Here is a 56820-nt window from a genome sequence, read left to right as displayed (position 1 = left end):
GTGAATGCCGCCCAATCTGCAGCGCGATACGTCTGAGCCATACCAGTTACTCGTCATAGATTGATGCTTTGCTCCAGATCCAAGAGTGCGTCCGCAGCTTTGGTTCCCACATTTGCGGGTACGCTTCCGGACCACCGAGCGCCCTTGGCTCGGCAAGCGGTGAGCTCAAGAGACCCTCGGCAGCCTGTAAAGATGGGCAATTCGTCTCTCGATCATTGGCACGGGAACGTCAGCTGCACTCGAAGGTTTTCGTGTCCTCTCATGAAGACTGGCTAGAGATCAACGTGACTGGAAAGGCAAACCGCAAAGTTGAGGGGGTAAGCAGCGGCAGCTTCGAACCTCTTCGCAGGTTCGTCTCCGTCGCAATCGCCGTTTGGGCCAAGCTGAGCGACCACAACATTTCGATCTTGTCTGCCGCCGTCGCCTTCTATTCCTTTCTCTCGATTTTCCCCGCTATTGCCGCGCTGGTGTCACTCTACGGACTAGTCGCCGACACGAATGACATCGTGAAACAGCTCAATGCGCTCCAGGTCATCCTGCCGGGTGAGGCGACCGCCCTCATTTCAGAACGCTTAAAAGTGATCGAGCAGGGCACGCATCCGCCCTTCGGCGTCGGGCTGATGGTCAGTGTAGGGATATCGATCTGGAGTGCGCGGTACGCGACCGGGACGCTCATGACCGCCTTAAACGTCACTTACGCGGTCTCCGAGGAGCGTGGGCTCGTTCTGTTTAACGCTGTCGCTCTGTCGTTGACCGTGGCGTTGATCGTCCTCGCCGGCGGCGCCGTGATCCTGATTGCCGTGATTCCCCTCCTGCTCAGCTACGTGCCAATTCCTACCGGCTGGCAGGCTGCGGCAATGTTGATACGGTGGCCGCTGCTCGTGTGCATGATCATCGCGATTGTCGCTTTGCTTTATCGCTATGCACCCAACAGGTCCGAGCCGAGATGGGACCTTGCGTCGGCCGGCGGCCTCCTCGCAACAACCGGTTTGATTGCGGGTTCATACGCATTCTCAACATATGTGAACACGTTCGCCGCCTATCAAAAGACCTACGGATCGCTCGGCGCAGTTGCCGTGTTGATGACATGGCTCTGGGTCGCGGCCTATTCCATCCTGGCGGGCGCCGAACTCAACGCTGAGATCGGAAGGCGGCTGTCTCAGCGATAGCGTTTGGCGGATCATTGGCGCCCGGCAGAGGCAAAACCTGTTCGGTGAATCGACCCATTGGACCTGCCCGGACCATCAGAGCCAATAGCTGATGCCGGCGTTCGACATCCTCTCTGTCACTGCGAGCGGCAATCAGGCGACGAGCGTCCGCAAGGACGAGATCCGCGTGGTGGGAGAGCGCCGAGAGCCGGGTGGCATCGCGCTCGCAGCTTGCGACCTGAGTCATCACCTCAATCATCCGGATCGATATTGCAGGTTGGGCGCCTGCGCTTTGGCGGATCATATGAAACATTGTCCCGAGCAATTGATCGTATTGCACATGCGGCACCACCAAAACCGGCCGACTTCCTCTGATCGACACTCCTGATGGCAGATGCAGGGGCACAACATCGCACAATGCCGCGCCCAGTCGATCCAGGACCGAGAGGGCGGTGTGTGGATCGTTGATGCCGGGCGAAAGCGCCCTCACCGCGACTTCAACGAGTTGTCGAACGGCGAAGCGCAGATCGGAAGAAATGCTGCTTGTTGCGCCCAGCGCCGTCGCATTCCGGATAGCCGCTTCGGCACCGTCGACGGGAGGATTAACCAGAGCGACGGTCGCCCCCGGAAAAACATAGTCGCCGGGGCCGATCAACAGCCGAATGGTGACTCTATGCTTGGCCGCCCAGGTGGCCAGGCCCTCTTCGTCCAGATGCTGCAGATAACCGCGCCGCGAGTCCTTCAGGGGCAGGGAGCCGATCCAGTACTCACCCGGCGGAGGCTTCGGCTGCGGATCCTGCACGGTTAGCTGGCGCATAGCGCTGCGGAGGTCTTCACTGACGAGTTCGACGACAGTTTCAACGTTGATCCGGCCGGCGACGTGACCGACGAAGTAGACGAGCATCGCCACGCAAGCCAATGCGAGCAGAATTCCAACGCTCAATGATAGATGAGGGACGAAGCCGCCTTCCGGCTCTGTCCGGATGCTTCTCAGCACGACGAGAGCGTAACAGAAAGTGCCGAGCAGCATGCCTAGCGTGAATTGATTGCCACGATCGCGCGTGAAATTACGCAGCAGCCGAGGCCCCATCTGACCCGCAGCGAGAGACAACGCGGCAATGGTAATAGAGAACACGGTTCCCGCGACGCCGATCGTCGCGCCGGCTACGGTGCCGAGCAGGGTGCGAGCGCCGGTCGCGCCGCCGTCGTACAACCAGCCCTGTAGATTTGATAGCGAGACCGCGTCGCTTTGGTCAACATGAACGAGAGTGAAGGCGCCGATTAGACTGGAAAGCACCATGAGTATAGGCACCGGCCAGAATGTCTCGCCAAGGTCGGCCAGCAGTTTTTCAGCGCGGGCGAGCATATTTGAGCCGCATGACCGAATCGAACCTGGAGCCAACAACCGGGAGGCTGGAGCGTTCCGCCGAACCGCTCCACCTCAGAAGATTATCCGTTGCTGGGGTACTTGAATTCAGGCGCCGACTTCAATTGGTCGGCCGTCGTGTCCATGGTCGCGCTCCACTTGTTGGCTGCATGATCGAACTTCAGATTGATTGCCGAAGGCCGCACCGCAACGTAGTGGTCGCCAATGCCAAGGAACCCTCCGACCGAGAGGATATAGCCGTCGATGCCGTTCTCGTTTAGCGCGACGTCCTTGATCGTGCCAATGTCCTGTTTGGTGTTGTTGTACACCTGCAGACCCATCAACTGCGAGCTCAGGCCGTCCTTCGGCGGCACCGAAGTGAAGGCTCCGCCCGGGCGATCCGAAGTTGCGTTAGCGCTGTTGCTGGACGAGTTTGTATTCGAAGAAGACTTCTGCGCGTTAGCGCCGATCGTTTTCACCTCGGCGAAAGTATTTGGACCAACGAACATTGTCACCGGATTTCCTGACCGATCTCTGGCCTCCACCAGGAACGACTCCGGCCGTACCTTGACGTCGGTGAAACCTGCCTGCTGCAGGTCGCTGACCATCTGCTGCCGAACGCTCGCTTGACTAGCGTCGGACTGGACCGCGTCGCCCTTGTTGCCCCCCTTGTTTGCCATGCCGTTTTCCGTGCGTTGGTCGGCCGACTGATTGCGGCTCGAGCTCTGCACGGCGCTATGGTCCCCAGGACCGGTAGCTTGCGGAGCGCTTTGTGCCATCGCAAGCGATGATGCGCCGACGAGAGCTGCCGCCGCCAAGAATGAGGTCGCTTTCATGTATGGATCTCCTTGCTCGAGTTCAAAAGTTGATGGCGTTCGTAATGGCCGGCGCCGGCAGAACGCCGTGTTGCTCAGGGACATGGATGCCGTATGCCGTCGTAACCCATGTAAGTCCCGGAGCTCGGGTCGTACGACTTGTATCGCTGGGAGCAGTAGGCGTTGTTCTCGGCAGCTTGCGCCCGGCTGTTGGCGACGGCGCTTCCAATCGCCGCACCTGCCACGAAGCCGCCTAACGCTGGACCCCAGCCGCCGCTATAGCGGTGCCTGTAGCCGTCGCGCCACTTATGACGATGCCAAGCATGGTGACGGTCATGCCGCCATTGAACTTCCACCAGGCTCGGGTCGTTTTTGGCTATCCCGCTCGCAGCCAACATCGGCGCGGCTTGCGCAGCAGTTCCGACCGGAATCGCGAGCGCCAATACGGCCACGGCGACGTGCCATCCGCTTGTTTTCATAAACGCATCTCCTCGCTTTCATTGCCTGAAGGAAATGCGCGAGCTGCGGTGCCGTTGCAGAGACAGTTGGTACATAAGTGTACCCCGGCCGGGAGCACCTGTTTACTGCAGCAGGAGTAACGCTGCGGTCAAAGCACTACTGGCCCCGTGCGGCAGCGGGCCAAGTTATGCGTCTACGATCCGGGTCCGGGTTGATCACCGCGGCATCACTGGTAGGATAAGCGAAAATCTCGCAGGGGCTTGCCGCTACGTCATAGGAGACCCAATGCGAATAGCCATAATCGAAGACGAATACTTCATCGCCGACGATCTCGCGACCGAGATCCGGCGCAGCGGTCATGAAACAATTGGCCCATTTGCCGAGCTAAGCCCTGCTTTCCATGCAGCGAGTAGCGCAGCTATCGGCGCCGCGCTTCTCGACGTCGACCTGCACGGGCGGGCGTCCTTCGAATTCGCAGATCTCCTTTTGAAAAGAAGCATCCCGTTTCTGATTTACACGGGATACAGCCGCGAAGTCATACCCGGCCGATTTGCCCCGTACGTGGCTGAAAAGCCGATTCAGCTCGCGATGTGGTTGATAGACTGTGTCGCCATGTGCTTGTGCACGGCTCGCTACGGGACCGGTACGTCGTCCGTGATTGCCCAGACATCAGCCGGTAGGGTTGGGTGCAGCAACGCTACCGCGAGACTTGCTTCATGAGTTCAGCCGAAAAGGACTTGAGGCGCGCTCGCTTCTGATCCTCGGACAAAGCTGCGTTGTGTCGCACCAGAGGGCAGTAGAGGGTCAATACAAAATTGGTGATCTGTGCTGCCGACGCATTCGGATGAGCCATGCGCACGCTGCTGACAATGCTGCGTGTTGCACGATCGCCGCGCGCTGCGAGCATAGCTTGGAAGCTCTCCGTTTGTGCTCTTGTTTCCTTGATCGCAGCGTCGGTATCGCTCGGATGGTAAACGGGGCATTCGAGTGCGGAAGCTGGGGTCGCGTGGCCGAGCAGGAGTGCGGTGGCGAGGGTCAACCAGGGAAGAACGCGATCAGAACGTAACTGCATTTGGGATTGCCTCGCTCACTGAAGCTAAGAAGATAATTCGCATTCACTGATTAAAAAAGACGTCGAGACCCCGATGACTGTCCGGTCGCGAACAAACATTTCAGTTCGCTTGGCTTCTGACGCAGCGCGTACGCAGGTGTGCCGACTTTCTGTCGGACATAAAACGTTCAGATCGGAACGCCGAATGCCTAGAACGATTGTCGGCAGAACGATTGTCGCTAGGCAAGTCCGAGAGCACCTTCGAGCTGGGTGGGATTGCAGACTTGTGCGTACGTCAACTGTAAATAAGGCCGCAGGAGCTTGTCATGCTGAAGTGGGCGTTGATCTTCTTTGTGATATCGATCGTAGCCGGATTGCTCGGATTCAGCGGAATCGCCGCCGGTGCGTCCACTATCGCCAAGTGGCCATTTTTCGCGGCTGTTGCGATTTTTCTGGTGCTCGTGCTCCTCGCCTTTTTCGCGGGGGAGGTGATTTTTTAGCGCTGATCGACGGGCGCTCGGCGCGTCCGGTAACCGCGAGGGTCTGCTCCGAAAGGGGTCCCACTTCGATCTTGGAGACACGCCGGGGCGATGGCCGGCGGCCCGATCTGCCAAGACGCAACTACTTTGGAGCTCGAACGGTTGCCGCTGTTGAGTCCGTCTGGCGTTGCACTTCAAGAAAAGAAGTACGCAAGGGCCAATACGACGTAAACTCCAATCAGCATTACGCCCTCGAACCAGGTGGTCTCGGCGTCTCTCGTGATGGCGTTCACGATGAACGCTGTGCCGGCGATTGAAAAGAGGTCGACGGGATTTTGGAAGACAAGGGTCATTGGCTTCCCGATCATCCACGAGAAAATGACGAGAAGCGGAGCAACAACCAGCGCAATCTGAATGGCGGATCCAATGCAGAGCGTCATCACAAGTCCCATCCGGTCGCGCCGAGCGAACCAGACGGCCGCAAAAATGTCCGAGCTGGTGCCCACAAGAGCAAGCACGACGACGCCAAGAAAGAGTGGTGTCACACCCGTCGATGTGGCCGTTTCCGTCAGAGCGCCGGAGACAAAGTCGCTCTGCAGGGCCGCCGCGCAGGTGCATGCCAGTAACACGATCAAGCATGTGGTCGATGACCACGCATTGTTCGCCGAAGCCTCCTCATTGGGCGCGAAGACATTCCAGTGGGTAATGAGGGTGAAGACAAGGTTTCCGGAGTAGAGGATTAGCAGGACCACGGACACCGCGAGGCTAAGCAGCTCGTCAGAGGCATTCACGTTGTTGACATGACGGATGCTGCGACCCGTGTAGTCGAACACTGCGGGCAGAATGAGAGCGATCACCGACAGAACAAGCATGCTTGACAACAACCCAGCGCGCGCTTGTGTGAAGCTCTGACGCTCGCGATTGAACCCGCCGGCGACGATGGCCAGACCCAGCCCCAACAAGCAGGTCGCCGCTATGGACCCGGTGATCTGGGCATGGACCACCTCGACATGGCCGCGCGCGAGAACAAATAGCGCAAGAATGAGTTCGGCCAAGCTTCCAAGACTGACGGTCAGGAGACCGCCTATGGCAGGACCGGTGTGGGAGGAGAGCTGGTCGGTTGCTACGCGAATCCATTCAGCGAGTACAGCTATTGCGAGAACACCGGATCCGAAGATCCAGATCGGAGAAAGGTGAAAAACATGCTCGCCCATCGGGGTGAGCAGAACGAACACCAGCGGCGCAACGCGCGCGGTGGTGCCGTACTGCCCGAAGATAGTCGTTGCTCTGGAGAGGTTGGACTTCGGCAAGCTGGCGACTGGCTCCTGGCTATCCCGCAAGACTGGCAGTCATTCGATTGGTAGCGGGGCGCAGATCCGGCCATTCCCGCCGCCGGCGGAGCGTAGCTTCTGCACACAAAGCTCTTCGCATTCGAGTCCCGGGCAGCTTGCGATCGCTAACGAGGTAAGACACGTAGCGTTCGCTGCGCCGGTCAGAACTCGGTACGCAACCGGACAAGGCGAGCGCATTGCGCCGCCCAAGCCATCATTCCTTTGAGCCATCAATCACGAATTGCTTGTTTGTCCAGCGTTGGCTCCATTGAGAGAGTTCTCATGTGCAGATAGAATCACGCGATAGCAGTTGCAGGACAGAGGCTCGAGTTGCGACTGATCCAGAATCTCGACTTGAGCGCGGCCTCGCTTGATGATGCCTCGCGCTTCCATTTCGCCCATTGTCGAAGTGATACCTGCGCGCCGAACTCCTAGGGCCTGTGCCATGCATCGATGCGTGAGCGGGATTTCGCGGGAGAACAATTTATCCTCTGCAACGAGAAGCCACCGAGCCAATCGTTGCTGCAAGCTGTGACGCGAATTACATGCCGCCAGCTGCGAGCTTTGGATCAGGGTGGCCTGCACGTACCTCAGCAACAGCTTCTGGATCTCGACATCCCCCTCACCAACTCGATCAAAGCATCGGCCTCGATGCGCAAGGCTCTCCCGGAGACCTGAACCATGCAACGGTGAGGGGAAACGCGCATGCCAAGGATCAGAGGGATGCCAATGAAATCCTTTGCTCCGACAGTCTGTATCTCGACGGGGAGGCAGTCTCCGGCCTTGGCGGTCAGCGAGGCCGCGCCATTTTCAAGAAAATAGGCATGCTGCAACGGCAGATTACGTTCCTGCAGCAGTTGTCTCGGTCGCAGCGTTACTTGGTCGCAGAGTTCGACTAACCGGGTGCGTGATGCCTGTGGAAGGCGACGTACCAGATCGTTCGTTGCGTGGTGGGCGTGCGGCGTTTGATTGCGCTCTCGTGAAGGTTCGAGAGACGGCGTCGAACTGCGCGTCGGCAGGAGGAGTTCGTTGCTCAACATTTCGCGTCTCCTTGGAACGGCGATTTACCCAGATGTGGGGCGCACGCCGGCCTTCTCACAGTCGGGCTTAGGGTGAAGATCCGTCAGGAGAAACCTGACCTGGTCCCCGAGGCCTGGATCGTGAGCTTGCGTCTGATGTGCGAGCAACGAATTAAGTACGTCGGCCGAGGCATGTAATAGCGTTGCCTGGATGTGCACGCGTGGATCTGCGGTGCGTTTCCTAAGGGCCGGGTACCCGATTGGTCGCGGCACTCTCTCCTTGGCACGGCAGCGGACCGTTCGCTTGACCGGCGCCCAGAACTTCCCGCATCGGAAACGATTATACGATCAACGGTAATGTTGGCACGACGGATCGCAGGAGCACTGAATGGGCGTAAAGAGCAGGATCACCCTTGCAATTGTCATAGGTACAATCTCGACCTCCGTTCTGTTGGGTCCCTCATGGGCAGAGACGGCGACGCAGACGGCCACGGAACAGCCGGCGCAGTCCGAGCAGTTCGTCAACACGGTCTATAATGGATACCGTGCTTCGCGACTGCTTGGGAGCGCGGTGTTCTCGTTGAAAGGTGAGTATCTGGGAGCCGTCCGGAACGTGACCTTGGCGGACGACGGGCGGATTGATTCTTTGCTCGTCGAAGGCTTCAGAACAAAGGATGAGCCGGAGTTCATCTCCCGAATTCCCTTCAACCGGGTGCTGCGCCCGCTTCACGAAGGAGCTATCGTGGCCGACTTTTCCGATTTGAGGTCGCGAGAGTACGGCCTCTTTGTTGACCCTGATCAGGCGCAAGCAGAGCCGCACGAATTCTCGGTCTCCAAGGTCATCGGAGATTATGCGCGGCTGCAGGCAGGCCAAGGCTATGGCTATGTCTCCGACCTCGTTTTCGACAGCGGCGGAAAGCTCGCGGCGGTTGTGATATCCCGCGAGGCGTCCGTTGGTGGGGGCACCTATGCCTTCCCTTACCCGGGCCAAACGGGGCGATGGAGCCCGAAGCTAAGCTATTATGGTCTGCCTTACGTCACAGCAGAGCAAGCAAACAAAGCCGGTCTGCGGCTCGACATGAAGGAGTTTCAGAACTCGTGAGCCACCAACGTCCGCCTAATGGTCGCCGGCGGTGTGCCTCACGGAGAGGCGCATGGCTTCACGAGCGAACTGGTGCAGTCACCCTTTGAGCGCAGCAAAAGTTCTCCTCTCCCAAGCTTACGTTCGAAGGTGGCTGCATCAGAGCGCTTCAATGCATGCGGGGTAGCAAAAGGTACCGAAAGTTAAGTGCTCCCGCGCGTTAGATTCGTGCGAGAACATCAGCGAAGGTCAATGCGAACATCGCGATCACGAAAACAAGCCCCGAGATCGCCGCGATCCGGATCAGCGGCTTTGCTGAGGCGAGTTCCATGAAGAGCAAGACGACGAGGGTCGATTTCACCCCCGCAATGATAATGCCGCTGGCTGTTGTCATTCGGCCCATGGGAACATAGGCGGCGACCAGGCTGAGCACGAGGAGTGCGAGGAGCGCTGCCCAGATCAAGAGGTTCCTCGCCCATAGGTGGCGCACAACACCACCTGATTCACCTTGCCTGTTCATGATGCACGGCCCGGCAAATAGATCAGCGGATACAGGAAGATCCACACGATATCGACCAGATGCCAGTAGAGGGCTGTGACCTCGATCTCGGGATTGTCTTTCGCCGGAAGTTGGCGCCGGAGCAGCACCCAGAACAAGCGGCTCACGAGAGCAATCCCGATGGAAAGGTGGATCGCGTGGACGCCCGTGACCAGCCAATAAAATCCATAAAACAGCTGCGCTCCGGGCTGAGACAATGCAAACCCGGCTCCCGGTACGAGCTGCTTGTCAATGTCTTCCTTGTACTCGAAGCCCTTGATGACGATGAACGCGAGCCCGAGCATCGCGGTGAGCATGAGGCACACGAGGACGAGCCGTCGCAGTCGGGCAGACGCTTCGGACGCTTGCGAAGCCATGGCCATGGTGAGGCTGCTCGTCAACAGCACGGCGGTGTTGATCGTGCCATACCAGATATTTGTCTCACGCCCGGCCGCGGTGAACGCATCCGGATGTTCGATACGACAAACTGTGTAGGTCAATATCAGCGCCCCAAAGAACAGCGTCTCGCTGGCGAGGAAGACCCATATGCCGAACTTGCCTGCCTCGCGCTGCCGGCCGAAATCCAACCAGGGTTCTCTCAGCAGTGCGCTTTCGTCGCTCATCGCGTTTCTCTTGCGTTTTGCATTTCGGGAGGATCGGTTCCAGCCGACATGCCTTCGGCGTGGTAGGCATACGGCCCGCGATCTACGCGGGGCTGCCTGTCAAAATTCTTCGGGGGAGGCGGAGAGCCCGTGGTCCACTCCAGCCCTGTCGCACCCCAAGGGTTCTTCGCGGCCTTTCCGCCGTAGAACAGGGACCAGGTGAGATATCCCAGAGGCAACAAGTAGGCGATGGCGAGGACCGCCGCTCCCGCAGACGACATGACATTGTAGATCTGAAACTCCGCCGGATAGGTATGGTAGCGGCGCGGCATGCCGAGGTACCCGGCGAAGAATTGCGGCAGGAATGTCATGTTGAAGCCGGCATACATGAGGATGGCCGCGAACTTTGCCCAGCTCTCCGGATAGAGCTTGCCCGTGACCTTGGGCCACCAGAAGTGGAGCCCGGCAAAGAAGGCGGACACCGAGCCGCCCACCATGATGTAGTGGAAGTGCGCGACGACGAAGTAGGTGTCGGTGACATGGATGTCCACCGGAATCGAGGCGAGGAACAGCCCGGAAAGCCCGCCCGTCGTAAACAGACCAACGAAGCCGAGCGCATACAGCATCGGCGATTCGAAGCTGATCTGACCGCGATACAGCGAAGCGGTCCAGTTGAAAACTTTGATTGCCGACGGCACGGCGATGATGAAGGAGAGGAAGGAGAAGACGAGGCTGGCAAGGGCCGACTGTCCGGAGACAAACATGTGGTGGCCCCAGACGAAGAACCCGACGCCCGCAATCGCAAGCATTGCATAGACCATGAAGTCGTATCCGAAAATCCGCCGCCTCGCGAAGCATGGGATTATTTCGGACACGACGCCCATCGCCGGCAGGACCATGATGTAAACCGCCGGGTGCGAGTAGAACCAGAACAGGTGCTGGAACAGGATCGGATCGCCGCCGCGAGCCGGATCGAAGATCGGCAAGCCCAGCACGCGCTCCGCGATCACGAGCAGGAGCGAGATGGCGAGCACCGGGGTGGCAAGCACCATGATCAGCGACGTCGCGTAGATCGCCCAGACGAACAGCGGAAGCCGGAACCAGGTCATGCCGGGAGCACGAAGCATGTGGGTGGTCGTGATGAAGTTCACTCCCGTGGCGATGCTGGCAAAGCCGACAACGAACACGCCCGCGGCCGCCGCGAAGACGTGGGTGTTGGAGAACATCGACGAATAAGGCGTGTAGAACGTCCAGCCGGTGTCGACGCCTCCGGCGACGAGCGCATAAACCGTGAAAGCGCCGGCAGCGACGGTCAAATACCAGCTGAAAAGATTGAGGCGGGGAAAGGCGACGTCCGGAGCCCCGATCATCAGCGGCAGTAGAAAGTTTCCGAACGTATTCGGGATCGACGGCACCAAGAAGAACCAGACCATGATGATTCCGTGGAACGAGAACAGCTTGTTGTAAGTGTCCGAGGTCAACAGCCATCCGTTCGGCTGGAATAGCTCGAGCCGAACGGCGGTGATTGCGGCGCCTCCCATGAAAAAGAAGAACGTGATCGTGATCGCGTAAAGGATTGCGATGCGCTTGTGGTCTGTCGTGGCAAGCCAGGACGAGATCGTCGCGCCGTGGCGCAGATAGTCGGGGCGCGGCGGCAGCGGCAGCTCTCCGGCGAGCAGGGCGTCAGTCATTTTGCTGCTCCTCTCTGAGCGAGCGGATATAGGCGGTCAGGCTCTGGATCTCTCCGTCGTCGAGCAGCCCTTTGAAGCTCGGCATGATCGGCTCGAAGCCGGCCACGACGTCGCGCTTCGGCTGCAGGATCGAATCGCGGATGTAGGCATCGTCCGCGGAAACCGTGCGCCCATCCGCCAGCTGCACCGCGCGGCCATAAAGACCCGCCAGGCGCGGCGCGTGGACGTTCGAGGAGACGGCGTGGCAGCCCGAGCATCCCTGCGATACGAACAGCCTGGCGCCATCATGAGCAAGGTCGTCGCCCTCCGGCTGCTGGACCAGCCATTTGGCATAGTCATCCTGTCGCATGACGACGATCTTGCCGCGCATCATGGAATGATTGGTGCCGCAATACTCGGCGCAGAGCAGTGGGAAGGTGCCGCTCTTGTTGGCCTGAAACCAGATGTCGGTGTCGCGGCCAGGCAGCACGTCCTTCTTGACCCGAAACGCGGGGACGAAGAACGAATGGATCACGTCCTGCGAGCTCATTAGGAGATGGACTGGTTTATCCAGCGGCACGTGAAGGGCATTGATCTCACGCGCGCCGTTCGGATGTTGCGTCTTCCACATCCACTGCTTGGCGACGACGTGAATTTCAAGTGCGCCGGTGGGTGCGGCAAGGCTGCTGAGGTCAGCAGAAGATGCCCACCAGAATAGGAAGGCGAACGTCAACAACGTCGCGACCGTCCAACCGATTTCGAACTCGCGGCTGAGAATCTCAGGCATCGGGCCGCGCTTGGCGGGAGATCCGCGCCGATATCGGACGGCAAACAGCAGGATGAGCCCGAAGACGAGGACCACGGTAGCCCCGGAAAGGAAGAGCAGAAGATAGAAGATGTGATCAACCGTGACGGCGTGCGTGCTCGCTTCCGGCAGCCTGAATAACGAATTCATGCCGAGGCTCCCCGACGCCTGCTGCGGACCAGCATCAGCCCGACGAGGGCGGCCATAATGGCAACCGTGGATGCTCCGAAAATCTGTAGGACCGTTGTGATCCTGCGGGTGTAGATTCCGTGTACCGCGTCAAATCCATAGCAGAGCAGCGCGATGCGCCCGGAGAGTCCACCGATCCGGCCGTCACCGGCATCCAACAGAGCGAGGCGAAGGTCACCGGGCTGCAGCGCCAGGCTGGACAGCGCGCGGACGACCCGTCCGTCGGACGCGAGCGTGACGAAGGCTGCCGGATGCGCAATCGCGTCATGGTTGTCGTCGATTTCGGCATGGTATCCGATTGCACCGAGCAGCGCGGCAACAGTCTCCTGCGATCCTGTCAGGACCGATGTTCCCGTGCCCCCGATCTGTCCCCGGGTAAAGCGGCGGGCGTCGTCAATGGTGTCCCGCGGATCGATGCCGACAATGACGAGGCTGTAGTCGCGTCCTGCGATAAACCCGGTCTGCTGCAGCGCCGAGCTTGCGATCGTCAGCGCAGGCCCGCAAATCTGCTTGCAGGTGAAGTCCGCTGGAAGCAGCAGGGTCGGACGTCCGTCGATCGCATCGCGAAGGGTGACGGTGTCACCGCCGACTGCCCTAAACTGCAGGGATAACGGAACGCGGGCGCCCTGAGGAGGATCGAAGCCGACGCGCCCGATCTGCTGCTCGGTCAAACCGGCATGCGCGAGCCCCGGCCAGAGCGCAAGCGCCAAGACAACGATGGCCCGCCTCATGGATTCCCTCCACTTGCACCGGACGGAGGGGCGGGCGCAGGTTGGGGGGCGTCATAAGCTTGATAGCCCCGACCGACGACGAGCTGCATCGCCTCGTCGATCGGGATGCTGGCGATGTTGTGGTCGCGATCGACCCAGGCATAAGCGGTGAGCCTCGCACGCTGCGCGGCCTCGAACCGGGTCAGGTCGGCCTCCGGAGAGGTCTGGAGCTCGGGGGAGGGAAATCGGCGCTCAGCGCGCGGGGTGAATGCGCGCGGCGCTTGCGTATTCAGGAACAGTAGCATTCCCGCAATCGCGGCACCCACGAAGAGCAGGAAGCCACCGACTACCAAGAGAACGGCGCGGTTGTGAATGCCGGCGGGTTGTGGGAATGCACGACTGCCCATTTCCTCATTCGGCATGGCGCACCTCCACGGATGCGATGCCCTGTCCAAAGAGGACAGAAGCTATCGTCAAGGTGAGGAGAGTGCCCAGAGCCGTGAGAGCAACAGGAGCTTTCGCGGAAAATGCCGGCATCATCAGCCAAGCGAAGTGCATGACAGTGCCGAAGAGCAGCAACAGGCCGACAATGAGCAAGCCTGCACGGCTGCGGCGCAGGCCCTCGAACAGCAGCATCGAGAATGGAAGCACGGCTCCGGCGACGAATGTCACGAGCAGGATGCCGACCCATGCATCTGTGCTGCGCCTGAGGAACCACTCAGCCTTGTGAGGTAGATCGCCGTACCAAGCCACCAGATATGTCATATATTCGAGGTAGACGACGCCGAGCACGGTTGCGATCAAAAGGCTGCCGATATCGCTCAGCGCTCTACCTTCGAAATTGGTCGTTGCAAGCACGGCGACAACGGCAAGCGCGGCGAGCAGCTGCTGTATTGCGATCATGGAGCCGAAGGCGGTCGAGACGTAATGCGGTTCAAGGGAGAGGAACCAATCGACCGCGACCATGCTGATGGTGAAGCCGTAGAACGCAAGTCCGAGCGCGGCCAATAGCCGCCCGCCGAGTCCGAGTGCGAAGGTCACGCCGAGCACGGACCATCCCATCAGTGCGATGACGGCGCGCAGGACGAACCATGGCTGGCCGAGGTACCAGCGCGCGATGTCGGGCTTGATCTGGCTGGCATCCGCGGCCCAGGGGTAGATGTAAGTCAGCCCGGCGAGAACGGGGACGAAGGCGATGGCGACAAGAGGCATCGTCGCGGCGAGGGGGCGCAATATGGCTCCGGCGACAACGCCCCAACGGCCGCCCGTCAGACGGTGGATGAGCAGCAACGTCACGCTGCCGACCGGGGCGCAGCTCCATATTGCAAATGCAAGCAGCCAGCCCTGCAGCAGGCTCGGATGAGGACCGAGCCGTCCAGCCATGAGCACCAGCGCAGCCATGAGCGACACCAGCGCGACACCCGCCGCCGCGTGCGGCGAGGCGAATGCACTCAGCGTCTGGTTACGAAGCGCGGCGATCACGGCAGCTTGCTCCTCAACTCGGGCACGTCGGCCATGTCGGTTCGTTGCGACTGCTGCAGCGCGCGGATATAGGTGACGATGGCCCATCGGTCGCGCGGCTCGACCCGCGCGGCGTAAGAATACATCGCGCCGTAGCCATGGGTGATCACGTCGAAGAAGTGCTGAGCATCGGCCGAGCGGAGGCGGGCGGAATGGTAGGAGGGCGGTGCGGGAAAGCCACGCTGCACGATCATCCCATCGCCCTGGCCGGAGAACCCGTGACACGGGGAGCAATAGATGTCGTAGCGCTCGCGGCCGCGGGACAGCAGCGCCATGTCGACCGCCGGTGGCTTGGAGATCTGCTGCAAACGGTCGAGATCGCCCTGTGCAACGACCCCTTGCGGTAAGGCCCGGGCTTCGCTGCCATCCTTGAACAGCCCAGCCTTCGAGAACGTCCCGTAGCGATTCTGCTGAGACATGGAATGATCGCCACAGCCGGCCAGCGCCCATGACAGCAACAACAGCAATGGCAGCGCGCGGGCGGTCATGGCGTGCGCAGCTCCGTGACCGCGACGGCGCCGGCGTCGCGGAGAACTGTCCTCAGCTCGTTCGGGTCGCCGTCAGATGCGGCCAGCAGGAAGTACCGATCCTGCGTTGCGCGTTCGAAGCCCGGAATCTCGAACATTGCATCGTGCAGACGAGGCAGGCGGCACGACCAAAGAAAGGCGATGACGCCGGCGAGCGCGGCCGCGAAGACACCGACCTCAAACGGCACCAGCAGGAACACTTGCCAGGAGTTCAGTGGCCGACCGCCGCTGTTGATGGGATAGTCGATCACGGCGCTGTACCATAGCAGTGCGAAGGCGAATGCTGCAGTTCCGAGGCCGCCGGCAAGCATCACACCCCGAATTGCCGATCGGCCCTGCGCAAGCTGTTCGGCGAGCCCTTCGATCGGATACGGCCCGAATGCTTCGAGGGCGGCGTGTCCGGCGGTATGCACGCGCTGCGGGGCCGCCTTCAGCGCTTCACCGTCGAGGAATTCCGCCACAAGCTTGGCCGTCATGCCGCGGCCTCCTGATGAGCGAGCTCGCGCACGTCGAACATTGATATGCTCGGGACCAGCCTCACGAAGACCAGGAACAGGAAGGCGAAAAATCCGAGCGGCGCGACGAGAAAGCTCCAGTCCCAGAACGTGAAGTGAAACGCCCGCCACAGTGACGGCATGTAGCCGTGCGAAAGTGTGTTCCAGACGATGAGGATGCGCTCGAGCCACATGCCTATGTTGATCGCGATGGCTACAGGAATCAGAATGAACAGCGACCGTCGCGCGAAGGGCCACCATAGCAACTGCGGGATGAGGCAGTTGCAGGCCAGCAAGGCCCAGTACAGCGGCGCGTAGGTTCCAGTGAACTCGAAGCGAACCACCTCACGGTCGGCATGCTCACCGCCGTACCAGCCCATGAACCACTCCGTCGCATAAGAATAGAACATGACGATGGAGGCCATCAGCAGGATGCGGGCCATCACCTCGAAGTGGCGGTGAGTGATAATAGCCTGAAGGCTGAGACCCCAGCGGATCGCGGCCGCCAGCACCACAACCATGGCAAAACCAGAATACATCGCGCCCACGACGAAATAAGGTGGGAAGATGCTCTCCTGCCAACCGGCCATTAGGCTCGCTGCGAAGTCGAGTCCGACGATCGAGTGCACAGAGCAGACCAGAGGCACGCCGAGGGCGGCCATCGTGGTATGCAGTGTCTGCAAACGCGACCACTCGCGCGACGAGCCGCGCCATCCCATCGCAAATGCGCCGTAGAGCAGCTGGCCGGCACGGTGGGGCGTGCGGTCGCGCATGGTCGCAAGGTCGGGAATCAGGCTGACATACCAGAACAGAAGGGAGAACAGCAGGTAGCTGAGGATGGCCCAGAAGTCCCACACCAAGGCGCTGCGCCATTGCGGCCAAAGCGCCATGGTGTTCGGATATGGCGCGAGCCAATAGGCGTAGATCGGTCGACCGAGGTGAACGATGGGCATCAGCCCGGCGATCGCAACCGCAAACAGCGTCATGGCTTCCGCGAAGCGGTTGATCGAGGCGCGCCATCTTTGCCGGGTCAACAGCAGCATCGCCGAAATCAGCGTGCCGGCATTGCCGATTCCGATCCACCAGACGTAGTTCGCGATCGCGACTCCCCATACGACGGTGGAGTTGATGCCCCAGATGCCGATGCCCTGGTAGAACAGCCACGCGATCGCAACGAACAGCCAGAGCACGAACGGCAGGGTGATAAGCAGCGCCAGCCACCATATTTTGCCGAACCCGGTGAAGAGCGGATCTGCCACGGCCTGGGTAACCGTGGCGTCTCCTGCCCGCGCGGCCGAGATCCAGCGGTGCGCCGGGGGATGCTGAGGAACGAGAACTTCGCTCATGTCCGCCCCTCCGGCTCCGAAGGTGCGGGATTGCGCACATCGGCAAGATAGGTGGTGCGCGGCCGCGTGCCGAGGTGGCCGAGCAAGGCATAGTGGCGCGGGTCGGCTTTCCTGTGGTTGATCTCTGCGTCAGCCTGGTTCAGGTCTCCGAAGCTGATGGCACGGGTCGGGCATGCGTTCTGGCAGGCTGTCTGCACCTCGTCTGGACCGAGCGGCCGGTCCTGACGTTCCGAGGCGCGGCGTGCGCCGCTGATGCGCTGGACACAGTATGTGCATTTTTCCATGACACCGCGGGCGCGGACGGTCACCTCGGGATTCTTTTGGCCGCGATAAGATTCCGCGCCGAGATTGCCGTATTCCTCGCCGTCAGCATAACCGAAGAAGTTGAAGCGGCGCACCTTGTAAGGGCAGTTCGCTTCGCAGAAGCGGGTGCCGATACAGCGATTGTAGACCTGCGCGTTCAGCCCTTCGCTGTCATGGACGGATGCGGCGACAGGGCACACAGGCTCGCACGGCGCGTGCTCGCAGTGCATGCACGGCACGGGCTGAAAGCCGAGTTGCGGGGTGTTCGGCGCGCCATGATCATAAGCATCGACGCGCATCCAGTGCATGTCGCGTCCCATGGCCACCTGCTCTGGCCCCACCACGGGAATGTTGTTCTCGGCCTGGCAAGAGAGCACGCAGGCATTGCAACCGATACAAACCGATGTGTCGATCACCATCGCCCAGGCATGGCCGTCGCCAGACTTCACGGCCGGTGGCATCAGGCTTGGAGGATGGGGGATGGCCGCCGACGGCAGGGATTGCCCGAGCCGATATTGCGGATAGAGCTCGCGGACATCCTCCGGCGTGCGAACGACGTTCTGCGTTGTGAGAATCGGCTCCCGGCGCCCTGTTCGCCTGATCGCAATTTGCGGAAGGCGCCAACTGTTGTCCGAGGTCCGGATCGTGTAGGCACTGGCGCCGACGCCGTTGCCGATCGCGCCGACCTTTTGCCGCCCCCCGCCGAGCGTGAGCGCGCCGACGCCCATGGCCATCCCGGGTTCAGTCAGCACGGGCACCTCGATCGATCGGCCGTTCGCGGCGACCGTGACGACGTCCCCGGACGTGAGACCGAGCCGGCTTGCCTCGTCCGGATGCAGCGCCAGCGCATTGCCCCAGACCTGCTTGCTTAGCGGTTTCGGACACTCCTGGAGCCAGGCGTTGTTGGCGTATGAACCATCCCATAGGCAAGGATCAGGGCGCAGAACCAGGCTGATCTCGTCATCGCGCTTGTCGTGAGGTTCGGAGTCCGCGAGTGGCGGCAGGAGCGGAGCAGCGAGGGAAACAGCAGTGGCGCCGCTTCCTGCAATGATCCCGTCGTGCAGCACGCGCTGCCACCATGCCTCGAAATCCGCAGCGGCCGCGCTCGTCCAGGTCTGCCGCACCAACTCGTAAGCGCCCGCGTCTTCTGCGCCGCTCAGCCAGGCGAGAAGCTCGTGCTCGCTGAAGCTCTCGTAGAGCGGCTTGATCAGAGGCTGGACGATGCTGGCCGTGCCGTCGCCGGCCCGCAGATCCGACCACGTTTCAAGTCGATGTCTTTGCGGGAGATGCCAGTTGGCGATAGCCGCGGTTTCGTCCGCGTACTCGCCCATATGAACGCGAAAGGCCGCTTTCTGGGCTCGGGCCCCGAAGTGCAAATCGGCTGGTGCGTCATAAGCGGGATTGACGCCGATCATTACGAGCTGACGCACGCGGCCGGAGTCCAGATCGCCTACGAGCTGTTCAAGCGTTCCCGCCTGCTTGCCGGATGGCGTCCGATCGATGGGATCGATGAGCCGAACGGGCGCATTGAGTTGGGCATTGATCCAATGCACAAATGCGTGGACTTCCCTGGACATTGCCGGGCCCGCGATGACGATCGCCTCGCCCTTGTGGGAGTTCATGTCTGCCGTGATCTTCTGAAGCAGCAGACGCTCGCGCTCGGCAAGTTCGGTGGCGCTTGCAGTGGCGCCGAGCTCCCGCGCGAGGCTCGCCGCGAATCGTTCGATCGCCTCCGGACGAAGCGAAAGACGTTCGTCCGACTTTGCTCCGGTGAGGGTGAGTGCGCTCTCTAAACAATAGAGACGCGAGAAGGCATTGGCGTCGCTGCGGCCACTTGCGTAGCCACGGCCAATTCGTATCTGATCGGGGCCATGCCCGAGCGGATCGGCATCGAGCGCGACAATCACGCGGGCCTTTGCGAAATCGGCAATGCTGCGCACAGATTTGCCATAAGCGAGTTGCGCACCTTGGCGCGCATTCTCGTCGTCGGTTGGGTCGTACGCGTGCCACGATGCGGCCGGGAACGCCTGAAGCAGGCCATCGATCTGGCGCAGCAGAGTCGGGGACGTGGTGCGCCCGGTCAACAAGCGCAGGCCTTTACCCTGGCTGTTGCGGGTCTCGGAGAGTTCGGTCACCAGCGCTCGGTTCAACGCTTCGCGCGGCGCAATCGCGCCATTGTGCAGGATGGTGCGCGAGCGGTCGGGATCGTAAAGCGAAAGGACGGCTGCTTCAGCGAAAACATCGGTGGCACCCAGGCTGCCCGGATGAAGCGGATTGCCTTCGACCTTGATCGGCCGGCCGTCGATTGAGGTCACGATCGCTCCGCGACCGATCCCCGCCAGCGGAAGTGTGGTCGCGAATTTCAGCGGTTCGCCAGGAACGATCCGCTCCGGCATTCTGACATAGGGCAGGATCTGTTCGTCTGGTTTGCTGCAGGCCGCGAGTCCGCCCGCCACGCCGGTCGCCAGTAGGCTGAGCGCCTGACGGCGATTGAGCTTGCTGCGTCGGGCAGGATCGGGCCGCGTTGGCAACTCCTTCAGCGGTGACATATCGTGCAATCCGTCAAATGATCCGTATTGATGTGATAGCCCGCGGCAAGCTTGGGCCCGATCTCGGCCTGGTTCTTCGGCTCTTGCCAGTTTGGATTGAAAACCGCTTCGCGTGGACGCAGGTAACGTTCAGGAGAGCGGTGGCAATCGAGGCACCATTGCATCGTCAGCGGCGCGGCCTGGCGCATCAGCCGCATCCCTCCCACGTCGCCGTGACAGGTGGTGCACCCAACCCCTTTTGCGACGTGGACCGAATGATCAAAATAGACGTAGCCGGGGAGGCGGTGCACGCGCTCCCAGGCCATTGGCTGGTTCTTGGCAAGACTCTCGCGCACTGGCGCCAGCATCTGCGCGTTGGTCCAGATCTGCGAATGGCAAGTCATGCAGATCTCGGTCGGTGGGATGCCGGCAAAGCGCGCCTTTTCCACCGAGGTGTGGCAATAGCGGCAGTCGAGGCCGAGACCCGAAACGTGATGCTCATGACTGAACGGCACCGGCTGATTCCGTGTGATGTTCTGGTTGGTGACGTAGGGGGATCGCATCACCTCGTAGGACAGTCCCACCGCAAGCACCGGCACGGCTCCAATCGCTGCGATCACCACCGCCGCAATCGTGTTCGCGCCGGGACGAAAAAGCTGCATTCGTCGGCCCCCTGCCGCGCGCCCTAGCTCACGCGCGGATTCGGACGGGCACCGACTTTGCGGCCGGCGTTTTTGAATGGATGTCGTGGTGCGACAGCGGGATCAGGGGATTCATTTCCGGATAGTAGGCTCCAAGGCATCCATCCGGCAGCTTGAACGGGGTCACCTTAAGTGGCCCGACCTCACGCTCGATGCCGTCTTCTGCGTCGCTGACGAGAGAGACCATCTGGCCATCCTGCAGTCCGGCGCGTGCAATCTCCTCGGGATTCATCAGCAGCACATCCCGTGTGCCCTCGATGCCCCGCAGCCGGTCGCTGTAGCCGTAGATCGTGGTGTTGAACTGATCATTGCTGCGCATCGTGAGTAGCCGGAATCGGCCGGGAGCGTCCGCGAAGCCGGTGGAGCTGAGAATCTCCGGAGCAGTGAATTCCGCTTTGCCGGTTTTCGTCTTCCAGATCCGCTCGCGCGCGGAGTTGCCGCGATAAAACCCGCCGGGCGTGAACATCCGTTCGTTAAAGGCGTGGAATTCGTCCGGATAGGTCTCGGCGATCTCGTTGCGAATGAGATCGTAGTTGCCGACCCATTCATTCCATTTCAGCTTCGGGTTCCTGGGCAGGGTCGCCTTGGCGAGACCTGCGACGATCGCCACCTCCGACTTCAGGTGTTCGCTTGCCGGCTTGCGCAACCCGATCGAGCCCTGGATACAGCTGAAAGTGTCCTCCATGCTGACGGCCTGCTGCCCGCTTGCCTGCACGTCTTCCTCGGTTCGACCGAGGCACGGCAACAGATAGGCGGCCTTGCCCTGCACGAGGTGACTGCGGTTGAGCTTGGTGGCAATCTGGACCGTCAGCTCCAGTCCGCGCCAGGCTTCTTCCATCTTCGATCGCTCGGGAATGGCACGGACGAAATTACCGCCGAGCCCGATGAACGCCTTGACCTTGCCGGCGATAACCCCTTCGCAGGTCTCGACGGTGTTCATGCCTTTGTCGCGTGGCGGCTCGAACTTGAACTGTTTGGCATATTTATCGAGCGGGACCAGTTCAGGCTTCTCGGAGATGCCAACGGTGCGCTGGCCCTGAACATTCGAGTGTCCACGCACGGGTGAAATGCCGGTGCCATCTCGTCCGATGTTGCCCTTCAGGAGCAGCATATTTACCAGCATCGCCACGTTCTCGAAACCGTGCACGTGCTGGGTCAGGCCCATGCCGTAGATCCCGATCACGCGATCAGCCTCGACATAGACCTGAGCTGCGCCTTCGATGGCCGACCGGCTAAGACCGGATGCGGTCTCGATCGCGCTCCAGTCCGTTGCCCGGACCTTGGCTTCGAACGCTTCGAAGCCGTGCGTGTGCTGTTCGATGAAGGGGGCGTCGAGAACTCTTTTGCCCTGCTGTTTGGCTGCGTCGTCCGCGGCGAAGACGTGCTTGCAAATTCCCATGATGACGGCAATGTCGCCGCCGGCCTTCACTTGGTGATATTGACTGCTGATCTGGGTCGCCTCGCCAGTCAGCATCTCTGTCGGATTCTGTGGATTGACGAAGGTTTCGAGGCCTTTCTCGCGGACTGGGTTAAAGGTGATGATCTGGACTCCGCGCCTGGCTGCGTCCTGCAACGGATGCAGAAAGCGCGGACTGTTAGACCCGGTATTCTGGCCGAAAAAGAACATCGCGTCACAGTTGCTGAGATCGTCGAACACCACAGTTCCAACGCCCGCGCCGATCAGCTTTTTGAGCGCGACGGACGTCGTCTCGTGGCACATGTTGGAGCTGTCAGGCAGATTGTTGTTGCCGTAGACCCGCGCGAACAGCGCGTACAGATATGACGTCTCCAGGCTTGCCCGCCCAGAGGAATAGAAAACGACGGATTTCGGATCGAGTGCCTTCAGTTGCGTGCCGATCGCTTGAAATGCTTCGTCCCAGCTACATGGCATGTAACGATCAGTAGGACCGTCATAGCGCAGGGGCTCAGTCAGGCGGCCCTGTTGTTCGAGATCGTAGTCGCTCCAGGAGCGCAGCTCAGTCAGCGTATGTTTTCCGAAGAAATCCGGTCTGCATCGACGCGTGGTCAACTCCCAAAGGGTAGCCTTGGCGCCGTTCTCGCAGAATTCGAACGTGTGATAGTCGGCCGGCTTGGCCCACGAGCAGGAAACGCACATAAAGCCTTTCGGCTTGTTCTGGCGACGGAGCGTATTCAAGGCCGCCGGCGAGTCCCACTCCTTCCCGAAGATTCGGGCTATCCCTTTGAGGGATCCCCATCCGCCAGATGGACCGTCGTATTCAACCGTCTTGTCTGGGGTCTCGTCACGAGCTTCGTGTGGTCGCGCCATGATCTTGCTTTCTCTTCGGGAACCGGCCAGCCTGTGCCTCGCCAACGTATGTTCGTCAGGGGGGTTCCTCGGTCCGAGGTTTTGAAGTTGGAGGAAGCACAGCGACCGCCGAGCGAAAAACGCAGAGTGCTCAATACCATGGAGCGGAAGCGAGCCTCTGTGTCTGCGCGCGCACGATAGTGTGCGCGCTGCCGTACAAAGAAATCTCGAGCTGGAACTTGGCTCTCCGGAAGAGGTTGGCAGACGCCAATGGGAGTGGGACATGGGTGATCGCTGTACGCTCGACAAACCGGAGTTGGTGTGGCGAGGGAGCCGCCCAATCCCCTCCTCCCGCAGGGTCGCAGAGGAGCGGCCGATAGCGCTCACCTACAACGGCTCGACTTACGCTGTGATGATGGCCTCGCCCGCCGACCTCTGGGATTTTGGCGTCGGTTTTAGCTTGAGCGAGGGCATTGTCGAGCGGTGCGAGGACATCATCAGCATCGAAATCGTCGAGCTCGAGCGCGGTTGCGAAGTGCGGATCTGGCTCGACAACTCCCATGGTGATCTCCTTGCAAGCAGGCGGAGGGCGATGGTCGGGCCGGTCGGCTGCGGCCTCTGCGGAATCGAAAGCCTGGAGCACGCTTGCCCGCGGCTGCCGCGCATCGTCAGCCGGGGCGGATTTCGCGCCTTCGACATCCTGACAGCGATGCGCTCGTTACGGCCGCTCCAGTATCACAACCAGGCGACAGGGGCGATGCACGCTGCGGCGTTCTGGGACGGCAATACCGTTCGCTTGCTAAGAGAAGATGTCGGTCGCCACAACGCTTTGGACAAGCTCGCGGGAGCGGTTGCCAGAGCCGGCCTGGAGACGTCATCGGGAGCTGTCCTCATCACCAGTCGGGTATCCGTCGAGCTGGTGCAAAAGACAGCGAGAATGGGCGTGCCGCTCCTCGTCGCCGTCTCGGCCCCGACTTCGCTGGCGATCGAGATCGCTGAAGGGGCCGGGGTCACGCTCGTCGCGGTCGCGCGTGACGATGGTTACGAGATATTCAGCCACGCCAGCCGATTGGCGTTTGGAGAGGGAGAGTCCGCGCCCGAATTGCTTTCCGGCTGAATTGGCCGCAAGGCCGGTTATCGGCAGAAGCTCGTCCTCCGCTTCGTTCGGTCTCGTACCGAGTTCGCGCGACCGCGACTGTTTCTGGCGGAACGTCTGGGGCCGGCCAGCGCTGTCGCGATATTGATCCGTCAAACTGTAGGAGATAGCGATGAAGACCACGCTTTTGGCAGCCTTCTTGCTCGCAGCCACGGCTTCCAGTCCGGTACTCGCGCAAGGTGGCGCCAATTCCACGGCACCCTCGCAAGCAGCCACCAACTCGGGCCAGAATACGGCGGTGCAGAAAATTCAGGATGATCTGAAGAAGGCAGGTTTCACCGACATCAAGATCGTTGCCGAATCCTTCGTCGTCCAGGCCAAGACGAAGGACGGCAATCCGATGGTGATGACGATCGGTCCACATGGCATGTCCGTGTTCGAAGCCATGAACACGACCACGACCGGCTCCGCAACCAACTCTCAGGGCACGACCGCGTCCGGCTCTTCGAACAACAACGCCGCGTCGAAGTAGTCCTCCACCTTAGGCGAACATCGCCACTCGTCCATAGAGGGCCCGCGATGTTCGTCTGCTGGCGCGGGATGGGAGTGAATGAAGCCGTTGGAGAGGTACGCGAGCGTACGGACATTCGTGAGAACCGGCCAGTAGCAGAAGCGTTTGAACTAAGTCGGCTGCGCGAAAGCGAGAAAATCCAATGAACGTCAGTGAATTCGTTTGGCACCGGCTCTCCGAGTGGGGCCTGAGCCGGGTCTTTGGCTATCCTGGGGACGGGGTCGGAGGGTTGGACGTCGCTCTAGAAGACGCGAAAGAAAAGATGGAATACGTGCAGGTCCGGCACGAGGAGATGGCCGCCTTCATGGCTTGCGCTCATGCCAAGTTTACAGGACAGGTCGGCCTCTGTTTTGCGACCTCCGGCCCTGGCGCAATTCATCTTCTCAACGGCCTGTACGACGCCAAAATGGATCATGTGCCTGTGGTCGCCCTCGTCGGCCAGCAGGCGAGGAGCGCGATTGGGGCGAGCTATCAGCAGGAAGTCGATCTGCAGGTCCTGTTCCAGGACGTGGCAGAATACGTCGCACAGGCAAGCGTACCCGAGCAGATACGCCACCTGATAGACCGGGCCGTTCGCATTGCGCACAACAGGCGCACCGTGACTTGCGTGATCTTGCCCAAGGACGTGCAGGAACTGGACTACCGGGATCCGCCGCTCGCGCATGGGGCAACACACACCGGGACCGGTTACGCCGATCCCGCGAAACGTCCCGATGAAGCTCCGGTACGCGCGGCGGCGGAGGTGCTGAACAAGGGCAGCAAAGTCGCGATGCTGATCGGAGCGGGTGCTCTGTCCGCGACCGATGAAGTGATCGCAGTCGCAGAGCGCCTTCAGGCGGGAGTCGCAAAGGCGCTGCTCGGCAAGGCCGCACTTCCCGACGACCTGCCCTTTGTCACGGGTTCGATCGGCTTGCTTGGTACCAAGCCGAGTTGGGACCTCATGAAAAATTGCGACACTTTCCTGATGGTAGGGTCGGCGTTCCCGTACAGCGAGTTCCTGCCGAAGCCAGGCTCTGCGCGCGGCGTCCAGGTCGACATCGACGGCTCACGTTTGAGTCTTCGTTACCCCATGGAGGTCAATATCGTGGGGGACAGCTCGGCGACCTTGCAAGCGCTGCTGCCGCTTCTGCAGCAGAAGCAAGGTTCAGCCTGGCGGCAAGAGATCGAAGAGGGTGTGCGGGAATGGTGGCAGACTCTCGAACGGCGCGCAATGGATTCAGCAGAACCACTCAACCCACAGCGCGTGTTCTGGGAGCTGTCGCCGCGCTTGCCTGAGAATGCGATCATCACCGCGGATTCCGGCTCGGTCGCCAACTGGTACGCGCGCGATCTGAAGATCCGGCGTGGCATGAAGGCGTCGCTTTCCGGTGGGCTGGCGTCGTTAGGCGCGGGAACGCCTTACGCTGTTGCGGCAAAGATGGCTCACCCGGACCGCACGGTGGTCGCCTGCATGGGCGATGGCGCCATGCAGATGAACGGCCTGAACGTTTTGATCACCATCTCCAAATACTGGAAAACGTGGTCGAACCCTCGGCTGATCGTGCTCGTTCTCAACAACCGCGATCTCAATCAGGTCACATGGGAGGAGCGGATTCAGCTCGGCTCGGGCAAGACGCTATCGACCCAGAGCATTCCGGATTTCCCCTATCACCGATATGCGGAGCTTATTGGCCTGAAGGGCATCTTTGTCGACAATCCGGACTGCGTGGGTGCTGCTTGGGATGAGGCGCTGTCCGCGGATTGTCCTGTGGTCCTCGAAGCGTATACCGATCCGAACGTGCCGCCGCTTCCTCCGCACATCACCCTCAAGGATGCCAAGAACTTCGTCAGCATGATTCCTTCCGAGCCCGAACTTGCAAGCGTCCTTAAGAACAGCGCCAAAGAGCTGCTGACGAGCGTGATGCCCGGGAAGGAATGATGTCACAGGTGCAGATCGAGAAGATACAGGCGCGGGCATTCGAGGTCCCGACCGATCGGCCTGAGGCGGACGGCACAATGAGCTGGAGCTCTACTACGCTCGTGCTGGTCGAAGCCTTTGCCGGCGGCAAACTCGGGATCGGCTACAGTTACACGGATCGAAGTGCGGTCGGGTTGGTCGCGGGCAAGCTCGCCGGTACGGTCCAGGGCAAGGATGCCTTTGCACCCGAGGCGGCGTGGCTGGCCATGCAGCGTTCCGTGCGCAATCTGGGCCGCGAAGGTCTTGCGGCAACCGCAATCTCGGCCGTGGATACGGCGCTCTACGACTTAAAGGCGCGCCTGATGCAAGTGCCGCTCGTTCAGCTGCTGGGAAGCTACCGCACGGCCGTTCCGATCTATGGAAGCGGCGGGTTCACCTCCTATTCCGACGATGAACTCAGTCGCCAGCTGTCGGGCTGGGTCATGGAGCAGGGCTGTAGATATGTCAAAATGAAAGTTGGCTCGGAGCCGGAGCTCGATCTTCACCGCGTCGAAGTCGCTAGGCGCGCGATCGGCGCCTGGGCGGAGCTTTTCGTTGATGCAAACGGTGCCTACGGCGTGAAGCAAGCGCTGCAGCTTGCTGGCGTTTTCACAAGGCAGGGCGTGACATGGTTCGAGGAGCCGGTATCGTCGGATGATCTGCGAGGGCTCAGGGCGATCCGGGAGCGCGCGCCCGCAGGCATGGACGTCGCTGCCGGAGAATATGCTTATACGACCGACTATGTGCGGGCGATGCTGGAGGCGTCCGCCGTCGACGTGCAGCAGGCGGACCTCACACGTTGCGGCGGCGTCACCGGGTTTTTGCAGGTCGCCGCGATTTGCGACGCGTACCACATCGACCTCTCTGGCCACTGCGCGCCTGCGGTGCATTTGCATGCAGCTTGCGCGGTGCCGCGGCTGCGCCACCTCGAATGGTTTCACGACCATGTTCGCATCGAGCACCTGCTGTTCGATGGTGCTCCATTGGCGCGCAATGGCGCGATCGAGCCGGACCTTAACCGGCCGGGCAATGGTTTGATCTTCAAGGAAGCGGATGCTGGACGCTATGCGGTCTGACCATGCTAGAAAACAAAGAGCGCACGGCATCGCCCGAGCCGGAGTGAGGGAAGAGAGGAGCGCGCCGGCTCAGGGGCGTTGGTCGCCTACCAGCCGTTCGCTCTCAGGTCCTGATCGCCAAAAGGCCGACAACGTGTTGGCGGCGCGACAGCTAAATCGGGCAGCGGGTACACTTGCAGCATCAGTTCTTGCAGACAGCGCCGTGGAGCACTACCGCGGCTCGTTCAAGAACAAAGCCATGCTGACGCCGATCGTCGTCGCGGGCCTGACTTTGGCAATGAGCCTGCATGGCACGGCCGACAAGCGCCCCGTCGCTCACAACGCGCGCGATACCTCCTACCTACTGGCAGCTGGTACAGGCCTGCTTGGCACAGGCTTTCACATTTACAACGTCACCAAGAAGGTGGGTGGGTTCAGCTGGCAGAACCTCTTCTATGGTGCCCCGCTCGGGGCCCCCATGGCTATTCTGCTGTCAGGCCTGCTGGGCTTCTGCTCGGAGCGGCTGCGCGCCAATGGGCCGCGGCGCCGTCCTCGCGTGCTCAGCCTTCCAGCTGGCAAGACCGTTGCGACGGTTGCAGCGCTCGGCCTGCTGGGCACGAGCGGGGAGGCGGGTCTGCTGCACTTCCGCGGTGCCTTTCACAACCCGCTCATGGCCATTCCGGTCACCCTGCCGCCAATCGGCGCCGGGTTGCTCGGCGCAACCGTGGCGGGGAGCGGCGAGTGCGCGCACCGCGCCACCCGGTGGTGGATGCGGCTGCTGGTCGCCATGGGTTTCGCTGGTGTGGGCTTGCACGCCTATGGGATCTCGCGAAACATGGGGGGCTGGCGCAACTGGAGCCAGAACATTCTTGACGGTCCGCCGCTACCCGCGCCGCCAAGCTTCGCAGGACTTGCGCTGGCCGGGCTTGCTGCGCTCGAGCTCATGAGAGAGGCCTCCGATGGCTGAGAGGAGCTCGCAGCGCAGCCGGGGGAGTGTTTATCCCGGCTACGACGTTCTCGCGAAGTGGAACAGTCCGTCCTGGAATGACAAGACGCGGGACGTCATCTCGCGTCGGCTTGCGGTCGCGAACGACCCGCGCTTTTTCACGGCGGAAGAATTCCAATCCGTCACGGCGATGGCCGATCGAATAGTCCCGCAATCCGCCTCGCATTCGCGTATCCCCGTTGCGGCACTTGTTGATCGTAAACTGCAAGATGGCATCTTCGACGGCTATCGTCCTGCCGGTATGCCGCGAGATGGTGATGCGTGGCGGCTTGGGCTCCATGCTCTCGATGCGGAGGCGCTAAGCCGTCATGGCTCCCGGTTCGCTGAGATGGCCGGGCCTGATCAAGACGCGTTGTTGCGACGCTGCGAAGCCGGTGGATTGCATGCGCCCGAATGGGCCGGCATGCCGCCTAGCGCCTTCTTCAAGCACCGCCTGCTCCAAGATCTGGTGCTGGCATATTACTCACACCCGGCCGCCTGGAGTGAGATCGGATGGGGCGGACCGGCCAGTCCGCGCGGCTATGTGCGTCTCGATTTCGACGATCGCGACCCCTGGGAGGCCGCCGAGGCCAAGCCCGGAGATGAGCTCGCCGCTCTGAGGATCAACCGCCATGTCCGATGATCCCCGGCATAGTCCTCGCGCACGCAACGGTCGTGCGCCGGACGTTTTCCGGCCGGGCCGTTGGGTCAGCATGCAGCAATACGCCGACAACGAAGCGGTGGACTTCGTCATCGTCGGGACGGGCGCTGGCGGAGGGACCCTGGCCTGCAAGCTGGCCGAATATGGTTTCTCGGTGGTGGCACTCGACGCCGGCCCTTACTTTCGTCCTCTGGAGGACTTCGCCTCCGACGAATCCGAGCAAACCAAGCTCTATTGGACCGACGATCGCATCGTCGACGGTGACAACCCGCTGCAACTTGGAAGCAACAACAGCGGCAAGGCCGTTGGCGGTTCGACCGTGCATTTTGCCATGGTGTCGCTGCGCTTCCGCCCGGAATGGTTCAAAGCCCGAACGAAGCTCGGCTACGGCGCTGATTGGCCAATCGATTGGCGCGAGATGTGGGCTTACTACACGGAGGTCGAGCAGGCCCTCAAAATATCCGGGCCGATCAACTATCCGTGGGGACCGCCGCGCCCGCGCTACCCCTATCGCGCCCATCCGCTCAATGCTGCAGCCCGCGCGCTGGCGCGCGGCTGCGAGGCCATGGGCATCGCGTGGACGGAAACGCCGCTCGCGACTCTTTCTGCTCCTCGCGGACTAGCGCATCCCTGCGTCTATCGCGGCTTCTGCGTGGCGGGCTGTTCGACCAACGCGAAGCAGAGCGCCCTAGTGACCTGGATTCCCCGTGCCCTCTCGGCCGGTGCCGAAATCCGCGACCTGGCCATGGTCGGCCGGATCGAGACCGACGAGAACGGGCTCGCCGTTGGGGTGCACTATCATCGTCAGGACAAGTGGCACTTCCAGAAGGCACGCAATGTGGTTGTGGCCGGTTATGCCATCGAAACGCCCCGGCTGTTGCTGAATTCTGCGACGGACAAGTTTCCGGATGGTCTTGCAAACAGTTCCGGTCTCGTCGGCAAGAATCTGATGGCCCAGGCCAACCAGGCTGTGTGGGGCGTGATGGAGGAGGAGGTTCGGTCGTACAAGGGACCTCCCTCCCTCGCGATCACCGAGCACTGGAATTACGCGGACGAAGGCAAGGACTTCTTTGGGGGCTATTGTTACATGAGCCAAGGCCCTCTGCCGCAACTCTGGGCCAAGACGCAGGCGAGCGCGCACGGACTTTGGGGAGCCCGGTTGGTCGAAGAAATGAAGCGCTACAACCATGCCGTCGGCCTGAAAATCGTGGGTGAAATGCTCCCGCAGGAGAAAAATCGGGTCACGCTGGACGACGAGGTCGATCAATACGGGATCAGAATTCCCCGCGTCACCTACTCATGGTGCGACAACGACAAGCGCCTGATAGATCATTCGATCGGCTTCATGAGCCGGGCCTTAACCGCCGCGGGCGCCAAGGACATCTGGATCCAGCACGACGACACCTGTCACCTCAACGGAACAGCGCGGATGGGCAGTCGCCCGGACAACAGCGTGGTCAACGCGGATTGCCGCAGCTGGGACATTCCAAATTTATGGGTTTGTGACGGCTCCGTGTTCCCAACCGTCGGCGGCGCGAATCCGTCGCTCACGATTCAGGCGATCGCATGCCGCACGGCGGACCGGATCCGCTCGCTGGCGCGGCTGGGAGAGATCAGGTTTTAGCCACCAGGCATGGGAGAGACGACTCGATGCAGCACAAGCTTCTCAACGACGATCGCCAGCGAACCTTTGCTGTTGTCCTGGACACCGGTGACGAGGCGATGGCGAGCATCCGTTCGTTCGCAGCATCGCAGCATATTGCTGCCGCTCAAATCACCGGCATCGGGGCGTTCAGCAGCCTCACCCTGAAATTTTTCGATTGGGAGAAGAAGGCCTATCTGGAAAATCGGGTCGATGAGCAGGTGGAGGTTGCATCGCTCGTCGGGGACGTCGCGCTTGCGCCTTCGGGCGAAGCTTCCGTACACATTCATCTCGTCGTCGGCCGGAGCGATGGCACCGCGCTCGCCGGGCACTTGGGCTCAGGCATGGTGCGTCCAACGCTTGAAATGATCGTCACCGAAAGCCCGGCGCATCTCCAAAAGGTGCACGATCCCGACACCGGGCTGGCGCTGATCAAGCTGGAGCAACGACGATGACAAATCTCGGTTCGACGGTATGGGCGATCCCCGAAGGTTACATCCCAAGCGACAGCGTCAGCGACGCACACGACCTTGTCTCTCACGAGGCGGCTTGCTTCCTGAACGCCGGAGATCGCGAGGTGCACGTCGAAATCACGCTGTTCTTCGAGAACAGGGAGCCGGTCGGTCCTTACCGCCTGAAAGTGCCGGCGCGCCGCACGCTTCATCTGCGGTTCAACGATCTGAGCGATCCTGCGCCAGTCCCGCGCGACACCAGCTACGCGTCTCTGATTGAAGCAAGCGCTCCGGTCATTGTCCAGCACACCAGGCTGGACTCACGCCAGCCGGCGATGGCGCTGCTGTCGACCATAGCCTACCCGGCCGAGCAGCCATGACAAGCATAGCACCGACTCCAGGGAGCGTGCGCGTGCCCGAGAATCCTGCACAATCGCCTGTTGTTGTCGTGATCACCGGGGCATCCGCCGGCGTCGGACGGGCGACGGCTCACCGCTTCGCGCGCGCGGGCTGCTCGATCGGTCTCATCGCGCGCGACGCCGAAGCCCTCGAAGAGGTGAGGCGAGAGGTTGGGGATCTGGGCGGGCGAGCTATCGCGATGACCCTCGATGTGGCAGATGCCGCCGCGATGTTCGCCGCTGCTGACCGGGTCGCCGCGGCGTTCGGCCGGATCGACGTGTGGGTCAATGATGCGATGGCGACGGTGTTCTCGCCGGTTTGGCGCATGACGCCGGACGAATTCCGCCGCGTCACCGAGGTGACCTATCTCGGCTTCGTGCACGGAACCATGGCTGCTCTCCGTCACATGCGGCTGGCCAACCACGGAACGATCATCCAGATCGGATCGGCGTTGGCCTATCGCGGTATTCCACTGCAGTCCGCTTATTGCGGCGCCAAGCACGCCATCCGCGGCTTTACCGACTCGCTACGAAGCGAACTCATTCACGAGCGGAGCAGGATCAATCTATCCATGCTTCAGCTGCCGGCGGTGAACACGCCACAATTCGATTGGGCACGAGCGCATATGCCCCGTTCGCCCCGGCCGGTCGCGCCCGTCGTGGAGCCCGAGGTGATCGCGAATGCGGTCTACAAGGCCGCGCAAAAGCCTGCCAGGGAGTACTGGATCGGTCTCAGCACGCTCAAGGTCATTTTCGGCAATATGCTCGCGCCCGGTTTGCTGGATCGCTATCTCGCCCGAACCTGTATCGCGGGTCAACAGACCGATCGCGCCATCGATGGCAGCCGGCCGGACAATCTCAACAAGCCGCTGCACGGCCTGCATCGCACCCGAGGCAGCTTCGGTTCGGAAGCGCTCGATCACGCCTTCGTCGCGCCTGCGAGCCTGTTGCGGCTTGGGCCTGTTGCGGCATTGATCGGGATCGTCGCGGTTGCGTTCGCCGCCCAAGCAAGCGCATCTGAACGCAGAGAGACTGGGATCGAACGGTACCGTGCACGCAACCAGCGATCCAGGTGAGCACGGGTGGTGGCGGAAAAGCTCATCGAAGATTATGGGATGATCGCGGACGGCCAGACCGCCGCCCTGGTTCACCGCAACGGTTCAATTGATTGGCTGTGCTGGCCGCGCTTCGATTCGGATGCATGTTTTGCGGCTTTGCTCGGCACGAGATCACACGGATATTGGAAGCTCGCGCCGGCCGGTGGCAGCACTTCCTGCAGCCGCCGCTATCGCGCCGATACGCTCATTCTGGAGACCGATTGCGAGGTGCCGACGGGCCGCGTTCGGCTGATCGACTTTATGCCGATTCACGATGGCGCGTGCGCCGTGATTCGGATCGTGCTCGGCCTCGCTGGAACAGTCGAGGTGCGAAGCGAGCTGGATCTGCGCTTCGACTATGGGTCCTTGAAACCCGCGCTGGAAGTCGGCGACGATCGGGCGGTTGCGTTCGTGGGACCGGACCTCGTGGTGCTGCATTCTCCCGCGAAGCTTTCGCGCCAGGGATCGTGCATCCTTGGCGAAGTGGAAGTGCGTGAAGGCGAGCAGGCCGCCTTTTGCCTTCGCTACGGCAGAGCCACAGCGCTGCCGCCTCCGCCACTGGCGCCGAGCGCCGCGCTGCATGCGACAGAAGACTATTGGCGCGGTTGGATTGCGAAGTTCGAAGTCGAGACGCAGTGGCCTGAGGCTGTCAGGCGCTCGCTCTTGACGCTCAAGGCGATGATCTTTCGAGCTTCAGGCGGCATCATCGCCGCTCCCACCACCTCGCTTCCGGAAGCGCAGGGTTCGCACCTGAATTGGGACTACCGTTATTGCTGGCTGCGCGATGCGACGTTTACGCTCAGCGCTCTACTGGAGGCTGGCTATCGTGATGAAGCCAAAGCGTTCCGGGATTGGCTTCTCAGGGCCGCCGGCGCCGAACCGGAGAAGATCAGGATCATGTACCGGGTCGACGGCTCGCGCCGGTTGGAGGAATGCACCGCGTCCTGGTTGCCCGGATACGCGGGCGTCGGACCCGTGCGGATCCGAAATGCGGCCGCTTCCCAGCGTCAGCTTGACGTGTACGGCGAACTCCTGAACTCCATAGCTTTCGCAGCCAACGCCGGGATTGCGCCTACAGAACGGGAAAGCGAGCTGATCACTGCTGTCGTCGATCATGTTCAGCGCGTATGGGACCAACCTGACCACGGTTTATGGGAGCTGAGGGGGGATGCGCGTCACTACACCTATTCCAAGGTCTCAGCCTGGGCTGCGGTGGATCGTTTCGTCAGTTGCACTGATCTGCATCGGGCAGCCGATCGCCCGTTTCTCCAGCAGATGGCGGCATTGCGCGACCGGATGCATCGCGAAGTGTGCGAAAAAGCTTTCGACCGCAGGCGTGAAACGTTTGTGGAGTACTATGGAGCTGATGGGGTTGACGCCAGCCTTCTGAACCTTCCCCTCCTGGGCTTTTTGCCCGTAACCGACGAACGCATCCGCAACACCATCAAAACGATCGAGCGCGACCTCGTGCACGAAGGCTACGTTCACCGCAGGTCATCAGGGGCGATCCGTCAAGGAGCATTCCTGGCGTGCAGCGGGTGGCTCGCGGAATGCCAGCTTATGCAGGGGAGGCGGGCTGAAGCGGAGAGAACCTTCGAGCATCTGTTGCATGCGCGAAATGAACTGGGGCTTCTCGCTGAGGAGTTCAACGGCCGGGATGGACGCCTCGCTGGCAACTTCCCTCAGGGATTGAGCCATCTCGCGCTGGTCCGAGCCGCTCTTCGTTTCGAGGACAAGGCATCAAATCGAGGCGATCGACATGAAAAATAGTCTCATGCACGGCTAGGAACCGCAGACGGCCCCGACAGCTTTACCCTCCTTAGACCCGTGACGGGCTTGATCGCCCACGGGATTGCGGGGAGTAGCGAAAATGCGCGACGGCCAAGCGACGGGCCCGGCTTTGAGGCCGATTGCGCCAAACGATCTTTCTCGACACTTGGCTGTACGAAACAAGCTGTTGCGCTGCATTCCAGAGCCGGAGGTGGCAGTTCTTCATTCAATCGGGACCGACGTTGAGCTCAAGCCCCGTCAGGTCCTGCACCATTGGCGCTTGCCGATGGAGCACGTCTACTTCCTTGCAAACGGGCTCGTATCGGTTTCCGCGAAGGTTGAGGCCGGACGCTTTGTGGAAGCTTGGCTGGTCGGGTCCGAGGGAATGATTGGCTCTCCCTGCATATTAGCGCCGGACGATCCGATGCCGCCGCACCGTCGGGTCGTTCAGGTGGGCGGAACGGCCCTGCGAATTCCGGTGGTGGCCTTCCTTGCGGCGCTCGATGAATTGGTGGTCCTTCGCGAGCTGATCCTTCGTTACGTCAACCTTGTCTTGTTTCAGACTTCCCAGGTAGGAGCGTGCAATTCGCTCCATTCGGTCAAGCAGCGGCTTGCCCGCTGGCTGCTCGTGGCGGCGAACGCAACGGATACCAGCGAGTTGCCGATCACGCACGCCGTTTTGGCCCAGCTAATCGGGATCCGGCGGGCGAGCGTAAGCAAGTGTCTTGAGGCATTCGAGCAGGACGGAATAATCCGCAACGCTCGAGCCGCGATATCTCTGGTCGACCGGGCTCAGCTGGAGCATTTGGCCTGTTCGTGCTCTGGATTGATACAGCGCGAGTATGATCGGCAGATCGGCCGCCGTCTGCGGGGTTGAACGTCGAATACGACTTCTGCAGAGAGCTCGCTCGCGATAAAGCTCTTGATCCTGCCCAACTCCAAGGCTCGAGTTGAACGAAAGCGATCTTCAGAACGTTTGCTTCTCCGAGCAACGGAGGAGCCATGATTCCAATTTGGCTTAGAGATATGGCGCTGGCTAGTCTGGCCGTCGGACTTGTCTGCGCGATGGTAATCGCGATCGACCTGATCCGGCATCCACAGCGCATGTGGATCATGAATGTCGTCTGGCCAGTCAACGGTCTGTTCGGCACCGTACTGACCTTGTGGATGTACTACCAATTTGGGCGGCTTGCAGCGCGTGATGCGGCTGAGATAAATGAGCACTCCGATAGCAAGAAGGGCACTCCTTTCCCTGTCATGGTGGCAAAAGGTGCCATGCACTGCGGAGCCGGATGTACGCTCGGGGACATCATCGCTGAAACCCTTGTGCTTGCGTTTCCGGTGATTGCGATCTGGGCCGGATGGAAAAGCCTTTTTTCAGAGAAGATGTTCTCCATCTGGGTGGTGGATTACCTGTTCGCCTTCGTGCTCGGCGTCGCATTTCAGTACTTCACGATCAAACCGATGCGCGACTTGTCACCGGGCGCAGGAATCGTTCAGGCCGTGAAGGCAGACACTCTCTCACTGACTGCCTGGCAGATCGGTATGTACGGCTTTATGGCAATCGCGCAGTTCGCGATCTTCAGGAATCTCTTCGGGGTGAGGCTCGAGCCATCGATGCCAGAGTTTTGGTTCATGATGCAGATTGCGATGATCGCGGGATTTTTCACGAGCTACCCAGTGAATTGGTGGCTTGTAGAGGCAGGCGTCAAAGAACGCATGTAGGGGCAAGCTCCGATCGGTTGAGGGTGTTGCTTTGACGACCCCGAACACAATTAGCAACTCTTTCCGCTCGCGACCCTTTGACCAAACGGGGCGCCCGCGCTCAGCAGGGAGTAGTATCATGGCGGCGCATGCAGGTGAGACAGCCCAAGAGACTGGAGACTTCAGGTGTGAGCGATGTCATCAGGCCACTCACGTCACAAAAGGACACAAGATTCCGAAATGCCCGCATTGTGGAAGCACGAGCTTTGATACTCGGCGGAGCGAGCCGTAGGTACGCACGTCACTCGGAAGCAAGACGTCAACACAGCCAATCTTGCACCGTGATTGCCCTCTCGAAGTCTTTCGAATGGCTGACGGACATCCTGTTCTGCGTTCGGTGGTTCTGTCCCGACGTCGACAGACATGCGCATCGAAGAATTACCGTGATGGGACGCACGCTTCTCGTCTTTGCAGCAATTTCGCGATCTAGCAGCTTCTCCAACGAAATGTTCGTGGTCGCCCGGCGCGCTTCTCCACTGGCTGAATGCGCCGGGCACTGTGCTACAGGCGCAGCGTCACCACCGATGGTGCGCACGGATCACGCCGTGATGGTGGTGCCGATACTGCCGCGGCGCCCAGCCGTAGCTATGACGCCAGGGGTGCGTGCGCCGGACCGTATATCCCCACGGCCTCGGCGCGGACCAGCCGTAGCTATAGCGCCAGGGGCTCGGGCCCCAGGCGTATGGTCGCGGCCCCGAACCATAGCCACCCCAGTAAGGTGTATAGGCGTAAGCCGGATAGTACCCACGGTAGCCGTAGGGGTATCTGTATCCATAGTATGGCGGATATTCCTCATAGTAGGGGGTCGCAATGGCGGAGCCGATCAAGGCTCCTGCCAGCAGGCCGGCGCCGATCCCCCAGCCGCCATGCCAGCGAATCTGGGTGAGATTATCCTGCACTGCCGACGTGTGCTGCGTCGGGCTCGCGGCAGCCGAGAGCGCGGTCAAAGGTGCAGCTTGGGTACTGCCGACGGGAGAAATCGCGATGAGGCCGGTAAGAGAAAGGGCAAGTGTAAGTCTCCGCATCTGTGGCTCCTCTAGCTTCAGAATGCGGTCTCAACTTGAGCCTGCTATGTTGGTTTCTCGCGTCAAGAGTTCGGGACACTTTGTCGCGCCGAGTGCCCGGCCGGAGTCGCGATTGTACGACACCGTACAAACTACACAGCCTCCGCTCTTTTAGTGGTGTTCTTCAACAAGGGAAGCCGGTCTACTCTCGCGCTCCAGGAACGCTTCAACATAGATCATGCGGACGGCAACGAGCAGGACAGCGATCAAAGGCGTAGCAACGATCAACCCGATCAAACCGAAGAGAGTGCCGAGAACGGTTTGGGAAAGGATTGTAAGTGCGGGCGGCAGCGAGACCGTTCGTTTCTGAATCCATGGTGCGATGACATTTCCCTCCAATAACTGGATCGTCAAAAACAAGAGCGCGACCCAAGCGGCAAGGGCAGGAGACTGTGCCAGAGCCACAAGGATCGCCGGCACTGCTCCTGCAAGTGCCCCGATGTATGGTACGAAATTCAGAAGGGCCGCCAGTAGGGCCAGTGATAGTGGCAAAGGCGAGCCAATGAGGAGAAGGCCCAATCCGAGCAGCACGCCCACGATCAGCATGTCGACGAGTTGCCCGAGAAACCAGAGCCTAAGCGTAGCACCGAGCTCTCCGGCAACTTCGCGGCCGCGAGGGCGCCAATCCATTGGAAGCAGACGAAGCGCGCCTTCGAGATATAATTGGGGCGACGCAGCGAGGAATACTGCTGTCGCCGCCGTAACGACAAGAGTGCCACCAATGCCAAGAACGGAGCCCACGACACCTGTGACGTAGCCGGTCAGGCCGGCGCGCAGAGACTTTCCGGCGATCTGCAACTGTTGAGCCAAAATGGAGCCCCACGAGCTATTTTGCAGTTCGCCCCAGATCCGTGCCAGTTGGGTTCTCAGTTGCTGGCTGATCTCGTTGGCTTGGTCGAAGATCGCGTTGCCGCGCCACCACAGCAGCGCACCGAGTGCGAGGCCTGTGACCAGAATGACGGAGATCAAAGACGTGTATGGCCCGAGGCGCGTTACGCGACGGACGGCGTCGCTGGCGCCCCGCAGAACGCAAGCGATGACGACGGCGCTGAACAAGAGCAACAGTATGTCGCGAAGCAGCCAGACCGAGAGGGCGAGAAATAGAGCTATTGTGCCTACACGAAGGGTGCGCTCGATATGCCGGACATGAACAGTCAACTTGTCTTCCAATTCATCTCCTTTGTCGGAACAGTCCAGATTCCGAAGCTCGACATTGAAGTTGCGCGGGCGAGACTACTCGGAACATCATCGGGGCGATCGTATCGCGATGAATGTAATACTCTGTCGCAACCCCAAATGTTCTTGTACCCGAGCAAAAAATCTCGTTCGAAGACCGCCGAGGCACCAGAGCGAGCTCGGGCGTCGTGTTGCCGATCGTCGTTCGTTTCTGAGAAGATGGCATGAACACTGTTCTGATCTCCGGGGTTGGAATTGCCGGGCCCACGCTTGCCTATTGGTTGAAAGCAGCCGGCTTCCAGCCGACGCTCCTCGAGCGCGCCTCCGCTCTACGGAGCGGAGGCTATGTCATCGATTTCTGGGGGCTCGGCTACATCATCGCCGAACGGATGGGATTGATGCCGGAGATCAATCGCGACGGGTACCACGCCCAAGAGTTTCGGATCGTAGATGAAGCTGGCCATCCGCTGGCCGGCTTTGGTACCGACGTCTTCTCCGAGTTGACGAATGGACAATACGTTACTCTTCAGCGCAGTGACCTCTCGCGCATGCTGTTCGAACAGATCAGCGGCGTTGAAGCCATTTTCGGAGACGAGATCATTCTCGTTGAAGAGAAACCAGATTGCGTTGAAGTCAAGCTGAAGCACGGCGGCAGGCGCAGGTTCGACCTTCTCGTCGGGGCAGACGGCCTGCATTCAGCCGTGCGCGATCTGGTCTTTGGTCCGCAGGCTCAGTTCGAGCGGCGTCTGGGGTATATCGTGGCCGCCTTCGAAGCTCACGGCTATCGACCGCGCGACGAGGATGTGTATCTGATCTACGGTCAGCCGGGCCGTATGGTAGGCCGCTTCACGCTGCGTGATGACCGTACCTTGTTTCTCTTGGTATTTGCCGAGCATCGCTCAGTGTTGCCGGAAACGCCGGCCTCGCAAAAGGCGCTCCTTCGTGAAATCTATGGCGGAGATGGCTGGGAGTGCGATCAGATGCTTGCCGAACTGGAGCGCGCCGGTGAACTCTATTTCGACACCGTCAGTCAGATCAGGATGCCGAACTGGTCACGAGGTCGGGTGGCGCTCATTGGTGATGCCGCTTTCTGCGTCTCGCTCCTGGCGGGGCAGGGATCGGCGCTGGCGATGATTTCAGCTTATGTGTTGGCAGGCGAACTCGCCATGGTCGGTGGACGATATTCCGAGGCGTTTGCCGGATACGAGGCGCGGCTGAAGAGCTATATAGGCCGGAAACAGCGGGGTGCGGAGCGCTTTGCCGGGGCGCTGGCTCCGAGAACGCGTGTGGGAGTGCTCTTTCGCAACATCGTGGTCAGAAGTTTCTCGATATCGGGGCTGGCGAGGCTCGCAATTGGGCGAGACATCGCCGACGAACTGGAACTTCCTGACTACCGTTGGGCGGCACCATGAACCGACGGAGAACCACTAAGGGCGTCCAATGGCGGTGACGTGCAGGCTCGATGGGCGCGGATTGTCGCCATGCCTCTCGGCAGGAACCGCCTTTCGGAACCAGAGTTCATATCGTTGTCTGTGCGCAATAGTGGTCAAATGCCCTCGGTCCTGACGTACGGCACGCGAAAAGCCCTGATCGGCAGCAGTATCAAGCCGTTTGCTGAAGAGCGGAAGGTCAGCCTTCTCGTGCTTTGCGCGCTCGCCTTGGTGATTGGCGTCATGACCGGACTTGGCGCCGTCGGCTTTCGCGCGCTGATCGGCCTCGTGCACAACTTGTCTTACAATGGCAGGCTGAGCGTCGTTTACGACGCAAACGTCAGTGAGGGCCCCAGTCCTTTCGGCGACTTTGTTCTTCTTGCGCCTGTGATCTGCGGCCTCATCGTCGTGTTTCTCGTCAGGCGGTTCGCTCCAGAAGCAAAGGGCCATGGCGTACCCGAAGTGATGGACGCCATATTCTACAAGCGCGGGAAAATTCGGGGTTCGGTAGCTTTGATAAAGGCGCTCGCATCCGCAATATCGATCGGAAGCGGCGCGGCCGTCGGACGGGAGGGGCCCATCATTCAGATTGGCTCAGCCCTGGGCTCAGCCTTTGCCCAATTCATCGGGCTTTCCACCCGGCAGAGGATCACGCTGCTGTCCGCGGGCGCGGGCGCGGGCATTGCCGCAACCTTCAATACTCCGCTGGGCGGCGTGCTGTTTGCTCTGGAAATTCTTCTGCCGGAAGTTTCAAACCGGACATTCCTTCCAGTCGTCGTGGCCACGGGGGCTGCGACCACGATCGGGCGCATCCTGATCGGTCCGGACCCGGCCTTTTCGGTTCCGAATATGCAATTCAGCATGGTCGCATCCTTCAATGCGCAGGAAGCTCTCGCATTCGTCCTGCTCGGCCTGTTGTCTGGAGCGGCAGCTTGGGCGTTCATCCGTCTGCTCGTCTTCATGGAAGACGGGTTTCCGAAGCTGTCTGGCAACGAGTATGTTCAGAATATCATCGGCATGTCGTCAATCGGCCTGATGATGGTGGTGCTCACGCATGCCTTTGGTCACTCCTACGTCGACGGCGTTGGCTATTCCGTCATTCAGGAGATACTGGACCACAACATGACGGGGGCGGGATTACTGGTGCTGCTGTTTGTGCTGAAGCTGTTGGCAACGACGGTCAGTCTCGGCTGTGGGGCGTCGGGTGGGATATTCTCGCCATCGCTTTACCTTGGCGCCACCCTCGGGGCCGCCTTTGCCGCCGCAACCAATTCAATCCTGCCTCATTCAGGGCTGACGCCATCTTCGGCCGCGATCATTGGAATGGCGGCAATGGTCGGTGCAGGTACGGGCGGCGTCATGACGGCGATCGTGATGGTCTTCGAAATGACGCGCGACTACGCAATCATCGTTCCGGTGATCGTTGCGGTGGCGTTGGCGGCAGGCGTCAGGCGTGCACTCGTCAACGAGACGATCTACACGGTCAAGCTGCGCCACCGCGGTCACCGCATTCCAAAGGAGCGGCATATCAACCTCTATCTGGTGAAGCAGGCCCAGGACATCATGGAAACGCGCTTTATCGTCGCCGGAGTAGGAACGACACTAGAACAGGCCATGGCTGCGGAAGATATCGACGATGCACTTCCTATCGTGGTTGAGCGCGAAGGCCGGATTGTCGGGCTGATCCCACCACGTTCCGGCTTATGGGCGGAGTCGCAATCGAATCCAGCTCTCATCGTCGAGCAATTCGTCGAGCGGCGGATGGTCATTTGCCGCGATCAGGACCTTTTGAGCTTGGTGTTTGCCAGGTTGAAGCGCCATCGGGCCGGCGCGGCAATCGTTGTCCGCTCTGCCTCGCGCCCGCGCGTTAAGGATATCGTCGGCGTCCTGACCAAACGCGTGATCGCAGATGCGGTCATCGACAGCTATGAGGATTGAACCGGTTAGAGTGAGCGCTTGTCGCCCCGCGCTTCAGCGACAGTTCGAGACGAGACTTATTGTCCGACGGTCCGCTTTGCCACCCAGCCTAGAGTCGAGCCTTGAATGATGATGCTGAACAGGACGACCCCATAGGTTGAGGCGAGCATTGCGGCCTTGGCCGGGCTATCCGGCATGGACAGGGCTAGTGCAACTGAAATTCCGCCTCGGACGCCGGCCCAGGTGAGAAAGGGCGCGTTGCGCAAGGAGAGCAGCCGAGTCCATCCGAACAGAAATGGTTGAACCGAAACAGAAACAAAGCGGGCGAAGAGAACGACTGGCACCGTCGCTGCCGCCAGACCGAGGCTGCGAGGATCGAAGCGCAGTATCAAGGTCTCCAGCCCGATGAGCAGAAAAAGGACCGAGTTGAGAATTTCGTCGATGAGGGTCCAGAGCGCGAAGAGATATCCTTGTGTCCGCTCACTCATCGCATATCGCGGTCCTCGGTCGCCGATGAGGAGGCCCGCGGCGACCATGGAGAGCGGGCCACTGACGTGCAATTGCAGCGCAAGTGCGTAGGTTCCGGTGACGAGGGCAAGGGAGATCAGCACCTCGATGGCGTAGTCGTCGATGAGCCGCATCGCGCGATACGCAACATAACCAGTCAACAAGCCCAGCACTATTCCGCCACCAGCTTCGCGAACGAGTAACTCAGTGACATCGGCGGCCGAAACCTGAGCGCCGTCTCCGGTGCTCGCAAAGCGAAGCATGATCGTGAACAGAACAATCCCGACGCCGTCGTTGAACAATGCCTCGCCTTCCGTCTCGATCTGCAGCTCTTTCGGCACTTCGGTGTTGCGAAGCGTACTCAGGACAGCAACGGGGTCAGTCGGGCTGATCAGTGCGCCGAACACGAATGCCCAAGCCAACGATACGGGTAGGTTTAAAAGGCCGCAGATGAACCAGAACATCAGGCCTACGAGGACGGTTGAAATTGAGGTGCCGAGGACGGCCAGAATAAATACCGGAATGGCGCGGCTTCTGAGTGTGTCCAGATCTACGTGCAACGCGCCGGCGAACAGCAGAAATGCAAGCATCCCATTCACCACGACTTCGGCAAAGTCGATCTGCCGGAGCCCATTGGCAAGCTGGTCTAGTAGTTGAATCTTCGGAAACGCCGCATCCAAGCCGATCAGGAGCAGTGACGTCAGGACGCTCATCACGAGAAGACCTACGCTGCGGGAGAGCGGCAGGAACTTGTGATTGAGCCAGCCGAAGACGGCAGACAATGTAAGCAGAACGGCAGCAATATCCATCAGCGAAAGCACGGCAGGCTCCCTTGTGTCCTGGCGAGAGTGCCTGTTCACTCCCTTCCGTTAAGGCCGCTGTTCGCTCTACTCCAATGAGGGCAGTGCGTTCGAGATGGCGACTTTTGAGACGTGAATAATCAAAAGCGACTTCGGCAGTTCCTGCGGGACATGTAAGCGGATTAGGATGCGCCTCAATCCCAACCCGTCTCCGCGACGGAGTCAGCTATCCATTTCTGCATATCTGCGGCGAAAGATCGCGACGACGATTGAACTATCGTCGTTCACTCCGCATTCATTGCAACGACATAGAAGTGCGGAGGGGGTTTACGACAAGGAAAAACTATGAAGAAAATCGCCTATGGATTTGCGGCCGCTGCTCTGCTTGCAGGCACTCAGTTCTTGGTTCCTGCCAATGCGATGATGGCGCCACCGGTCGGCGCAGTGGCAACATCCGAGACGATGCAGGCCGGCTATCACTATCATCATCATCGGAGGGTCTGCACCGTGCGAACCATAGTCACACGCGGCTATCATGGTCGGCGTTTCGTCAAGCACGTGCGTGTCTGCCGATAAACGCAAACTTGAAGGGCCGTCGATCGAGGCGGCCCTCACCTTGCATAACAGCAATCTTCATCGCGCAGTGAGATGGGTGCGTCGCACATTACATCGGAAGCTGACGCCCAAAAGTCCGGTAAAATCGACGTGCCGCGATCTCCAGCGCCGCAAAACAAAGAGCCGTGAACAACATACCGAGGACCAGGAGAGCCACGACTGTATCCATAATCGAACGAGTTCCTGCAAGGGATCGGGACAATGAATCCAACTTCGTGATTCTGTCGGTTGCCACACGCCTGTTGCCATCAAGCAATCGCGTACGCCGAGAACAGAAGACAGGTGATGTAGACGCAAGCGAGGCAAATGCCCGCGGTTCTAGCCGGGCGGGCATCTAGCCGCGAGTTCGTCCGAGTCGCGAGCTCGGGCAGTTTCTCATACTGTGCAAAGAGCCGACGACGGGCACGTCCTCGGAAAAGTACATTTCTCATATATGCCTCCAAACAACACTGATCCGTCCAAAAAGGTGCGGAGTGCAAAAGCCGTTCGGCCGGCGATTCGCGTTGGTTCTCTCGTCCGCTTCATGGAAGATATTGGACGGCGTCCCATCGGGCAGTCAGGAGATGAGCGGGGCCTGTCGGGATAATCCTGACGTCCGCATGCCGCGCGCAGGGCCGTTTGGCCCACCTACTTCCCGCTCAAACTTGATCGGCACTCTTTCCCGAATGGCCCAACCAGCCAAGGGCCACGCCGTAGCGCACGATGTCGGCACGCGTGAACAGTCCGAGCTTTTCGACCGCCCTGGCCTTGTAAGTTTCGACGGTCTTGATGCTGATGCTTAGCTGATTGGCAATTTCCTTGTTGCTGAAGCCTTGTGCAATGAATCTGAGAACCTCACTCTCGCGCGGTGTCAGCTCGCCGGCCGTGGAAGCGCCGGAAGACGAATGGACGCCCTGCGCAGATGGAAGTGCTTTCTCCGCTATTGCGGGATCCAGATACAATCCACCTCCAGCAATCGCGCGAACTGCGCGCTCGAGCTCGTCGGCCGCAGAGCGCTTCAGCAGATAGCCGCGAGCTCCCGCTTGCAGCATAGGCTGAACGTAGGCGTGATCCTCGTGCACGGTCAGCGCCAGCAGACGAACCTGAGGAAGCTGCGTCGCTAGGGTGCGAGCAACTTCGAGGCCACTGATACCCGGAAGTGAAATGTCCAGGATGGCAATGTCCGGTGTGGCCTGGCGAATGATGTCTAGCGCGGTCTGTCCATCCGTTGCTTCCCCGACGATCTCAATGTCCTGCACGTCCTGAAGCAACGCCTTCATTCCGGCCAGAACAAGCGGATGATCGTCAGTCAACGTGATCCGGATCGGGCACATAGCCCATCTCCTCCATTGGCACCGGTATTCTCATGAAGAGAGAGGTGCCGTGGCCGGGTTCAGATTCAATCGCCAAAGATCCGCCGAGCAGCGTGAGGCGCTCCTCGATGACAGACAAGCCCAATTTTGCGTGGCGGCTCTCACCCTGCGAGAATTCCTGAAAGTCGAAGCCGTTCCCATCGTCTTCGACGACTATCCTAAGCTCAGCTGTGCGTCGGTCGATGACCACGCTGACGTTTCGAGCTTGCGCGTGTTTGACCACGTTGTTCACGGCCTCCTGGACGGCGCGGTAAACCGCGATTTCGACGTCCTGGCCGAGACGATCTCTTCTGCCCAGCGGCTGAAAATCAACGCTAATCCCGAACCGGCGCCGGATCTCCGCGCAGAATGCCTCCAGCGCCTTGTAAAGGCCCAGGTCATCAAGGGCGGTCGGGCGCAAGTCAGAGGCGATTTGATGGATATCGCGCCCAATCCCTCTCGCGAGTCCCTGCAGCCAATTGAGCCTCTCCAATCCGAGCTTGCGTTTGGGGCTCGTGCCCAGAAGCGGCTCCAGATTCTTTAGACCGAGAAGGAGACCTGTGACCGTCTGGCCGATTTGATCGTGAAGCTCCCTTGCGATTCTGCGGCGTTCATTTTCTTCCGCCTCGGAAAGGCGTCGCAGCAGTTGCTGTCGTTCCAGCTCGGCTCTCTTGGTCTCGTCGATATCGAGAATGACGCCATATACGACGTCAAGGTTTTTATCATCGATGCGAGACAGCCGTCCGCTGGCCCGCAGCCACCGGCTCTGAGGGGGAGCGGTCCGGAAATCAGCAATCGTCACGTTTCCCGAACGGCAACTCAGCAAGGAAGCCTCAAACTTCCGCTGGTCGGCGGGATCAATACTGCTCAGTATCCGATCTATCGGAAGGATCGTATCTCCTTCCGAGCGCGAACCGTTTATCCGGAGCATCTCCCGGGCGCGGGGCGACACGATCGCTTCTCTGCTCGCAAAGTCACAGCTGAACACGCCGAGATCTGCGGCATCGATCGTCAGCCTCCGTCGCTCTTCACTTGCCCTGAGTGCCAATGCGGCCTGCGCCTCTTGCTCACGCCGGCGCAGCGAGATGTCGCGGATCGTGTACCAGGCCAAAGTCAGAGCCAGGACGAAGCTCAGGATTGCACCCCCGGCAAGAAAAATGGCCGAGCGCTGGACGGGCCCGTTGAGTTCCTGCGTCGGTATTCCGAAATGGACGGACCATCCGCTGGTGCCGGGGATGAGTTTATAGATCGAGTCGACTTGATCACCATCAGGCGTGGTTTTGATGTAGCTCCCTTCTGGCGCAGACGCTATCGCTTGGCGGACTGTGGCGCTGGCAGATTGCCCGAGCTCGGATTGTTCACCAAAGGTGCGGGCGACGATGTTGCCCTTGGCATCGACCACGAATCCGACCCAGCCGGCCGGAGCTCCTGCGCTCTTCAAAATCTGGCTTATTGCATCGGGCACCAGGGCCGCCGTGAGGACAAACTTCAGCTGCCCATCGCGCTCAACAGGCGCCCTGACGGCTACCACGCGTTTGCCGGTGACGGGACCACGCGGCCCTATTCCGCCAATTGCAGGCTTTCTCGTCTTCAGGATCTGTTCGAAATTCTCGCGGTCGACGGTGGCGCGGATCCCATCTCCAAGTGGCCGGCTAACGTCAAGCACCTGATTTCCCTCGGGATCGACGAGCTGAATCGTCTGCCAAAGAGGACGTGCTTCGTTGATACGCGTCGCTTCTCGATAGAACGCGTCGAGGTCCGGCTTGTCGAGTGTTGCGGAAGCCGCGACGGTCTCGACGATCTCGAGCTGGAGACTGATCTCGGAGGCAAGCCGGTTGACGACGCTATCGAGCGTCTCCACGGCGGCAGCCTGAGAACCCCTGCGCTGCTGCTGGGCGTTCAGGAAAACGACCCAACCCGCGAAAAGCGCAAGAGGCATCGCTGCCGCGATGAAGACGAGGATCAAGGGGCGGCGGGCTGCGCGCCGGGAGATTGAGGTGGGCGCCTCCATGCGGGTGGGTATCAAATGAGACAGCAAAACGCCCACGTCTGGCACTTTCTCGATGTTTCTGGTTCTTGTCAGGTTTTTCCCGACGGTACTATCGGTCACCCTGACTCCCAGGATCGCTCGATACATCCCATCGTACAGGCAATCATTGTAGCGGTCTAGAATTGGGCTTGACATGGAACATTCTTCATCGCCGCTGCGGTTGATCGAAAACCAATTCAACCCGAAGCGGCTCGGCCTTGACGAGCCCTTCTGCGGCACTAGCCGCAACGAACTCGTCTCCCGACTGTCGGCCTCATCGCAGTGCCGGTTGCTCGAAAGCTGCGAGACAGTGTCTCTGAACAAAGGACAAATTCTCTACGATCGCGGCACTCCTCTTCGCTACGCGTACTTCATCGAGTCCGGCGGGTGTTCTGTCACGACCCGTGCGGGCGACTGCCTGCCGGTAGAGATCCATACGCTCGGGATGAAGGATTTCGTCGGCGTGCCGTTGGTCCTGGGCATGCAAGTGTCGCCGCACCGCTGCAGCGTGAGAGTGCCGGGTCAAGCGAGTCGGATCCAGTCCGATCAGCTGATTGCTTTGATCAAGAGCGACGTCGAGCTTGAAAAGATGCTTTTAGGCTATGTTCAGGCGATCCTAATTCACAGTTCGCAACTATCAGCCTGCAACTCCAGGCACACGCTGCACCAGCGCCTCGCGCGGTGGCTCCTGGTTGCCAGCGACAGGCTCGGATCTCGCGAGGTACTTTTCACGCATAGTTACATAGCCAACGCTCTCGCGGTCCGGCGCGCCGGCGTTACGGTCGCTCTCGGGAGTATGGTGCGCGACGGGGTGATTGGATGTCGCAGGGCAGGGATCGTTGTCACGGACGAAGCCAGGCTGAAAGCGATGTCTTGCGATTGTCAGGGTATCATCCTGGCAGCCCACAACCGTCCTTGTGCGGTGCCGCCCCTCCGCATTGCATATTCGTGAACGCGATTCCCGACTGCGTTATGTCAAGTGTCCGGCAGCGAACAGAGTCCAGATATTCTTGAAGCGATAGAGGCGGAGATGTCATCGCAAGAAAGCCGGATCCGAACCGATACCGAAGTTCTGGTGGGAGCCTTGGAGGAGGCCCAAAGGCTTCTTGCCGTTTACGAGAACCCTTGCTGCAATCGTACCAGGGACGACATTATCGCTATGGTCGAGTTCATCATATGTAACCCTTCCGTGACACGTGCAATGCTTCGTCAGAAGATGCGCGGCCGTCTCAAGCTGGTGGGATAAGTCTCGTGCGGCAGCGTACCTTCGCATGCAGGAAACGAAACTTGCGGGCGTGCGATGAGTTGACGATGATCAAACAGAACTAGGAGCAATCGTCATGAAGACATCAGTTTGCATTCTTGCCTCCGCGATGCTGCTGGCTACGCCGGCCATGGCGCAGTCACCCCACAACAACGCGACGACCGCCGCGCCCAACATGCAGCCGGCTGCCTCGACCGCCTCCATGCACAAGGAAGGCGAATGGCGTGCATCGAAACTCGTTGGTGTGAACGTCTATAACAACAGCAACGAGAAGATCGGCGATATCAACGATCTGATTCTGGATGCCAGCGGGCGGGTTGCCAACGTGGTGATCGGAGTGGGAGGATTTCTTGGGATGGGTGAGCACAACGTCGCCGTGGCGTTCGATCAGCTCAAATTCGCCAAGGAACCGGTAAAGACGGCGTCCAACGATGGCGCTGGAAAGGCCGGCACGACCAGTTCTACGAGCACAACGGGAAGTGCATCAACGTCGGCCCAGCGAAGCGACAATTGGTATCCGGACCACGTGGTGCTGAACGCCAACAAGGATCAGCTGAAGAAGATGCCCGAATTCAAGTACTGAGCCGATTTCGGTCTGTATTTCCAGCATGCTTATCGGCGGTGTCATCGGAGATGACGCCGCCGCTTCCAGTTGTCTTTGATCCGGTCGGCTTAGGTTTAGTAGCAGGAAAAGCAGCCTTGAATTTCCGCATTGAATCGATCAGCTTGCGTGCCGCTGGCTGAGGTCGACGATGTCCGATGAAGCACTGCCGGAACAGGTAGAGGAGCTTGTCCGGCGCTACATTCGCTCTGTGGCGCAGCTCGAAGCCCTTTTGTTCTTCCATAAGCGGCCGGGCGAGCGTTTTGACGCAGAAACGCTCGCTGCACGCCTTTACGCGGGCAAGACCGAGACGGCCGATGCTCTCGCGTCCCTCGGGAGGGATGGCTTCCTGGACGGCGAGGCAGGGATCTATGCGTTTGCGCCGCGGCCCGAATTGCGGGCTGTGGTCGATAGCTTGGCCTTGGCGTATTCGCGGCATCTGATCCCGATCACACATATCATCCACAACAGCCCACACCGTATCCAGGCATTTTCAGACGCCTTCAGGATTCGAAAGGATTAGTCATGGCTGCGGTGATTTACACGCTTTGCGCGATCACGAGCGGCTTTTGTGCCTGGCTGCTCGTTCGGGCATTTATCGATAACAGGTCTAGATTGCTCCTCTGGAGCGCGGTCTGCTTCGCGGGTCTGACTTTCGAAAATGCTGCTCTGTGGATCGATAAGATCGTGTTTCCTCAAGTTGATCTCTCCGCCGTGCGTCTGTCGATCGGCCTGTTCGCCATGACGGTCCTGCTTATAGGCATGATCTGGGAGGCCGAGTGATGGACCATTTGAATCCCGTTCTTTCAGGTGCGACGGCATTCGCATCGCTCCTGGCGAGCATATATTTCCTGAAGTTTTGGCGTAAGACGGGCGACACCTTTTTCCTGTTCTTTGCCGCTGCTTTTGTGATCGACGCCGTTGCGAGATTTGTCCTGGCGGTGGTGCAAGTGACGAATGCGAGCGAGCCGGTCTACTTCATCCCGCGCCTGATCACATTCGGTCTGATCGCACTTTCGATTGTCGGGAAGAACGCGCTGCCGAAGAATCGCAAGTGACGCACGAATTCAAGAGGCGCTGACTTGCAAAAATGCTGTGCACGAACAACCGCTTTCGCGCTTTGAACGATGATACCTTGGACAGGTCATGCCGTCAGGAGAGGCGGACCCCAGCCGAGGAACGCTGGGGTCCCAGCTCCGCCGCGCGCCAATTCACCCGGACCTTGGTGGGCTGCTGTGTGGGACAGGAGTGATCTTGAGCGGAGCGCGCACAGCTTGCTACCTGACGAAACACGGTACACTTCCGTACAATAGACAGCCGATCTGCCCCGCTGCCGCTTGCTCGCGGGCGACCTCGGAAGGATATTGCGCAGGGGGCTTTCATGATCAGCAAATCGGGTCAAACGACACTCAATGTGTTTCCGCAAGCATACTGCCTGTCTTGCGAGGAAAAGACGCCGCATCGGCATGAACGGCTGGCAATCCACGGCACGCAAGTGGCACGCGCGATTTGTCTCGCCTGCAACAACCAGCGTACGGGCTTTGAGAAGGGGAAGCGGCTCGCCAATCCGACCTAGGAGCCGCCGTCCTTTGGTGCATGTTCGCGTATTATTGCTTACGAAATCGGCAGAGTGTCCAAATTCGCTGCGAGGGCTGCGTCTGCTCGACGGCTCGAACAATCATCTCCATCCAGCCGGCGTAGCTCCAGAGTGACCCCGATATCGTACAAGGAGTTCTTCCGCTATGGCATTTTCGGCCTGGCGGTAGCCGCAGTCGTGGCGTTCGGTATCTCGCCATTTACCGGAGGAATCGTACAGCAATGGTCGCGCAGCGATGTTGAAGCCAGATCCAAGCTGGTCTTCAACGCCATCCAGCCGTTGCTTAGTCGTGATGTGGAAGACCAGGCGTGGGACCGGCTCTCGGACCTTTTCAAGAGAGTGGCGCTTGACAAGAAGATTCTCGCGGTTGGATTTTGTGATCCGGGAGGCTCGTTGCTCGCGCCAACACCGGAGATGCCGGCGAGCTTCTCCTGCGAAAAGTCGGCCAAATCCGAGAACGACAGTTTCGCAAGCATCGCCAGCGGGGGGCGACGAATTCTTGTAGCTGCGTTTCCGATCTCGAGTAGCCGAGGTCGTTCCTACCTCGTCATTCTAACCGACCTCAGCTTCGCGGCGGCCAGGTCTAGCCAGGTGCTGGCGTATCTGCTTGCAGCGCTTGCCGGCGTCGTTCTGGTCCTGACCGTTGGCACGATCATTTTCGCCGTCCTCATGATGCGCGGCTGGATGAAGGCGTTGCGACGCGCGGTCGAAGAGGTCCGTCGAGGTGCTCAGGGAGTGCCACTCCGACTCGGTGGCTCGTCTATTGATCGAGAAATTCACAAGCTGTTGCGTAGCGCCGAACAAGTTACGTTTACACGCCAGATCGAGTGGACGCCAAAATCGCTTCAGGAGGTGCTGCAAAGCGTCCTCCCGGGGGCCGAAGTTCTCGTCCTTTCCAATCGGGAGCCCTACATTCACAACACTTCGGAAGCGGGGACTGTGGTGCAGCGGCCGGCGAGTGGATTGGTCTCGGCCCTGGAGCCGATCATGCGTGCCTGCGGTGGCACTTGGATCGCACACGGCAGCGGCAGCGCCGATCGGGAGACGGTCGACGACAACGATAGGATCCGCGTGCCCGAGGCAAGTCCGGCCTACACGCTTCGGCGCATCTGGATCTCCGAGGAGGAACAGGACGGATATTATTACGGTTTTGCCAACGAGGGGCTCTGGCCCTTGTGCCATATCGTTTTCGTGCGCCCTACGTTCAGGTCCAGCGACTGGCAGATGTATCGGCAGATCAACCAGCGCTTTGCCGATGCAGTCGTTGCCGAGGCGCGGACCGAGGACCCCATTGTGCTGGTCCAGGACTATCACTTCGCGCTTGCTCCAAGAATGATCCGTGAGCGCCTGCCGAGGGCGACGATCATAACCTTCTGGCACATTCCATGGCCGAATGCGGAAACATTCAGCATCTGCCCATGGAAGGCGGAGATTATCGAAGGATTGCTCGGCAGCACCATTGTTGGATTTCATACCCAGTTTCACTGCAACAACTTCATCGAGGGTGTGGATCGCTTCGTGGAGAGCAGGATCGATCGCGAAGTGCAAGCGGTCAGCCTTGGAAGACATGAGACCAGAATACGTGCTTATCCAATCTCTATCGAGTGGCCGCCAAGAGAACTGGAAAAGCTACCACCTCCCGGGGAATGCCGATCTAGCATCCTTGCCCAGTTCGGATTGGCGGAGAATACGAGGCTGATCGTAGGCGTTGAACGATTCGATTACACCAAAGGCATTCTTGATCGCATGCGGGCCGTAGACGCGCTTTTGGCGCGAGATCCGGCCTGGACAGATCGGCTTGCATTCATCCAGGTTGCAGCGCCGACACGCAGCAAACTCAGCTCATACTCGAAGCTCCAGGCGGAAGCGGAAGTGCTTGCTGCCGAAATAAACGAGCGGCACCACGGTCGCCAACCCGTGATGCACTTGGTCGCGCGGCACTACGAGCCGTCAGATGTGTTCCGGCTGTTTAGAGGAGCCGATGTCTGCATCGTCAGCAGCCTGCACGATGGAATGAACCTTGTCGCAAAGGAGTTCGTTAGCTCGCGAGAGGACGATGCTGGGGTCCTTATCTTATCGAGCTTCACTGGGGCGTCACGAGAATTGTCCGAGGCTCTCATTGTCAATCCCTATGACATTGGAGAAATGGCATCGGCGATCGAGCTTGCACTTACTATGCCGGCGGAGGAGCAGGCCGAGCGCATGAAGCTCATGCGGCAGCAGGTGAAGGAACATAACGTCTATCGCTGGGCGGGCGCGATGCTAGTGGACGCAGCGAGAAGTCGCACCCGCGAGCGGGTTCTTGGTCTGGCCGCTAAGGCCCGTCACGGCGTGAAGCCGATCTGAGCGAGATCTCTTCAAAAGCGGTCTTCCAAGAAAATCGGTACGAAAGCGTACTGTCCGCTCTTTCCAAAACGAACAGCTCGGTCGCACTCTCGTGCTTGCGACTTTTTGCTCCGTGATGTGGAGGAAGGCGAATATGAACATCCTGATTGGAGCTGCTATGCTTGCGGTAGCAGGCATCCTGATCTTCATTGGGCTTCCCAATCGGACCGGCGAGCAACCGAAGTTCCTGCGCTTTGAAGCAGCGCTGGTTCTGTATCCTCCAATGATCTTGTCGTTCATTGGCCTCGGCGCTGCGGCCCTGATTTCAGGCATGCTCACCAGATAGTCGCCTTTCGAGACATAGAGACGGCCCTCCAAACGGCCCAAAATGCAATCAGTCACGGCGTGGGTTGGAAGCCATCGTCCAGGAGGCGGATGCGTGGCCCATGCCGGCAATCCCAGGCATCAGTGAAGCCGGAGTAGAGTTGGCCTCGCGGGCTTAGCCGTTGGAATTCGGCCCGCCAGAGTGCCGAAACGACCTCAGCAGGCGATTGAGTGCCAGGCTCGCGGCACGGCGGAGCTCCTGAAGATTTTTCTGCGATAGTGCCCGCAGTTTCTGTTCACCTCTCCCGGTCAGTTTGAGGTGCACACGTCTGGCATCCTGCGGGTCGGCAACCCGGTTTACTAGCCCAAGCTTGGCCAAACGATTGATCAATTCAACCGCCGAGTGAGGACGGATCAGCAGAAAGCGCGCAACATTACCGACTGTCGCTGGACCCGGGCGCACGAAGCCCTTGATCCCAAGCAGCGCCTGATGCTGCGTCGGCGTCAATCCCTGCTTTGCTGCGGCTGCCTCGCTGAAGGCCAGAAAGCTCCGGATTTGGTACCGGAACTGCGCCAGCGCAGCATAGTCGGAGTCATGCATCGTGTGGGTGGCTGAGGACCGCGCAGACCTCGCCGCAGTCGCCCGTTGCGCCTTCTTCACCTGAACCATGCCATGCCGCTCCGTGCTTCCACCCGGCAACCTGGCCGTTAGCCAAAGCTACCAAGCAGGAGCGCCCGGACCAAGCAGCAGGAATTCCGGATGCACAGCTATCGCGCCGCCTATTCGAAGCTCGACAGCAGGATCTTCACCAGGATGATCTGAAACGCGATCGGGATGCGAACACTTTTCCGTCTGATCGACCGCTGCAGCGCGCCGGCGATCTCGGCGCTGGTCAGGTTGCCTGCCGAGGCATTGGCGATCAGCTCGCTCCACATCTGCGACAGCGAACCGCCCGGCGGGATTACCGGCTTGATGGTCACGCCGCAGCCCTGCGCCCATTCCACGATCTCCCGCATCGTATGCGGCCCGCAATTGCGCGCCGTCGCGAGACGCTCGGCCGTGAGCGCCCGCAGCAACTCGCGCGACGGCGACCAATTGTCCCTCGGCGGCTGCTCGCCGTTGAGCTCGACTGCGAGCTCCTTCAGGACGTTCTGGGCACGCACGCTTAGCCGCTTCATCGGCCCCGGCACACGCTTCGCCTGAACAGAGCCGACTGTCGGTCTCCGCTCACCGGTCGGTCGATTGCGCGGATCGGGCATGCGCGAGGCATCGCCAGACTGCGGTGTCGCCCACTGCCCGTTCACCTCTTCCACCGACCACGCCGGCTCCTGCCGCTCCGCACTTTGCGGCCATGACCGTCGCTTCCGGGTACCCGCCACTGTCGTTCGCCGCGCCATTTCTCCCGCCAAGCTCGCCAGCCTCGTACTCACAAAGACTAATATATATCGTGAGCCGATAGGTTTTCACGTGATAATTTTCGTCGTTCGACCAAAGACGAAATTGACAGAAGGTGTTCACAAGCAATGCTTACGTCCAAGAGCTACACGCGGATCTGACGTGCCCGGCGCGGGCAGGCCCTCAAGGCCGGTTGCCACCGGACAGGTTGTGTTTTGCCTGCAAACAAGAACGATGTTCGGAGGAAACGACCATGACTGACGATCTCATCCGCCGCGGCCTTTCGCGCCGAGGCCTGCTCCAGACCACAGCGGGCCTCATCGGTGGCGCGGTTCTGCCGGGGATGCCGGCGTTTGCCGAGGACAAGCCGGCGATCGGCTCCTACCCCGCGGGGGTCTCGGGCTCCACCGCCTTCATCGGCATCTCGGTGCCGCGCACCGGCACCTATGCCGTACAGGGCGAGGACGAGCTCAAGGGCTACCAGCTCGCGATTGAGCACATCAATGAAGGCCACGAGCTGATCAAGAAGATCTCGCCCAAGACCAGCAAGGGCGTGCTCGGCAAGGAGCTGAAGTTCGGCGTCGCCGATTCCGCGGCCAAGCCGAACGAGGCGGTGCAGGCGCAGCAGCGCTTCATCAGCGAGAACAAGGCGATCATGATCACCGGCGGCACGTCGAGCGCCGTTGCGGTGGCGCTGAACAAGCTCGCCCAGCGCGAGCACGTGATCTTCGTGTGCGGCATTTCCGGCTCGAACGACACGACCGGCAAGGATTGCGTCCGCTACGGCTTTCGCCAGAACTTCTACGGCCAGACTGCTGCTGCAGCGATCGGCCCGGTGATGGTACGTGAGTTCGGCAAGGGCAAGAAGGCGGCGTATCTGACGCCCGACTACACCTACGGCCACACCGTTACCAAGTCGATGCAGGACTTCCTGGCGACCGCCGGCTGGACCACCGTGACCAACCAGGTCGCCCCGCTCGGCGCCCCCGACTATTCCTCATACCTGCTGAACGTCGCCAATTCCGGCGCCGACGTGCTGATCAACGTCAATTGGGGCCACGACGCGGTACTGTCGACACAACAGGCCAAGCAGTTTGGCGTGCTCGACAAGATGAAACTGGTCGTGCCGTACCAGGTGCCTTTCATCGCGCGCGAGACCGGGGGTCTGATGCAGGGCGTCTACGCCGCCACCGACTATTGGTGGACCATCGAGGACAAGTTCCCGCTGGCGAAAATGTTCAACGAGGCCTTTGAGAAGAAGTACGGTTACAAGCCGGAATGGGGCGCCGAGAACGCCTATGTCAGCTTCGCGCACTGGGCCCACATGTGCGAGCAGGCCGGCAGCTTCAGCCCGCCCGACGTGATCAAGGCCTACGAGAAGGGCGAAACCATCCCCTCGCTGGTCGGCGACGTGCATTACCGCCCCGAAGATCACCAATGTGTCCGCCCCGTGATTATCGTCAAGGGCAAGCAGCAGAAGGACATGAAGAACAAGGAAGACTGGTACGACGTCGTCGAGATCGTCCCGGGTGAAGGCCTGATGCAGAAGCCTGACGCTTTCGGCTGCCATCTCGGCGACTACAGCTGATGCCGAACTAACCCCTGTGGCGCCGTGGGCCTTACTCTGGACCTGCGGCGTCACCTTTTTTGGACGCGCACCATCGCGCGCCACAGCAGCGATTGTCGCATGATAAGTTGGCCCAACCTCGTTTCACAGCTTTTCAACGGGCTCGCGCTCGGCGCCCTGCTCGCGCTGATCAGCTCCGGCCTGACCATCATTTACGGCACGCTCGGTGTGCTGAACCTCGCGCACGGCGCGATGTTCATGATCGGCGGCTATGCCGGCTTCGTCGCCTACCAGTACACGGAGTCGTTCATTCTCGCCGTCATCGCGGGCTCGCTGTTCGTGATGCTGCTCGGCGTCGTCATGGAACGCGTCATCATCCGCCATTTCTATCACCGCCCCCACGAGGATCAGCTGCTCGTGACCTTCGGGCTCGGCATCTGCTTCGTCGAGCTGGTGCGCCTGATCTTCTCGAGCCAGTCGCAGCTGGTGCCGCCGCCGGCG

Annotated in this window: 56 protein-coding genes; 30 read left to right on the top strand and 26 right to left on the bottom strand. The window is 60.4% G+C overall.

Going from position 1 to position 56820, the window contains the following annotated elements; all coding sequences use genetic code 11:
- Nucleotides 1–251 precede the first annotated feature (251 nt).
- Complete coding sequence (locus tag IVA74_RS15795; protein ID WP_247345382.1) at nt 252–1169, top strand: YihY/virulence factor BrkB family protein; 918 nt, start codon at nt 252–254, stop codon at nt 1167–1169.
- Here IVA74_RS15795 and IVA74_RS15790 read toward each other — a convergent pair.
- The 3 genes from IVA74_RS15790 to IVA74_RS15780 form a co-directional block, all read right to left on the bottom strand.
- Nucleotides 1132–2514: a DUF2254 domain-containing protein gene (locus tag IVA74_RS15790; protein WP_247345380.1), complete on the bottom strand. Its 1383-nt coding sequence runs from the start codon at nt 2512–2514 to the stop codon at nt 1132–1134. The two genes, IVA74_RS15795 and IVA74_RS15790, sit on opposite strands and share 38 nt — an antisense overlap.
- Before the next feature lie 83 nt (nt 2515–2597).
- Entirely contained in the window at nt 2598–3350 is a 753-nt protein-coding gene (locus IVA74_RS15785) for a PRC-barrel domain-containing protein (RefSeq protein WP_247345377.1), read from the bottom strand.
- Between the two features lie 74 nt (nt 3351–3424).
- The gene (locus IVA74_RS15780; RefSeq protein ID WP_247345375.1) at nt 3425–3808 is read right to left on the bottom strand and encodes a BA14K family protein; all 384 of its coding nucleotides are present in this window, start codon (nt 3806–3808) and stop codon (nt 3425–3427) included.
- A gap of 265 nt (nt 3809–4073) precedes the next feature.
- Here IVA74_RS15780 and IVA74_RS15775 point away from each other — a divergent pair, with 265 nt between their 5' ends.
- On the top strand, nt 4074–4508 hold the full coding sequence (locus IVA74_RS15775; protein WP_247345372.1) for a response regulator: 435 nt from the start codon (nt 4074–4076) through the stop codon (nt 4506–4508).
- Here IVA74_RS15775 and IVA74_RS15770 read toward each other — a convergent pair.
- Nucleotides 4486–4860: a hypothetical protein gene (locus IVA74_RS15770; RefSeq protein WP_247345368.1), complete on the bottom strand. Its 375-nt coding sequence runs from the start codon at nt 4858–4860 to the stop codon at nt 4486–4488. The two genes, IVA74_RS15775 and IVA74_RS15770, sit on opposite strands and share 23 nt — an antisense overlap.
- Before the next feature lie 305 nt (nt 4861–5165).
- On the opposite strand from IVA74_RS15770, the gene IVA74_RS15765 reads away from it, so the two are divergent.
- Nucleotides 5166–5339 carry a DUF1328 domain-containing protein gene (locus tag IVA74_RS15765; protein ID WP_247345366.1) on the top strand — a complete coding sequence of 58 codons (174 nt, stop codon included), beginning with the start codon at nt 5166–5168 and terminating at the stop codon, nt 5337–5339.
- A gap of 173 nt (nt 5340–5512) precedes the next feature.
- Here the strand turns inward: IVA74_RS15765 and cax are convergent, their stop codons facing one another.
- Together cax and IVA74_RS15755 are read right to left on the bottom strand one after the other, a co-directional pair.
- Nucleotides 5513–6628 (bottom strand): calcium/proton exchanger, encoded by a 1116-nt coding sequence (cax, locus tag IVA74_RS15760; RefSeq protein WP_247345363.1) that lies wholly within the window; start codon nt 6626–6628, stop codon nt 5513–5515.
- A 611-nt stretch (nt 6629–7239) separates the two neighbouring features.
- A complete protein-coding gene (locus tag IVA74_RS15755; protein WP_247345360.1) occupies nt 7240–7689 on the bottom strand; it encodes a hypothetical protein in 450 nt (149 codons plus the stop codon).
- Nucleotides 7690–8056: 367 nt separating this feature from the next.
- Here IVA74_RS15755 and IVA74_RS15750 point away from each other — a divergent pair, with 367 nt between their 5' ends.
- Entirely contained in the window at nt 8057–8770 is a 714-nt protein-coding gene (locus IVA74_RS15750) for a PRC-barrel domain-containing protein (RefSeq protein ID WP_247345357.1), read from the top strand.
- Nucleotides 8771–8969: 199 nt separating this feature from the next.
- Here IVA74_RS15750 and IVA74_RS15745 read toward each other — a convergent pair whose 3' ends face one another.
- From IVA74_RS15745 to IVA74_RS15685, 13 genes are read right to left on the bottom strand one after another with little or no spacing between them, the layout of a single operon-like run.
- Nucleotides 8970–9212, bottom strand: a complete 243-nt coding sequence (locus tag IVA74_RS15745) for a cytochrome C oxidase subunit IV family protein (protein WP_247345354.1) — start codon at nt 9210–9212, stop codon at nt 8970–8972.
- Between the two features lie 53 nt (nt 9213–9265).
- Entirely contained in the window at nt 9266–9910 is a 645-nt protein-coding gene (locus tag IVA74_RS15740) for a cytochrome c oxidase subunit 3 family protein (protein ID WP_247345351.1), read from the bottom strand.
- Entirely contained in the window at nt 9907–11580 is a 1674-nt protein-coding gene (locus IVA74_RS15735; RefSeq protein WP_247345348.1) for a cbb3-type cytochrome c oxidase subunit I, read from the bottom strand. The genes IVA74_RS15740 and IVA74_RS15735 overlap by 4 nt, the downstream gene beginning before the upstream one ends.
- A complete protein-coding gene (coxB, locus tag IVA74_RS15730; RefSeq protein WP_247345345.1) occupies nt 11573–12514 on the bottom strand; it encodes a cytochrome c oxidase subunit II in 942 nt (313 codons plus the stop codon). Before coxB ends, IVA74_RS15735 begins: the two co-directional genes overlap by 8 nt.
- Nucleotides 12511–13263, bottom strand: coding sequence for an SCO family protein (locus IVA74_RS15725; protein ID WP_247345342.1), 753 nt, complete (start codon nt 13261–13263; stop codon nt 12511–12513). The genes coxB and IVA74_RS15725 overlap by 4 nt, the downstream gene beginning before the upstream one ends.
- A gap of 17 nt (nt 13264–13280) precedes the next feature.
- The gene (locus IVA74_RS15720; protein WP_247345339.1) at nt 13281–13685 is read right to left on the bottom strand and encodes a hypothetical protein; all 405 of its coding nucleotides are present in this window, start codon (nt 13683–13685) and stop codon (nt 13281–13283) included.
- Nucleotides 13675–14745, bottom strand: coding sequence for a hypothetical protein (locus IVA74_RS15715; RefSeq protein ID WP_247345336.1), 1071 nt, complete (start codon nt 14743–14745; stop codon nt 13675–13677). The genes IVA74_RS15720 and IVA74_RS15715 overlap by 11 nt, the downstream gene beginning before the upstream one ends.
- Nucleotides 14742–15272 carry a cytochrome c gene (locus IVA74_RS15710; RefSeq protein WP_247345333.1) on the bottom strand — a complete coding sequence of 177 codons (531 nt, stop codon included), beginning with the start codon at nt 15270–15272 and terminating at the stop codon, nt 14742–14744. The genes IVA74_RS15715 and IVA74_RS15710 overlap by 4 nt, the downstream gene beginning before the upstream one ends.
- Nucleotides 15269–15787 carry a DUF3341 domain-containing protein gene (locus IVA74_RS15705; protein ID WP_247345330.1) on the bottom strand — a complete coding sequence of 173 codons (519 nt, stop codon included), beginning with the start codon at nt 15785–15787 and terminating at the stop codon, nt 15269–15271. The genes IVA74_RS15710 and IVA74_RS15705 overlap by 4 nt, the downstream gene beginning before the upstream one ends.
- Nucleotides 15784–17151: an NrfD/PsrC family molybdoenzyme membrane anchor subunit gene (gene nrfD / locus IVA74_RS15700; RefSeq protein ID WP_247345327.1), complete on the bottom strand. Its 1368-nt coding sequence runs from the start codon at nt 17149–17151 to the stop codon at nt 15784–15786. The genes IVA74_RS15705 and nrfD overlap by 4 nt, the downstream gene beginning before the upstream one ends.
- Nucleotides 17148–20003, bottom strand: coding sequence for a 4Fe-4S dicluster domain-containing protein (locus IVA74_RS15695; protein ID WP_247345324.1), 2856 nt, complete (start codon nt 20001–20003; stop codon nt 17148–17150). The genes nrfD and IVA74_RS15695 overlap by 4 nt, the downstream gene beginning before the upstream one ends.
- Complete coding sequence (locus IVA74_RS15690; RefSeq protein WP_247345321.1) at nt 19991–20644, bottom strand: cytochrome c3 family protein; 654 nt, start codon at nt 20642–20644, stop codon at nt 19991–19993. Before IVA74_RS15690 ends, IVA74_RS15695 begins: the two co-directional genes overlap by 13 nt.
- 28 nt (nt 20645–20672) lie before the next feature.
- Nucleotides 20673–22970, bottom strand: a complete 2298-nt coding sequence (locus IVA74_RS15685) for an FdhF/YdeP family oxidoreductase (protein WP_247345414.1) — start codon at nt 22968–22970, stop codon at nt 20673–20675.
- Between the two features lie 262 nt (nt 22971–23232).
- On the opposite strand from IVA74_RS15685, the gene fdhD reads away from it, so the two are divergent.
- From fdhD to IVA74_RS15620, 13 genes are all read left to right on the top strand, one after another.
- On the top strand, nt 23233–24066 hold the full coding sequence (gene fdhD / locus IVA74_RS15680) for a formate dehydrogenase accessory sulfurtransferase FdhD (protein ID WP_247345318.1): 834 nt from the start codon (nt 23233–23235) through the stop codon (nt 24064–24066).
- A gap of 151 nt (nt 24067–24217) precedes the next feature.
- Entirely contained in the window at nt 24218–24577 is a 360-nt protein-coding gene (locus IVA74_RS15675; protein WP_247345314.1) for a hypothetical protein, read from the top strand.
- 181 nt (nt 24578–24758) lie between these two features.
- Entirely contained in the window at nt 24759–26534 is a 1776-nt protein-coding gene (locus IVA74_RS15670) for a thiamine pyrophosphate-requiring protein (RefSeq protein ID WP_247345312.1), read from the top strand.
- Complete coding sequence (locus IVA74_RS15665) at nt 26531–27628, top strand: enolase C-terminal domain-like protein (protein ID WP_247345308.1); 1098 nt, start codon at nt 26531–26533, stop codon at nt 27626–27628. The genes IVA74_RS15670 and IVA74_RS15665 overlap by 4 nt, the downstream gene beginning before the upstream one ends.
- A 202-nt stretch (nt 27629–27830) precedes the next feature.
- Nucleotides 27831–28574, top strand: coding sequence for a hypothetical protein (locus IVA74_RS15660; RefSeq protein WP_247345305.1), 744 nt, complete (start codon nt 27831–27833; stop codon nt 28572–28574).
- Nucleotides 28567–29235: a gluconate 2-dehydrogenase subunit 3 family protein gene (locus IVA74_RS15655; protein ID WP_247345302.1), complete on the top strand. Its 669-nt coding sequence runs from the start codon at nt 28567–28569 to the stop codon at nt 29233–29235. The genes IVA74_RS15660 and IVA74_RS15655 overlap by 8 nt, the downstream gene beginning before the upstream one ends.
- A complete protein-coding gene (locus tag IVA74_RS15650) occupies nt 29225–30877 on the top strand; it encodes a GMC family oxidoreductase (protein ID WP_247345300.1) in 1653 nt (550 codons plus the stop codon). The genes IVA74_RS15655 and IVA74_RS15650 overlap by 11 nt, the downstream gene beginning before the upstream one ends.
- A 26-nt stretch (nt 30878–30903) precedes the next feature.
- On the top strand, nt 30904–31350 hold the full coding sequence (locus IVA74_RS15645) for a PPC domain-containing DNA-binding protein (protein WP_247345297.1): 447 nt from the start codon (nt 30904–30906) through the stop codon (nt 31348–31350).
- Nucleotides 31347–31727 (top strand): sensory rhodopsin transducer, encoded by a 381-nt coding sequence (locus tag IVA74_RS15640; protein WP_247345294.1) that lies wholly within the window; start codon nt 31347–31349, stop codon nt 31725–31727. The genes IVA74_RS15645 and IVA74_RS15640 overlap by 4 nt, the downstream gene beginning before the upstream one ends.
- 32 nt (nt 31728–31759) lie before the next feature.
- Nucleotides 31760–32821 carry an SDR family oxidoreductase gene (locus IVA74_RS15635; RefSeq protein WP_247345291.1) on the top strand — a complete coding sequence of 354 codons (1062 nt, stop codon included), beginning with the start codon at nt 31760–31762 and terminating at the stop codon, nt 32819–32821.
- Nucleotides 32822–32830: 9 nt separating this feature from the next.
- Nucleotides 32831–34612: a glycoside hydrolase family 15 protein gene (locus tag IVA74_RS15630; RefSeq protein WP_247345288.1), complete on the top strand. Its 1782-nt coding sequence runs from the start codon at nt 32831–32833 to the stop codon at nt 34610–34612.
- Nucleotides 34613–34712: 100 nt separating this feature from the next.
- Nucleotides 34713–35489 carry a Crp/Fnr family transcriptional regulator gene (locus tag IVA74_RS15625; protein ID WP_247345285.1) on the top strand — a complete coding sequence of 259 codons (777 nt, stop codon included), beginning with the start codon at nt 34713–34715 and terminating at the stop codon, nt 35487–35489.
- A gap of 125 nt (nt 35490–35614) precedes the next feature.
- Entirely contained in the window at nt 35615–36337 is a 723-nt protein-coding gene (locus IVA74_RS15620) for a DUF4396 domain-containing protein (protein WP_247345283.1), read from the top strand.
- 554 nt (nt 36338–36891) lie between these two features.
- Here the strand turns inward: IVA74_RS15620 and IVA74_RS15615 are convergent.
- Both IVA74_RS15615 and IVA74_RS15610 read right to left on the bottom strand, forming a co-directional pair.
- The gene (locus tag IVA74_RS15615; protein ID WP_247345280.1) at nt 36892–37401 is read right to left on the bottom strand and encodes a hypothetical protein; all 510 of its coding nucleotides are present in this window, start codon (nt 37399–37401) and stop codon (nt 36892–36894) included.
- 150 nt (nt 37402–37551) lie between these two features.
- A complete protein-coding gene (locus tag IVA74_RS15610; protein ID WP_247345278.1) occupies nt 37552–38610 on the bottom strand; it encodes an AI-2E family transporter in 1059 nt (352 codons plus the stop codon).
- Nucleotides 38611–38840: 230 nt separating this feature from the next.
- On the opposite strand from IVA74_RS15610, the gene IVA74_RS15605 reads away from it, so the two are divergent.
- Together IVA74_RS15605 and IVA74_RS15600 are read left to right on the top strand one after the other, a co-directional pair.
- Nucleotides 38841–40028 (top strand): FAD-binding domain, encoded by a 1188-nt coding sequence (locus tag IVA74_RS15605; protein WP_247345275.1) that lies wholly within the window; start codon nt 38841–38843, stop codon nt 40026–40028.
- Nucleotides 40029–40166: 138 nt separating this feature from the next.
- On the top strand, nt 40167–41984 hold the full coding sequence (locus IVA74_RS15600; RefSeq protein ID WP_247345272.1) for a chloride channel protein: 1818 nt from the start codon (nt 40167–40169) through the stop codon (nt 41982–41984).
- A 56-nt stretch (nt 41985–42040) separates the two neighbouring features.
- Here IVA74_RS15600 and IVA74_RS15595 read toward each other — a convergent pair whose 3' ends face one another.
- The gene (locus IVA74_RS15595; protein ID WP_247345268.1) at nt 42041–43291 is read right to left on the bottom strand and encodes a sodium:proton antiporter; all 1251 of its coding nucleotides are present in this window, start codon (nt 43289–43291) and stop codon (nt 42041–42043) included.
- Nucleotides 43292–43615: 324 nt separating this feature from the next.
- Between IVA74_RS15595 and IVA74_RS15590 the strand changes: the two genes are divergently transcribed.
- Nucleotides 43616–43846: a hypothetical protein gene (locus IVA74_RS15590; RefSeq protein WP_247345265.1), complete on the top strand. Its 231-nt coding sequence runs from the start codon at nt 43616–43618 to the stop codon at nt 43844–43846.
- Between the two features lie 677 nt (nt 43847–44523).
- On the opposite strand, the gene IVA74_RS15585 is transcribed toward IVA74_RS15590, so the two are convergent.
- On the bottom strand, nt 44524–45198 hold the full coding sequence (locus IVA74_RS15585; protein WP_247345263.1) for a response regulator transcription factor: 675 nt from the start codon (nt 45196–45198) through the stop codon (nt 44524–44526).
- Complete coding sequence (locus IVA74_RS15580) at nt 45170–47326, bottom strand: ATP-binding protein (RefSeq protein WP_247345261.1); 2157 nt, start codon at nt 47324–47326, stop codon at nt 45170–45172. Before IVA74_RS15580 ends, IVA74_RS15585 begins: the two co-directional genes overlap by 29 nt.
- Before the next feature lie 73 nt (nt 47327–47399).
- Between IVA74_RS15580 and IVA74_RS15575 the strand changes: the two genes are divergently transcribed.
- The 8 genes from IVA74_RS15575 to IVA74_RS15540 all read left to right on the top strand — a co-directional run bounded on the left by IVA74_RS15575 (nt 47400) and on the right by IVA74_RS15540 (nt 53378).
- Nucleotides 47400–48197 carry a Crp/Fnr family transcriptional regulator gene (locus IVA74_RS15575; RefSeq protein ID WP_247345259.1) on the top strand — a complete coding sequence of 266 codons (798 nt, stop codon included), beginning with the start codon at nt 47400–47402 and terminating at the stop codon, nt 48195–48197.
- Between the two features lie 388 nt (nt 48198–48585).
- Nucleotides 48586–49092 carry a PRC-barrel domain-containing protein gene (locus IVA74_RS15570; protein WP_247345256.1) on the top strand — a complete coding sequence of 169 codons (507 nt, stop codon included), beginning with the start codon at nt 48586–48588 and terminating at the stop codon, nt 49090–49092.
- Between the two features lie 169 nt (nt 49093–49261).
- Nucleotides 49262–49633 (top strand): hypothetical protein, encoded by a 372-nt coding sequence (locus tag IVA74_RS15565; protein WP_247345249.1) that lies wholly within the window; start codon nt 49262–49264, stop codon nt 49631–49633.
- A 2-nt stretch (nt 49634–49635) separates the two neighbouring features.
- On the top strand, nt 49636–49893 hold the full coding sequence (locus IVA74_RS15560) for a DUF5985 family protein (protein WP_247345246.1): 258 nt from the start codon (nt 49636–49638) through the stop codon (nt 49891–49893).
- Nucleotides 49893–50168, top strand: a complete 276-nt coding sequence (locus tag IVA74_RS15555; protein ID WP_247345243.1) for a DUF5985 family protein — start codon at nt 49893–49895, stop codon at nt 50166–50168. The genes IVA74_RS15560 and IVA74_RS15555 overlap by 1 nt, the downstream gene beginning before the upstream one ends.
- 323 nt (nt 50169–50491) lie before the next feature.
- On the top strand, nt 50492–50686 hold the full coding sequence (locus IVA74_RS15550) for a hypothetical protein (protein WP_247345239.1): 195 nt from the start codon (nt 50492–50494) through the stop codon (nt 50684–50686).
- A gap of 132 nt (nt 50687–50818) precedes the next feature.
- Nucleotides 50819–53053, top strand: a complete 2235-nt coding sequence (locus IVA74_RS15545) for a trehalose-6-phosphate synthase (RefSeq protein WP_247345236.1) — start codon at nt 50819–50821, stop codon at nt 53051–53053.
- A 133-nt stretch (nt 53054–53186) separates the two neighbouring features.
- Complete coding sequence (locus IVA74_RS15540; RefSeq protein ID WP_247345233.1) at nt 53187–53378, top strand: hypothetical protein; 192 nt, start codon at nt 53187–53189, stop codon at nt 53376–53378.
- A 153-nt stretch (nt 53379–53531) separates the two neighbouring features.
- Here IVA74_RS15540 and IVA74_RS15535 read toward each other — a convergent pair whose 3' ends face one another.
- Both IVA74_RS15535 and IVA74_RS15530 read right to left on the bottom strand, forming a co-directional pair.
- Nucleotides 53532–54026 carry a MarR family transcriptional regulator gene (locus IVA74_RS15535; protein ID WP_247345229.1) on the bottom strand — a complete coding sequence of 165 codons (495 nt, stop codon included), beginning with the start codon at nt 54024–54026 and terminating at the stop codon, nt 53532–53534.
- 110 nt (nt 54027–54136) lie between these two features.
- Complete coding sequence (locus IVA74_RS15530; RefSeq protein WP_247345225.1) at nt 54137–54736, bottom strand: hypothetical protein; 600 nt, start codon at nt 54734–54736, stop codon at nt 54137–54139.
- Nucleotides 54737–55005: 269 nt separating this feature from the next.
- Between IVA74_RS15530 and IVA74_RS15525 the strand changes: the two genes are divergently transcribed.
- Together IVA74_RS15525 and IVA74_RS15520 are read left to right on the top strand one after the other, a co-directional pair.
- Entirely contained in the window at nt 55006–56340 is a 1335-nt protein-coding gene (locus IVA74_RS15525; RefSeq protein WP_247345223.1) for a substrate-binding protein, read from the top strand.
- A gap of 99 nt (nt 56341–56439) precedes the next feature.
- On the top strand, nt 56440–56820 hold a 381-nt coding region (locus tag IVA74_RS15520; protein WP_247345220.1), incomplete at its 3' end, for a branched-chain amino acid ABC transporter permease.

The sequence above is a fragment of the Bradyrhizobium sp. 132 genome (assembly GCF_023074185.1).
In the GTDB taxonomy this organism is placed as follows: domain Bacteria; phylum Pseudomonadota; class Alphaproteobacteria; order Rhizobiales; family Xanthobacteraceae; genus Bradyrhizobium.
Note: the sequence above shows the minus strand (reverse complement) of the source record. Positions and strands in the feature narration are given on the sequence as shown.

Excerpts from the sequence above, each read along its gene's own strand:
- IVA74_RS15540 (WP_247345233.1), top strand. The coding sequence starts at position 53,187 with ATGAACATCCTGATTGGAGCTGCTATGCTTGCGGTAGCAGGCATCCTG.
- IVA74_RS15750 (WP_247345357.1), top strand. The coding sequence starts at position 8,057 with ATGGGCGTAAAGAGCAGGATCACCCTTGCAATTGTCATAGGTACAATC.
- IVA74_RS15620 (WP_247345283.1), top strand. The coding sequence starts at position 35,615 with ATGATTCCAATTTGGCTTAGAGATATGGCGCTGGCTAGTCTGGCCGTC.
- IVA74_RS15650 (WP_247345300.1), top strand. The coding sequence starts at position 29,225 with ATGTCCGATGATCCCCGGCATAGTCCTCGCGCACGCAACGGTCGTGCG.
- IVA74_RS15525 (WP_247345223.1), top strand. The coding sequence starts at position 55,006 with ATGACTGACGATCTCATCCGCCGCGGCCTTTCGCGCCGAGGCCTGCTC.
- IVA74_RS15615 (WP_247345280.1), bottom strand. The coding sequence starts at position 37,401 with ATGCGGAGACTTACACTTGCCCTTTCTCTTACCGGCCTCATCGCGATT.
- coxB (WP_247345345.1), bottom strand. The coding sequence starts at position 12,514 with ATGAATTCGTTATTCAGGCTGCCGGAAGCGAGCACGCACGCCGTCACG.
- IVA74_RS15740 (WP_247345351.1), bottom strand. The coding sequence starts at position 9,910 with ATGAGCGACGAAAGCGCACTGCTGAGAGAACCCTGGTTGGATTTCGGC.
- IVA74_RS15640 (WP_247345294.1), top strand. The coding sequence starts at position 31,347 with ATGACAAATCTCGGTTCGACGGTATGGGCGATCCCCGAAGGTTACATC.
- IVA74_RS15775 (WP_247345372.1), top strand. The coding sequence starts at position 4,074 with ATGCGAATAGCCATAATCGAAGACGAATACTTCATCGCCGACGATCTC.
- IVA74_RS15780 (WP_247345375.1), bottom strand. The coding sequence starts at position 3,808 with ATGAAAACAAGCGGATGGCACGTCGCCGTGGCCGTATTGGCGCTCGCG.
- IVA74_RS15585 (WP_247345263.1), bottom strand. The coding sequence starts at position 45,198 with ATGTGCCCGATCCGGATCACGTTGACTGACGATCATCCGCTTGTTCTG.
- IVA74_RS15575 (WP_247345259.1), top strand. The coding sequence starts at position 47,400 with ATGGAACATTCTTCATCGCCGCTGCGGTTGATCGAAAACCAATTCAAC.
- IVA74_RS15695 (WP_247345324.1), bottom strand. The coding sequence starts at position 20,003 with ATGTCACCGCTGAAGGAGTTGCCAACGCGGCCCGATCCTGCCCGACGC.
- IVA74_RS15665 (WP_247345308.1), top strand. The coding sequence starts at position 26,531 with ATGATGTCACAGGTGCAGATCGAGAAGATACAGGCGCGGGCATTCGAG.
- IVA74_RS15565 (WP_247345249.1), top strand. The coding sequence starts at position 49,262 with ATGTCCGATGAAGCACTGCCGGAACAGGTAGAGGAGCTTGTCCGGCGC.
- IVA74_RS15785 (WP_247345377.1), bottom strand. The coding sequence starts at position 3,350 with ATGAAAGCGACCTCATTCTTGGCGGCGGCAGCTCTCGTCGGCGCATCA.
- IVA74_RS15550 (WP_247345239.1), top strand. The coding sequence starts at position 50,492 with ATGATCAGCAAATCGGGTCAAACGACACTCAATGTGTTTCCGCAAGCA.
- IVA74_RS15560 (WP_247345246.1), top strand. The coding sequence starts at position 49,636 with ATGGCTGCGGTGATTTACACGCTTTGCGCGATCACGAGCGGCTTTTGT.
- IVA74_RS15625 (WP_247345285.1), top strand. The coding sequence starts at position 34,713 with ATGCGCGACGGCCAAGCGACGGGCCCGGCTTTGAGGCCGATTGCGCCA.
- IVA74_RS15710 (WP_247345333.1), bottom strand. The coding sequence starts at position 15,272 with ATGACCGCCCGCGCGCTGCCATTGCTGTTGTTGCTGTCATGGGCGCTG.
- fdhD (WP_247345318.1), top strand. The coding sequence starts at position 23,233 with ATGGGTGATCGCTGTACGCTCGACAAACCGGAGTTGGTGTGGCGAGGG.
- IVA74_RS15790 (WP_247345380.1), bottom strand. The coding sequence starts at position 2,514 with ATGCTCGCCCGCGCTGAAAAACTGCTGGCCGACCTTGGCGAGACATTC.
- IVA74_RS15765 (WP_247345366.1), top strand. The coding sequence starts at position 5,166 with ATGCTGAAGTGGGCGTTGATCTTCTTTGTGATATCGATCGTAGCCGGA.
- IVA74_RS15605 (WP_247345275.1), top strand. The coding sequence starts at position 38,841 with ATGAACACTGTTCTGATCTCCGGGGTTGGAATTGCCGGGCCCACGCTT.
- IVA74_RS15770 (WP_247345368.1), bottom strand. The coding sequence starts at position 4,860 with ATGCAGTTACGTTCTGATCGCGTTCTTCCCTGGTTGACCCTCGCCACC.
- IVA74_RS15755 (WP_247345360.1), bottom strand. The coding sequence starts at position 7,689 with ATGTTGAGCAACGAACTCCTCCTGCCGACGCGCAGTTCGACGCCGTCT.
- IVA74_RS15590 (WP_247345265.1), top strand. The coding sequence starts at position 43,616 with ATGAAGAAAATCGCCTATGGATTTGCGGCCGCTGCTCTGCTTGCAGGC.
- IVA74_RS15600 (WP_247345272.1), top strand. The coding sequence starts at position 40,167 with ATGCCCTCGGTCCTGACGTACGGCACGCGAAAAGCCCTGATCGGCAGC.
- IVA74_RS15690 (WP_247345321.1), bottom strand. The coding sequence starts at position 20,644 with ATGCAGCTTTTTCGTCCCGGCGCGAACACGATTGCGGCGGTGGTGATC.
- IVA74_RS15645 (WP_247345297.1), top strand. The coding sequence starts at position 30,904 with ATGCAGCACAAGCTTCTCAACGACGATCGCCAGCGAACCTTTGCTGTT.
- IVA74_RS15735 (WP_247345348.1), bottom strand. The coding sequence starts at position 11,580 with ATGACTGACGCCCTGCTCGCCGGAGAGCTGCCGCTGCCGCCGCGCCCC.
- IVA74_RS15535 (WP_247345229.1), bottom strand. The coding sequence starts at position 54,026 with ATGGTTCAGGTGAAGAAGGCGCAACGGGCGACTGCGGCGAGGTCTGCG.
- IVA74_RS15675 (WP_247345314.1), top strand. The coding sequence starts at position 24,218 with ATGAAGACCACGCTTTTGGCAGCCTTCTTGCTCGCAGCCACGGCTTCC.
- IVA74_RS15655 (WP_247345302.1), top strand. The coding sequence starts at position 28,567 with ATGGCTGAGAGGAGCTCGCAGCGCAGCCGGGGGAGTGTTTATCCCGGC.
- IVA74_RS15555 (WP_247345243.1), top strand. The coding sequence starts at position 49,893 with ATGGACCATTTGAATCCCGTTCTTTCAGGTGCGACGGCATTCGCATCG.
- IVA74_RS15570 (WP_247345256.1), top strand. The coding sequence starts at position 48,586 with ATGAAGACATCAGTTTGCATTCTTGCCTCCGCGATGCTGCTGGCTACG.
- IVA74_RS15720 (WP_247345339.1), bottom strand. The coding sequence starts at position 13,685 with ATGCCGAATGAGGAAATGGGCAGTCGTGCATTCCCACAACCCGCCGGC.
- IVA74_RS15670 (WP_247345312.1), top strand. The coding sequence starts at position 24,759 with ATGAACGTCAGTGAATTCGTTTGGCACCGGCTCTCCGAGTGGGGCCTG.
- IVA74_RS15705 (WP_247345330.1), bottom strand. The coding sequence starts at position 15,787 with ATGACGGCCAAGCTTGTGGCGGAATTCCTCGACGGTGAAGCGCTGAAG.
- nrfD (WP_247345327.1), bottom strand. The coding sequence starts at position 17,151 with ATGAGCGAAGTTCTCGTTCCTCAGCATCCCCCGGCGCACCGCTGGATC.
- IVA74_RS15685 (WP_247345414.1), bottom strand. The coding sequence starts at position 22,970 with ATGGCGCGACCACACGAAGCTCGTGACGAGACCCCAGACAAGACGGTT.